Raw genomic sequence first — 55,153 nt, forward strand, 5'->3', positions numbered from 1 at the left:
TGGTCGCGTCGGCCCAGGGTCTGATCACCGTGGGCGAGGCCGGACACCGTTTTCTGACCAGGGTGCGTGCTGGCGGCATCGGAACCAATGATTTTGGTCAGGTTCCGCCGTTCCTGCGTTTCTTTGCCGGCGGTGACCAGAGTGTGCGTGGTTACGGGTATCGAACGCTGGGCCCGACTGATGAAGATGGCGACAACGTTGGCGGGCGTTTTCTGCTCACCGGGAGCCTGGAGTATCAGTATCCGCTGTCGAAAAGCTGGCGTCTGGCGGCCTTTGTGGATGAGGGCAACGCCTTTGATACTCTCGGTGATCCACTGAAAACGGGTGTGGGCGTGGGGATCCGCTGGGTGTCGCCAGTGGGACCGATTCGCCTGGATGTAGCCCGAGGGCTGGATGAGCCCGAGAACTTCCGTTTGCACTTTTCCATGGGGCCAGAGCTGTGACAATGCGGCGTCGTGTTTTCTGGAGCGTCATCCTTTTCCCGGTGGTGGTGCTGATGATCGTGATCTCGGCGGCGGGCTGGGTGCTGCTCACGGAATCCGGAGGTCGCTGGGGGATTCAGCAGGTTCCCGGCCTGGAAGTCGTGGGTTACAGGGGCGAACTCGGCAGTGCCTGGCATGCACAACGCCTTGTTTACGATGACGGTCAGGGGACAAGGGCCAGAGTGGAAGAGGTTGAAGTCGCGTGGTCGCCGGGATGTTTGCTCACGTTGGAAGTGTGCGTGGACCGGCTCCACACCAGTGGCGTTTCGGTCTCTCTGCCCGGCACTGAATCCGCCACAACCTCGGACAGAGACATTGAGCTTCCCGCGGTTCGCATGCCACTTTCGCTGTCGATTGAAAAGCTGAATGCGGGTCGCATCACCTATAACGGGACGCTGATCCTCGATGCGGTTGAGTCCAGCGCCACTCTGAGCGGCGGCATCCTTCAGCTGGCGTCGCTGCATGTGATCAGGAAGGGCCTGGATGCCAGGGCAGAAGGGTCCCTTGAGATGAGAGGGGACTGGCCGGTGGATCTGGCTCTGGATCTGAGTTACGACATCGGTACGGATTTCCCTGATGAGCTGGCTATGACAGCCAAGCTGGCGGGAACCGTCAGCGCCCTGGATGTGACAGCCCGTATGAGCCGCCCCTGGCAGACAGAGCTGGCAGGTCGAGTCAGTCCTCTTGAGCCGGGAGTCCCGGCCGAGGTCCGCGTGACCGCCGAGCGCTTCGCAGCCACACCGGATCTGCCATCGCATTATGCATTGAAGAATCTCGTGCTTGAGGCCCGGGGCAATCTGGATGAAGGCTGGTCCGTGGCAGGTGATGCCGTACTCGCGACTGACCCCGGATTGGATGTGTCACTGGAAGGGCAAGCCAGTCTCGACAGCGCCCGGGTCGAGAGGCTGGCCCTCTCGGACGGTGACGCCCGCTCGTTGGTGCTCAACCGGGCCAGGGTGAGCTGGAATGACGGTCTGACAGCCAGTGGCTCGCTGGACTGGCGCTATTTCCCCTGGCAGCAGCTGGTGCCGGATCTTGCCAGGGTGCCGGTGGCAGTCAGCGATGCCGCGCTGGACTTCAAGCTGGTGGACGGCGAATACACCGGCACTCTGGACGCGCAACTGTTCACCCAGGAGGGGCCCTTATGGCTGCGTACACCCCTCGCAGGGGACCTGTCGCGGGTGAGTCTGGAACGTCTGAGTGTGGCCAGTGCGTTGGGACGCGTCGCGGGGTCTGCCGGCGTCGAGTGGGCGCAAGGCCTTGCGTGGCAAACGGACCTGGCGCTGGAAAACATGCTACCGGGACGGCGCCTGCCCGAGCTCGACGGGCAGCTCAGCGGACGCCTGGCCAGCAGTGGGCAGTTGGCGGATGAGGGACCTGTGGGGAACGCCTCCGTCAAACTGGCTGGCAGCCTACGCGGCCAGGCACTGTGGCTGAATACAGAGGCCCGTTTTGAGGGTGCCCATTGGGAGGTGCCGGCGCTTGAGCTGCATTTCGGAGACAACAACCTCCAGGCGTCCGCAAGCCAGACCGACCAGCTCGAAGCGGCGCTGGAATGGAAGCTTCCGGTTCTGGCCCAGCTCTGGTCCGGGCTTGAAGGTCAGCTCCAGGGGCGCGCAAGCGGGCGTCATCTGCTTGGCAGGCCCAGGGGGACCCTGGCTCTCCGCGGCCAGGACCTGGAGCTTGCAGGTTATGGAATTGAGCTTGCTCAGCTGGAAAGCGAAGCAGACCTGGCTGATGATGGTTCGGCGCGAGCGCGGGTGGATTTTTCGCAACTAGCAGCCCGGGAGCGACAGCTGGAATCCGGCCAGTTACGGCTTGAGGGGTCGCTGGCTGATCACGAGCTTGGCCTGTCTCTGCGGCACCGCCAGGGGAGCCTGCGTCTGAGTGCAGCGGGTGCCTGGGGCAGTGAAGGGTGGCAGGCGACGCTTAATGGAGGCGGTGTGGCGTTGCCGGGTCAGCACTGGCTGATGACGACTCCCGCCCGGCTGACGGTTGCCGGCAGCGGCGAGGCCCATCTTGGCGCTCACTGCTGGCGTTGGAGCAGTGCCCGGGTCTGCACTGGCGATCAGCGACTCAACCCCGCTTCCTCTATGCAGCTGGGTGTTGCCAATCTGCCTACCCGCGCTTTCCAGCCCTTGCTGCCGCCGACATTCCGTTGGCAGGAGAGTCTGGATGCCCATGTCGCGCTGGAGCTGGATGAACAGGGGCCACGCGGTCGTGCCTGGGTCGACGCCGGCAGCGGTCAGGTGGCGCTGCGCCGCGGTGTGGATCCAGACAATCTGGCGGCGGAAGTTGACGAGGAAGAGGGGGAGAAGGCCTGGCAGTGGCTGCCTTTTGAGTATGACCGAATGCGGGTTGCCGCAGATCTGGATCCCGAGCGGACCCGGATCGAGGCGGATCTCGCTGGACCTGAGATCGGGCACCTTGACCTGGATGCCGGACTCAGGCCACTTGTGGAAGGCATGCCGGTGGACGGTCGACTCAACCTTGAAGAACTGGATCTGGCTCTGATCCGACCTTTCCTGGATCTGGATGTGGTGGAAGGGCGCCTTGCTGGCCGTCTGGCTGTCAGCGGGCCGGTGGCGTCGCCCGTTATGCAGGGGGAGGTGACCCTGACGGAGGGTGAAGTCAGGGATCCCCGGTTGCCGCTGCCTCTCTCCGAATTGAATGCAACGGCACAAGTGAGCGGAACGCAAGCGAGGATTGATGGTGACTGGCGCAGTGGCGAAGAAGGTCGGGGCCGGGTGGAGGGCACTGCCAGCTGGACCGATGGGCCCAAAGCGCAATTGTCCCTGGTGGCTGAATCACTGCCGGTGAGCGTGCCGCCCTATGCCGAGTTGACGGTTTTTCCGGATCTGATGTTGCGTTACGGACGGGACGGCATTGGTGTCACCGGCCAGGTACGGGTGCCCAGCGGTCAGGTGGTGATCGAGTCCTTGCCGGAATCGGCGGTTGGCGTTTCTGATGATGCCATTGTGGAAGGGGAAGCGCCTGGCGCTGACCCAATCCCCCTGGCGTTGGACCTGGAGGTTCTGATCGGCGAGGAGCGCGTGGACTTCAATGGTTTCGGCGTCACCGGCACTCTGGAGGGTCGTCTGAATCTGGCCGATGAGCTGGTGGCCAACGGCGACCTTAATCTGCGCAATGGGCGCTATGAGCTCTATGGTCAGGATCTTCACATCCGCCGCGCCACGTTGCTGTTTGCCGGTCCCATTGACCGGCCTTTCCTGGATATTGAGGCGGTTCGGATCGTGGACGACGTGACGGCGGGTATCCGGATTACCGGCCCTGCGGATGAGCCGCGCTCGGAGATCTTCGCCGAACCCCCGATGAGTCAGCAGCAGGCTCTGGCATACCTGACGCTGGGGCGTCCACTGGAAAGTGAGGGTGACAGCTACGCTATGGAGCGCGCAGCGATCAATCTGGGGCTGGCCCAGACGGCACCACTGACCCGAGAGTTTGGTGAGCGTGTCGGTATTGAAAATCTCCAGGTTGAAACCGAAGGAGATGGAGACGGTGCCAGTGTGGTTGCTTCTGGCTACCTGACGGACAAGCTCAGCCTGCGTTATGGCGTGGGGCTCTTCCAGCCGGTGAGCCGGATGGCGCTGCGTTACGATCTGTCGCGCAGCCTCTATCTGGAAGCGGCCAGTGGCCTCGCCAGCTCACTCGATCTATTTTACCAGACAGAATTTGGCAAACCGGGAGACTGACCGTGCTTATCCATGGTGATCAGGTCCGGCTTACGCCTCGGGAGCGCCGTGTGATCCGGCGTCTGACCGGAATCGATCCGCATTTCATCCATAATCGCGAGACGCTGATCCGTTTTCGGGACCAACATCTGCAGAGTTACCCTACGGATACACCACAGATCCGGCTGGTCAAACTGTTGTTACGCCGCAATCTGGTTTAGCGTCTGATCCGGTTCGGATGAAGGAGCTCTCATGGAAGCCAGAGTTCGAAAACGCTGCCACCCAGTGCGCCGCCATTGCGCAGGCGGGTGAAACCCTGCCGGTTGCCGACAGTGTGCATGCCGGCCATGCGCTGCGCAAAGTAGAGCCCCAGGTTGGTACTCCCCGTGCTGAAGTCGACGCGTTCGGTACCGGAGAAATCGACGGCCAGCATGGACTCAGGGTAACCGGGACCATCGTCCTCAACACTCAGCACCAACCAGCCGTCGTCAGTCCTGGCGTTGAGGTGCAGCTGACTGCGGGCATAGCGGATGGCGTTGTTGATCACGTTGGTGAGCACACCGCTGACCAGCTGGGTGTCAAAGTACCCTTCTTCGGAATCCGGCTCAGTATGGACTTCAAGGTTGATCTCCAGCCCTTCCAGCAAGCGCTCGTGATGGGCGTGCTGCTCATCAAGAAAATCGGAGACCAGCTGCTCCTCCACTGTGGCGCAGAGTTTCTCTTCGGAAAGCCGGTACAGGCTGAGAAGCTGGATGAGATCGCCATGTACCCGCTGGGCCTCGTATTCGAGGGTTGTGAACGGGCGAGAACCGCGTACGTCTCCGGAGACAGAGTCGCGGACCTCGTCCAGTGAATTAAGGAGCATGCCCAGGGAGTTCTTCATATCGTGAACGGTTGAGGCGAGCACGGTGGAAAAGTCGAGTTCATCGGTCATGTGGTGCTCCCGGATCTGAGGTCCGCAATTTTTCGGGTCAGGAATTGGTAGCGTTTGTACTGCTTGTGTTGAGGGGGCAGATGATTGAGTTGCTCAAGACAGCGTTCACAGCGGCTGAGCGTGCCGGGGTCTGATCCCTTGCCGTCCTGTTCCGCATGCTTGAGCATGACCTGAACCAGGTTAAGGTTGAGGGCCGGATGTTGGGGCACCAGCTCAAGTGCCTGTTTGAAGGCATCGGCGGCCGCGGCCAGTTCCCCGTTTTCAAAGGCCTTGATGCCCTCTTTGTTATGCGTGCGGGCCTGATTTTTCTTGTGGAAGCTGACGGGTTCATCCATCAGTTCCTCAATGGCCTGCATGATCTTAGGGTCATCCTGGCAGCGTGCCGCCAGCTGGTTGAGTACCTGCTGGGCGGCGCCATCATCCTGCTGGGTATAGAGAGCGCGGGCGTAATCCAGCGTTTGCTCTGGGCTCATGGTGTCAGGGTCCAGCCGGTCGCTTATGCTCTCCAGCGCCTTGCGGCTGTCATCCATCCGCCCCTGGCCGGCATGGATACGGGCGGTAACCAGCTGCTGCTGGGTTTGCACGTTGTCGTCGTCCTTGAATCGCCGCCTCATGTTTTTGAGTGTTTTCAGGGCTTCATCCGCCAGATCCCTGCCGTCACTGGCGGTGTTGCCGTCACTCAGCTCGGACAGAGTCCGGCTCAGGCCCAGGTAGTTCTCCGGGTCATCGTGAATCGAGTTATCGCTGAGCTTGACGGTGGAACGCCATGCGTCAGCGGCGGTTTCCATATCCTGATTGCTGGCAGCGATGCCGGCGAGCTGCTTCTGGCGCAGAATGGCCAGCGGCGAGATTCCGACAGCCTCTTCCACTACTTCCTGGGCTTTGCGGCTGTTGCCTTTGCGTTGTAACGCATCCGCAAGGGCATCGTAGGCCTCGATGTAGTCCGGGTTGGTCTCGATCAGGGTCTCGAAGTGCCTGATGGCTTCATCCAGAGCCCCCTGTGCAACCGCTGTTCGACCCAGCCCCATGCGGGCCCACGCCAACTCCCGGCCTGCCAGCACCTCCTCGTAGATTTGCCGGGCCTGATCGGGGGCATCGCGCTGCAGGTAGAGGTCGCCCAGTATCTGGGTCACCCGGTTATGGTAACGGGTCTTCTTCTGGAGCAGCTGTTCCGCCTGGTGTATGGCCTCAGGCAGGTCATCCTGGTCCAGTGCGTGGTTGATCGGATAGAGGGCATGGCGCTGCGCCAGAAGGGCGTCCATGCGTTTCTGCAGGACGGCTTGGGTGAGGGGTTTAATGATGTAGGTGTCGGGGTGATACTCGCGCGCTCCCATCACGATTTCGCGTGAGGTTTCCGCCGTCACCAGAACAAACAGCGACGTATGGCGCAGCAGTTTCTGGTGACGCAGTGCCTCCAGTACCTGCTGGCCAGTCTTGCCCTGACCCAGATTGAAATCACAGATCAGTACGTCGTAGTGTTCTTTGGTACATTTAGCAATGGTTTCATTGCCATTGGCGGCCATATCGATTCGTTCGGCCCCCATGCTGCTGAGCATCTGCCGCATGGATCGCCGGAAGTTCTCGAAATCATCAGTAATCAGAAAACGCAGCTTTCGATAGAGTTTGTAGCGTTCGTTTTCATCCATCAGTTTGGGTCCGCTCAGTATTGGCGACGCAAGGTGTGTTAGTGAAGCTAGCTGACCCCTGCTCATCCCTCAAACAATCAGGCTCCGGCTGACACCGAATAACGTTTCGGGCGGCGTTTCCCTGCTTTCAGGGCTGGTGGTAAAGTAACGGTGAAGTCTGTTTCCAGTTGAGATCTGCTATGACCACGAAGGAAGAGCGCCGTCAGTTCCTTGAGGCCATGGGGGATGTAGAACCGATCCGTAAGCCCGACCAAGCCGACCTGGACGGCGGGCGTCAGGTGACCCCGGGTCAGCTGGAACGCCGCCGGGCGGCTGTGGTGGAAAACGCTGTCGATCGCAACCCGCTGACCGTTACGGATGTCGCCTGGCTGGGGCCAACTGATGAGCTCAGTTTCAAGCGTGACGGTATCCAGAACGGCGTTTTCAAAAAGATCCGCCTGGGCCAGTATTCCATTGAGGCACAGCTGGATCTGCACCGTATGACCGTGGATGAGGCGCGTCAGGAAGTGTTCAACTTTATCCGTGAATGCCTGCGTCGCGGCGTACGTTCGGCGCTGGTCAAACACGGCAAGGGCGAGCGTAATCCGGATCGGATCGCCACCATCAAGAGCTATGTGAACCAGTGGCTGCCGCAACTTCCGGACGTCATGGCTTTCCACTCGGCGCAGCCTAAACACGGTGGTACCGGCGCGGTCTACGTGATGCTGCGTAAAAGTCCGGAGGCCCGGGAACACAATCGCGAGAGGTTTGGTGGTCAGTAAGCCGCAGTGACCAGGAGTAGGACAATGACAATAACAATCCGTGTGAATGACACCGAGCAGTCGGTGGCAGCCCCTGGTGACACCCCATTGTTGTGGGTGTTGCGTGACTGGCTGGGCCTGAAGGGCACCAAGTTCGGGTGTGGCATCGGCCAGTGCGGGGCCTGTACCGTTCATATTGATGGCGAGGCCAAGCGTAGCTGCATTACGCCGGTTTCCAAAGTGGCTGGCGGGGATGCAGCCGTTACTACCATCGAGGGCCTTGCTGACGGCGACGACCTCCATCCGGTGCAGGAGGCCTGGGTTGAGCATAACGTGCCCCAGTGTGGCTACTGTCAGTCCGGCCAGATCATGAGTGCGGTGGCGCTGCTCAATCAGGAGACGAACCCGGATGATGAACGGATCAATGAGTTCATGTCTGGGAATCTCTGCCGTTGCGGTACCTATCCGCGCATCCATGCCGCCATTCGCTCTGTTGCGGATGGAGGTGGCTCATGAGTGATGTCTCCCGACGCGAACTGTTCCGTCTAGGGGCGACCGGCTCCGGGGCCCTGGTGTTGGGTATGGTGTTGCCTGGCTGTGCCGCTCCGCGTGGACGGGAGCCGTCTACTGCCGGAGCCTGGGCGCCTAACGCCTGGCTTGAGATTGCTCCCGACAGGGGGGTGGTGTTCACCCTGGATCGCGTTGAAATGGGGCAGGGCACGGTGACTGGCATCACCACACTGGTGGCGGAAGATCTGGATGTGGCACCGGAGAACATTGAAGTGGTATTTGCGCCGGTGGGCGACGCTTACATCAATCCGCAATATGGCCTGCAGGTAACCGGCGGCAGCTCCAGCGTGCGTATCAGCTGGGATCGGGTGCGGGAAGCCGGAGCCCGGGTGCGGGCTGTATTGTTGGCATCGGCCGCCGAGGTATTTCAGAAGCCGGTTGATTCCTTGACCACCAACGATGGCTATGTACTGCATCCCGATGGCATTCAGCGCCTGGCCTACGGTGAGCTTCTGGGCCTGGCGGCGCGCCAGACTATGCCGGAGGAGGTCACGCTACGCCGACCGGAAGACTACCGCTACATAGGCAGACAGAACCAGCGTCTGGATGCCAGGGCCAAGGTGACCGGTCAGGCGCGCTTCGGTATCGACGTTGAACTGGATGGGATGCGTTACGCCGTGGTGGCTCGGCCACCTGTTATAGGGGCACGGCTTGTTTCTTTTGACGACGCGAAAGTACGGCAACTGCCGGGTGTGATTGACGTCCTGGCGATTGAGCGCGGTGTTGCCGTCGTGGCTGAAAGCTACTGGCAGGCGCTGACGGCCCGTGATGAGCTGGCGATCGAGTGGGACGAGTCTGATGCTGTGAAAGTGACTCGGGACTCGGTATTCCGCCAGTATCGCCAGGCGGCGGACGACAGCGCCGGAGATACTGAACGCAGCGAGGGCAATGCCGCCCGCGCGCTTGCGGAGACCGACAATGTGCTGGAAGCTGAATACGAAGCGCCGTTTTTGGCCCATGCCACCATGGAACCGCAGAACGCTACCGCCATGGTGACAGCTAACGGTCTAGAGGTTTGGGCGCCGACACAGGGACCGGACATGGCCCGGATCGCAGCAGCGCGCACCAGCGGTTACTCGCCAGAGTCAATTACCATTCATACCACCTTTCTCGGGGGCGGCTTTGGTCGGCGCCTGACGCAGGAGTACGTGGAAGAAGTCGCGGCGATCGCCAGTCAGCGTGGCGAGCCCGTCAAACTGGTCTGGTCCCGTGAGGACGATATCCAGCATGATGTTTTCCGTCCGGCGATGCTGCACCGTTTCCGGGGCGCGCTCTCGAATGGCCGTATCAGTGCCTGGGATCATCAGGTCACGGGCCCTCTGATCTTTGACTGGTTCGCGCGTAATGCAGCGCCAGCCCAGTATCCCTGGGCCCCCCAAATGGTCTACAGCACGCTGGCTTCCATGGGGCGCATGACTGAGGACACGTTCCTGACGCCCAAGGACCGGTCGGCGATCGAGGGGGCCGTGGATGTGCCTTATACGGTGCCGGATCTATGGGTACGCCATACCCACTCGGATGCCGGGGTGCCGGTGAGCTACTGGCGCTCCGTTGGTCACTCCCATAACGGATTCGCGGTAGAGACCTTCATGGATGAGCTGGCGCACAGGGCCGGTGAAGACCCGGTTCAGTTCCGTCTGCGGCATCTGGCGGACAGTCCCCGCCATCAGGCCGTTCTGGAGCGGGCGGCGGAAGCCGCCGGCTGGGGTGACCCTTTACCTGAAGGCCGGGCCCGGGGTGTGGCCCTGCATCGTAGTTTTGGTACCTATGTGGCGCAGGTTGTGGAAGCCAGTATCACCGATGGTGCCATCCGTGTTCAGCGTGTGACCTGCGCTGCCGACTGTGGCCAGATGGTGAACCCGGATATTGTGCGTATGCAGCTGGAAGGCGGCATCCTGTTTGGACTTACCGCTGCGCTTTATGGCGATGTGGATTGGGACGACGACGGCCGCCTGAAGCAGAGTAACTTCCACAATTACACGTTGATGCGTCATGACGAGACGCCGGAGCTCAACATCGTACTGATGGACAACGCTGAAGCCCCTCAGGGTGTGGGCGAACCGGGCACACCACCCGCCATTCCGGCGCTGGGCAACGCTTTGTTCGGGGTAACGGGGAAACGCCAGCGCCGAACGCCTTTCCGGGCTGATAGTGGCGATGCCTGAAGCCCATCAGGATCCGGCTGCTTCGGTCATCGGGCATGTCAGCCGCTGGCTGGCCCGCGGGGAGCGTGCCTGGCTGTGCACGGTTTTGCGCACCTGGGGCTCGTCGCCTCGACCGCCGGGGTCCATGCTGGCGGTTAATGGCGCTGGAGAATGGGCCGGGTCGGTCTCGGGAGGCTGTCTTGAGGAATCCCTGATCCGGGAGGTGATCTCGGGTGAGGCGGCTGCATCCAGCGCTCCTCGCCTTGTGGATCATGGTGTCACCGAAGACGAACAAGAGCGTTGGCGTCTGCCCTGTGGTGGGCGGATGCGGCTGGTTGTCGAGGTGCTGGAACCGGAAAGGCATGCGGGCCCGGTGGCGCGCGTATTGGAGGACCTGGCCGAGCGTCGCGCTGTAACCCGGCGTGTGGATTGGGGGCGTGGCGATTGGCTGTTCGCCGGTGCCTCCGTGCCTGGTCGTATTGAAGAGCATGAGGGGGAGTTTCTGCACACTATCGGCCCCCGGTCGCGCATGCTGATGATTGGCGCTGGTGAAGTGGCGCGCTACGTTGGGCGCATGGCGTTGATGAACGGTTTCAGTGTGGCGCTCTGTGAACCTCGCCCGCTGTTCCTTGAAGGCTGGCATGAGCCCGGTATTGAGTGCCATGCCTGCCTGCCCGATGACCTCATACAGCGCGATTTCAACGATGCGCATTGCGCGATCCTGGCGCTGGGTCATGACCCGCGGATTGACGACATGGGCCTTCTGGCCGCTCTTGAAAGCAATGCCTTCTACATCGGCGCTATGGGCTCCCAGCGCACCGCCGCCCAGCGGCGCGAGCGTCTTCATCAGCTGGGCGTGACCGATTCCCGCATGGGGCGTATCCACGCCCCGATCGGTTTCAGTATTGGCAGTAAGGCACCCCCCGAGATCGCCGTGGCGACCATGGCCCAGGTGCTGGCGGAACACCATCGGTTGCTACACCGGGTCAGCCGCTATGATATCTAAAGCGCCAGGACGAGCTCTGATGCTGGCGCTGCTGGCGCTGATGCTGCCCGGCTGTTGGCTGACCGGGGAACGGGAGACTGAGGCAGAGGCCTATGTCAACACCCTGGCCGATGCCCTTAAGCGTCCACCTGAGCGGTCCGACATCCCTACCGTTGAGCGTTTGCCTCGCTCCCGTAACCGCCAGCTTGAATTGCCGGAGCTGGATGTGGGATTGGGGGATTTTCTTTCCCTTTACGGTTGTGAACTCCAGGTTGTGATCGGCGAACGCACGAGTACCCTCGGGCGTGTGGCGCATCCGGGAACGCGCATGGAATACCATCTGCGCTTCCTGGAGGCAGCGGATGCCTGTCTGCCCAAAGTCGATAGCGAATCCCGCACCGAGACCCTCAGGGACGCGCGTGAAGCCCGCGCGGAATCGCTGCCTCTGGCGCTCTGGAACGGGATCTGGGCAAGTGATGAAATCGCAAGCCTGGTGAGCCGTTCCGGCGGATTGCTGCCTGCGCCCGCGCCGGAACAAACGCTTGAACAGCTCACTCAAGGGTTGTCAGAAACCGCCTCAATGCTGGATTCAGCCGAGCCAGGCCAGGTTCCGGCGGAGATAGAGGCCATGACGGCGCGTTATCGCCAGTGGCGCGAGGCGCCGCGCTTCGGTCAACTGTTGCGTAGCGCCGAGGCTCTGCAGACCCGACTGGGCGACAGTGCTGATACCCTGGACCGCGCCCTGGCGGCAAACAGTGACTGCCCGTTCGAAGCTGATCCGCTGGCGTTCTTCCAGCAACATTACCTGCGCGGGCTGGCTGGTCGCGTCGCCCTGGTGCGCGCGCACGGCCGTCGTATGGCGCGGGCTCTGGAAACGCTGGTGCGGGTGCCCGGCGCGCCGGTTCCCGATGCCATGACCCCCTTCATTGATCGCAACCTGCGGACCGCGTACTCCGGCAGCGTCTGGTACGACCTTGACCGCGCAGTTGAGCGCCACGCTGAGGCCTGGAATCGACTGCTGGCACGCTGTGACTGACGCCAACTCCGGAGTGTGAGCCGGTCGCTTTTGCCGCTTCACTGATCCTGTTACAACCGGTGTTCAACCTTCATGGAACAGGATGAACACCATGGAATCGCCTGCCAGGGCCGCACTGATGTTGGCCGTGACACTGAGTCTGAGTGGCTGTTTTGAAAGCCAGACGGATGAAACCTTTGAGGATACCGTTGTCCGCGATGATGTGGGAGTGCGTGTACTGCATGCGGTGTCTGATGCGCCCGCGTTGCGAGTGAAAGCGGATGCCGAGGTCCGGGTCGCAAAGCTGGATTACGGGCAAGTGGCAACCTTCAAGCTCGCCGCTAATCACTACCGTTTTGAGGCGGCCGGTCATACCGGTGGCGAGACGCCTGAGCCGTTGCTGAGCAACCTTGAGGGCAACCTTACCGAAGGCCGTCGTCATGATCTGCTATTGACTGGTTCGCTCGGGAATGACAATGCCCGCGCTATTGTTCTTGAACAGGATGATGAGCCCTTTGAGCCCGAGGATGAGGGCAATGAGTCGGATGAGGCGGATGAACCGGTTAAGGATGTCCGTTTCCGTACCGCTCACCTTGCTCCGGGAGGCGGGGCGGTTGATCTGTATCTGGGCGATACCTCCGGCAGCCCGGATGCGAGCCTTGCCTATGGTGAGTCCAGCGAGCCGATCCGGGTGGAGGCGGGCGTCCATCGGGTTCAGATCACCCCGGCTGGCAGCAGTGATGTGATTTATGACAGTGATGCCGTGTTTGGCTGGGAAACCGGGGACGATCTGCTCCTGGCAGTGGCACCCGCCACGGGTGTGCAGCGCCAGGGTGACAGTGAACTGTCGCTGATTGAGGTGGACGGCGAGCAAAGTCAGCGGGTGTCTGATACTGGGCAGGGCGGTGAGCTTGCTTTTGTGAATGCCTCTACCGGCACGGTTACTGCTGAAGATCGCGATGATCGAGTGACCTGGACCGATGTTGAACCGGTGCAAAAGGTGCCTGAAAGGGGGTATGACACCTCAGAAGGCGGACAGTATGCACTTGATTTTACCTCTTCCGGGCAGCGATCGGACCAACCTTATGGGTTCAGGCTTTCCAGAGGGCATGCTGGCACTGTTGTTTTGCGCGCTCTTGGGGCCGCGGAAAACGGTTCAGTCAACGCCAGTTTTCTGAGCAATGATGCCCGCCCTGTCGCCACCAATGCCCGGGTCAGGGTCTTCAATACCTGGTTTCAGGATCCTGATAGCGATGGCAAAGCAGACCCCGTGGATATCTACCTGATTGAAGGCAGCGGATGTGAAAGCCCGTTATCCGGTGATGGCGTGGTTCCCCAGCCGAATCTCAGCAGCCTTGCCTATTCAAACAGAAGCTCGATGCTGGCGGTGCAGGCAGGCGATTACCAGCTGGTCGTGACTGAGTCCGATGATCCGGGTAAGCGGTTGCTCTGTGATGATTCGGTCTCACTAAAGACGCATGGCCTCTATGAGCTGGTGATTGCCCGCTCACAAAGTGGCAATGACTCTGGACTGATCAAGGTCAACAGCGTTAGGTAGCTTGCCAGGGTTTTTTCGGGGTGTCATACACTAGACGACGCCCCGCGCTTTCCTGGATGTCTTTCCAGGAACTGCTGTTGAAAGCCATCCGGAAAACCGCACAGGTGGGAAGATTGTCGGTATGCGGGCCGGCCAGCAGGTTGGCCAGCTCCGTCAGGTCGGGATTATGGCCGACCAACCAGACGTCGCGCGCCGGATCTGGCAGAGTCCGGATGGTGTTGAGCAGTCGTTGGGTGTCTGCCAGGTAGAGGTTACGTTCGAAGCGGATGTCGCTTTCCGGGAACCCCGTACCCTGGGCCAGTACCAGTGCCGTTTCACGGGCGCGCCGTGCGCTGCTGGCAAGGAAGTGATCCGGGTATTCGCCGCGCTCGGCCAGCCGTCGCGCCATTACCGGTGCATCCCCTTGACCGCGTTCGTTGAGGGGCCGGTCAAAGTCACTCATGTTGGCGTCGTCCCAGCTGGACTTCGCGTGGCGTATCAGCGTCAATATCCGTTCTGTGGTCATGGCTCAGGACTCCCTGGTCAGACGGTTTAGCAGTGCGCGAATCAGTCGCTGGCCCAGAAGGCCTGAAAGAACTGTAGCACTGAGATAGGTGGGCCATTCGATCACCTTCTGCACCATGGCCTGGTGAAAAACCCCACCAATGGCGGCGGCATAGACCAGCCGATGCAGTCGCAACCAGGGTAACAGGCCCATCCATTCCCGTGCCCTGCGGAAGGAGGTTGCCACCAAGGGTACCAGCAGCGTAAGGCAGAGGAGTCCGAGCTGCAGATGATGCTGTTCGGCCAGCTCCGAGCGAATCAGTGCAGCATCGCCACCCATGTCCAGAAAGCTCCAGGCCAGTGCATGCAGCGTCAGGTAGGCAAAGGTCCAGAGTCCCGCCTGGCGACGCAGGGTCAGGGGCAGACGACTGCCGGTGAGCTGACTCAGTGGCGAGAGGGTCAGGGTCAAAAGCAGGGCGCCCAGGCCAAGCTTGCCGAGCCAGTGGATGAGTGTCTCTGAGGCCATGAAACCCAGTTGCCCGGTCTCCCAGGCCCAGGCCAGTGTCACCAGCGGGGTGGTGCCCAGAACCATCGCGGTCAGCTTGAGGGGGGCGGTGAGTGGTGGCATCAGAAGTGTTTTTCCAGGTCCATGCCTTTATAGAGTTCAGCTACTTCCGATTCATAGCCATTGAACATCAGCGTCTTGCGCCGCCCGCTCTCACCCACGCGGCGCTCGGTAGCCTGGTGCCAGCGCGGGTGCTTAACGTCTGGGTTCACGTTGGCGTAAAAGCCGTACTCCTCGGGGCGAATGGCCTGCCAGGAGCTGGTTGGCTGCTCTTTCTGAAGACGGATACGGACCACGGATTTGATGCTCTTGAACCCGTACTTCCAGGGTACTACCAGCCGTATAGGAGCGCCATTTTCCTTCGGCAGGGTCTGGTCATAGAGGCCCACGGCCATGATGGTTAGTGGGTGCATGGCCTCATCCAGCCGCAGGCCCTCCCGGTAGGGCCAGTCAAGCAGGTCGTTGTTCTGGCCTGGCATCTGCTCTGGATCATGCAGTGTTTCAAAAACCACGAAGCGTGCTTCCGCGGAGGGCTGAACAGCCTTCAGCAGTTCCCGAAGCTCAAATCCGATCCATGGGATGACCATGGACCAGGCTTCCACGCAGCGCAGGCGGTAGACCCGTTCCTGCAGCTGGAAGCGGCTGAGCAGATCCTCAACGGCAAAGGTTTTCGGGGTATCGACCAGCCCTTCCACGCTTACTGACCATGGATCGGTCTGTAGCTGGTGAGCGTGTTGCCGTGGATCTTCCTTGGCCGTGCCGAACTCATAGAAGTTGCTGTAACCGCGTATGGCCTCCAGCGGAGTCGGAGTGAGTGCATCGCCATAGTCTGTCTCTATGATGTTGATTATCTCCCGTGACGCCAGCGCCGGGCTGAGCCCCAGTCCGCCAAGGGCGGTTGCTGCTGTGAGGCCTTTCATGAGGGAGCGGCGTTGCTCAAAGATCGGTCTGGGCGTGATTTCGGAGCTGGGTGGTCTGGGATAGCGATACATGGAAGTTGACTTAAATCATGGTTAATCCGCGGGATTCCGCGTTTGAATGGAAATGCTTCAAAAATGACAGATCCGGGGGGATCATGCAAAAGAAAACAAGACGCATTAGCGCACTGATGGCCCTGATGGCCAGTTTAGCCTTGGCGGGTCCGGCGCAGGCAAGTGACGGCTACTCGGATTACCGGGACCGGTTTGAACCGCTGCCGGCAATGCCGCCGATTCCGGCGGACAATTCGCTTACTCCAGAGAAAGTGAAGCTGGGTAAGATGTTGTTTTTTGAGCCGCGGATCTCGTCCAGCGGTGTGATCAGCTGCGCTACCTGCCATAACCCCGCACTGGGCTGGACGGACCGCATCCCGAGGGCGACGGGGCACCAGGGGCAGGTAGGTAAGCGTAATACTCCAACGGTGCTCAACGCCGGCTTTTTTGATGCCCAGTTCTGGGATGGTCGGGCCGAAGATCTGGAAGAGCAAGCGCTGGGCCCCATTGAAGCCGATGTGGAAATGGCGATGGATCTGGATCAGGCCATTGAACGACTGGAGAGCTTCGATGTCTATCGTGCGCTTTTCAATGAGGCGTTCAGTGGCGACAAGCCAATCAACAAGGAAAATGTCGCCAAAGCCATCGCGACTTTTGAGCGGACCCTGAATACGCCCAATTCCCGTTTTGATCGTTACCTGAGGGGCGATCTCCAAGCCCTCAACGAAAAAGAGAAAAAGGGTATGAAGGCGTTTGTGGATACCGGCTGCATCGCGTGCCACCGCGGCCCGGCCCTTACGGACAGCAACTATCACCGTTTCGAGGTTCCCGGATCTACTGATCAGGGGCGCTTTGTGGTGACAGGCAATGAGTCGGATAAGTTCAAGTTCAAGACACCGACCCTGCGTAATGTCGCCGTGACCTATCCCTACTTCAATAACGGCAGTGTTGAAGAGCTGGACAAGGCGATCCAGCTGATGGCGGATCAGATGCTGAACCGTGAACTCTCAGACAAGAAGGTGAAGCAGATCGAAGCCTTCCTGCACACGCTGACCGGTGAAATGCCGCAAGTCAGCTTCCCCGCCCTGCCTTAAGGTTTAGTGCCGGAGCAGGCGTCTGCTCCGGCCTTTGGGTGCGTGCCGGGTTACTTGCGGTTCTTCGTCATCCGGAAAACCAGTTCCGGTGATACCCGCTTGAGCCACGGGGCCATCATTTCCTTGCCTTCGCCCACGGGGATTTCCCGCTTACCCCGACCCAGGCCATTGATAATGACTTCCGCCGCCTTGTCAGGGGCCATGCCGCCAGCGTTGTCCTCGTCCGCCTGCCCGAAAGAGCTGCCATCGGCGGTGAGTGAGTTCTCCGCAACCGGCGTGGCAATGAACCCCGGCACAATAGTGGCAACCTTGATGCCTTCATCCTCAACCTCGGCGCGCAGGGCGTCGAAAAAGCCCATGACCGCGTGCTTGGCGGCACAGTAGCCGCTGCGAAGGCGTACTCCTACCTTGCCGGCGACACTTGAGGTGACTGCAATGTGGCCCCGGCCGCGTTCCAGCATATGCGGCAGAACCGCCTTGGTGAGTGCGATCTGGCCCATGACGTCCACATCCATCAGCCGCTGGTAAACGGTAAGATCGGTATCCCGGCACAGCGAGCGCTGGGACACGCCGGCGTTGTTGATCAAAACGTCGATCTGGCCAAAGTGTTTCAGGACCTCGTCGGTCTTTACAGGCGCTGTCTCCAGCTCAGCCACATCAAGAGGCAGAATCATGATGGCAGTGCGGGAAAGGCCGGCTTCCTGTTCACATCGCTTGGCCACACGATCGAGCTCATCTCTGCGTCGGGCAGAGAGCACCAACCGGGCCTGTTGTCCGGCGAACGCCAGAGCCAGTGATTCGCCGATTCCGGATGAGGCGCCAGTGATCCAGACCACCTGATGCGTGAACATGAGTTGCTCCTGATTGATTGTTTGTTTCTCAGAACAGGAGTATGGATCAGTCATGGGCCCGTTGCTATGGGGAGCCCGGTTTTGGTTGCAGTGCACAAAAAAGCCCTGCCAGCGATGGATCGCGGGCAGGGCTCAGGGCGGCACCGGGCTTGAGCCGGTACTATCGAGAAAGCGAGTGCTTAACGACGGCGCGGCGGAGCGTTACGTCCGCCGCCGTGGCGTCCACCGCCGCCACGCTTGGGAGCCGGCCCGCTCTTCTGGACCGGCTCGAAACCGGCTTCCACGCCTGCGGGGATATCGCGGCTGACCACCTTGCGGATGCTGTTGAACTGACTCTTCTCCTGACCGCTGACGAAGGACACGGCAGAACCGCTTTCGCCACCACGGCCGGTCCGGCCAATGCGGTGCACGTAATCGTCCGGGTTGTCCGGAAGATCGTAGTTGACCACGTATTCCAGCCGGTCGATGTCGATCCCGCGTGCTGCTACGTCGGTAGCGATCAGTGCGCGCACGTTCTCATGCTTGAACGCTTTCAGTGCCTTGTTGCGGGCGCCCTGGCTCTTGTCACCATGGATCGCGGCGGAGCGGATGCCGTCGGTCTCAAGCTGCTTGGCCAGCTGGTCCGCGCCGCGTTTGGTGCGGGTAAAGACCAGAACTGAGCGCCAGTTCTGGGTGCCGATCAGGTGGGTCAGCAGTTCACGCTTACGTCCGCCATCGACCATATAGGCGCTCTGTTCAACCCTCTCGGCCGTACCGTTGCGTTCACCGGTCTGGATCAGTTCCGGTTCATTCATGAACTTCTGCGCCAGCTTCTGGATGGGGGCCGAGAAGGTCGCGGAGAAGAGCATCGTCTGGCGTGCATCAGGCAGAGTGCGGGCAATTTTCTCGATCGCCGGGAGGAAACCCATATCCAGCATACGGTCCGCTTCATCGAGAACCAGTACTTCAATGGCTGAAAGGTCCACAGTGCCGCGTTCCATGTGGTCCATCAGACGACCTGGGGTAGCTACGAGTATATCCATGCCGCTCTTGAGCTGACGGATCTGCGGGCCAATGCTGGCGCCACCGTAGATTGCCGCCGAGCGCAGCGGGAGATGACGGCCGTAAGAGCGCACGCTGTCTTCTACCTGGGCAGCAAGCTCTCGGGTGGGCGTCAGCACGAGGGCGCGGGGGCGGCCACCTTGCGCCTTGCCTTCGGAAAGCTTTTGCAGCAGCGGCAGAGTGAAAGCAGCCGTTTTGCCGGTTCCGGTCTGGGCGCTGGCCATCAGGTCGCGGTCAGCCAGGGCAGCCGGAATCGACTGCTGCTGGATATCAGTGGCCTGGTCATAACCCTGTTCCTTGATGGAACGGTTCAGTTCAGCCCGCAGGCCGAGGGAGTCAAAGGACATTCAGTGTTTCCTGTTCGATACGCCAGAGCGGGTGTTGCCCGATGCCCCTGTACACAGGGAAGGGCAGATTGTCGGCTTGTCGGGAATGGCCCTGGCAATATGCAGTCCGCGATAAGCGTGCGGAGACCAACCGGCGAAACAGGGGTCGTCTGGACGACCGGGGAAGGCGGAGGGAACAACGCAGAGCAATATCCTATCACGGGTTCTGTTCAGCCGCCACCTTTATTGTGCGTGGCGGTGAAATCACGCATTACATCCAGGGTTTTTTCGCTGACATGGTGCTCCATACCCTCTGCATCGATGCGGGCGGTGGCATCATCCACCCCCAGACTGCGCAGGAACTGGAGAACCACCGCGTGGCGTTTGCGTGACTCATTGGCCATGGCACGGCCGCGCTCGGTCAGAAAGATGGCGCGATAGGGTTCGTTAGTGACAAAGCCGAGTTCGTTCAGGCGCCGGATCATGCGGGCCACGGTTGCCTGGCGCACGCCCATACGGGCAGCAATGTCGGTGGCCCGGGCTTCACCGGCATGGTCGAGCAGATCGCCGATGAGTTCCACGTAATCCTCAATGAGTTCAGTCTCGTGGGCGTCACGTACGGCCGCGTACTGACGTGCATGCTGCTCGGGCGGCGGCAGGCTGTCATCGGCAGAGGAGGGGGTGTCTGGTTCACTGGTCATGCCGGAGACTATAGTCCAGAGCGTCGCGTCATACAACAGGGTGGCTACAAAAGTTAGCCGACGCTAAAAAGGTTTGCATTCCTGTCAAAATTCTTTCTAAACTGGCCACCAGATAACGGTAGAGGTTGGTGGAAAAGTTCATGAGACGGTTTCTTCAAGGTTTGATACTGTTGCTTCTGCCCGGGCTGCCAGCGCTAGCGGCCAATGTGGTTACGACCACCGGTATGATTGCTGATGTTGCCCGTAATATTGCCGGAGAATGCGTTGAGGTCGAAGCACTGATGGGCCCGGGCGTTGATCCGCATCTGTACGAGGCCCGTGCCAGTGATATCGGCCGGCTGCGCAATGCGGACGCGATTTTCTACAACGGCTATTCACTGGAGGGGCAGCTGGGCTCAGTGCTGTCAAAGCTGGGTGAGCGCAAGATGACCCTGGCTGTTGCACCGCAGTCCATGGTGGATGATCAGCTGCTGATGGCGAATGAGGACGATTCCTACGGTGTGGATCCGCACCTGTGGATGGATCCCGGGCGTTGGGTCCGGATCGTGCCCACGCTCAGGTCGGCACTGCAGGAGGTTGCCCCGGCATGCAGCGATGCCATTAAGCGGCGTTCCAAAGCCTATAAAGCGGATCTGGAGGCTTTGGACCAGTGGATCAGTGACAGTATCATAACGATTCCGGATGAACGCCGAGTCCTGGTGACAGCGCATGACGCCTTTGGTTATTACGGTGATGCCTATCGTCTTGAGGTGTTGGGCATTCAGGGCATCAGCACGGACAGCGAGCCGGCGATCGCTGATATCCGCAATGTAGTGGATACCGTGGCTGAGCGTGGAATCCCTTCCATTTTTGTGGAGAGCACGATCAGTCGCCGGACCGTCGAGTCCGTGGTTCAGGGAGCGGCGCGTCAGGGCCATGACCTGAAGATAGGCGCCGAGCTGTATTCCGATGCCATGGGTGAGAGTGGCACCGAGGCCGGGACCTATATCGGTATGCTGCGTTCCAATACGGAAGCGGTCACCAGAGGGCTTGGTGGTACGGTCGCGCCCTGGCCGGAACGGCTGAGCGATCACTGGCAGGGCCGTGATGCGGGCAATCATGAAAAGCAGGGAGAACAATGAGCTGCACACAGCGTCATGAACCGAATCTGGCCCTGCACATTGAGGACCTGACTGTGGCCTATGAAGGCCGCCCGGTGCTCTGGGATATCGACGTTAATATCCCACCGGGCGTAATGGCTGCCATCATTGGGCCCAATGGCGCGGGCAAAAGCACTCTGATCAAGACAGTGCTGGGACTGGTGCGGCCGACAGCAGGTCATATCTGTGTCTACGGTTACACGCCACGCCAGGCGGTGCGGCGCATCGCCTATGTCCCCCAGCGTTCGTCGGTCGACTGGGATTTTCCGACAACGGTTCTGGATGTGGTCATGATGGGGCTTTACGGTCAGCTGGGGTGGCTGCGCTGGCCGGGTCGGAAAGAGCGCCAGCGTGCTATGGAAGCGCTAGAGTCTGTGGGCATGGAAGCGCTTGCGCAACGCCAGATCAACCAGCTTTCCGGTGGTCAGCAGCAACGGGTGTTTCTGGCCCGCGCCATGGTTCAGGACGCTGATGTGCTCTTTCTGGACGAACCCATGGCGGGCGTGGACGCCACCACGGAGAAAGCGGTGGTTGCCCTGCTGCAGGAGCTGCGGGATGCCGGCAAGACCATCATCGTTGTTCACCATGACCTGCAGACAGTCCGTGACTATTTCGACTGGCTGGTGATCCTTAATGTGCGCGTAATCGCCCAGGGTCGTGTCCGTGACATCTACAGCGGCGCCAACCTGCGCCGGGCCTATGGGGGGCGTATTGCGCTTCTGGACCCGGAATCGGGAGAAGAGGAGCCAGACGCCGTGCCTCGCGAGGTGGGCGGCTGATGCTGGCGCTGCTGGGCGATTACACCGTCCAGAACGTGCTCCTGGGGGCGACGCTTCTGGGCGTGGTCAGCGGTCTGCTTGGCTCGTTCGCGGTGTTGCGTCAACAGAGCCTGATGGGCGATGCGTTGTCGCATGCGGCCCTTCCTGGGGTCTGTATTGGGTTTCTGATCACGGGGACTCGGCATCTTGGGTGGATCATGGCCGGCGCTCTGACCACATCTGTGATCGCGGCACTTTTTGTTCAGTTGGTGGTGCGCTACAGCCGGATCAAAACGGATGCTGGTCTGGGTATCGCGCTGAGCGTGTCATTCGCGCTTGGCGTTATGCTGCTGACCTGGATCCAGGGAATGCCGAATGCCTCCCAGGGTGGCCTCGATACCTTCCTTTTCGGGCAGGCAGCCGCCACGCGCCGGCAAGATCTTTGGTTCATGGGTGGCGTTACGCTGCTGGCCGTGCTGTTGGTCATGGGTCTGTGGAAGCAGCTTAAGCTGGTTACCTTTGATCCGCTTTTTGCCGGTTCCATCGGCCTCCCGGTTGTACGCCTGGAAAGTATTCTGACCGCCATGATCGCGCTGGCCGTGGTGGTGGGGCTCCAGATGGTGGGCGTGGTTCTGATGACGGCCATGGTGATCGCCCCTGCAGCGGCTGCTCGGCAATGGGTATCGCGCCTTGAGCACATGATCCTGTTGTCCATGTTCATGGGGGTGATCTCGGGGGTTGTAGGCGTGCTTTTCAGTGCCACGGTCCCGCATCTGGCCACGGGACCGGTTGTGGTGCTGGCAGCCTCGGCTCTGGTTGCGGTGTCGCTGCTTCTGGCGCCGGGCAGGGGCATGCTCTGGTCCTGGTTCGCGCTCTGGCGGGAACGCAGGGCTATCGGGCAGCGCCAGATGCTGACCACACTCTACAAACTGGCCCAGCACCATAACGACCCTCATTACCCGGTGGAGCGCAGTATGCTGGACAGCTTCTACGGAGTGGCAACCGATCCGATTCTGAGACGCCTGCATGAGCGTGGTTTCATAGCGCCGGCGAGCCACATGCGGGTTGAAGGACGGCACTGGGCACTGACCGATGCGGGCTACAGCGAAGCCGAGAAAGTGCTGGAGCAGTTGGGTATGGCCACGGAGGAATCAGCGTGATGGCGGCTTTCTTTGCGGATCCGGTCTACATGATTCTTCTGACCGGCGCGCTGGTGGCTGCCGCTGGGTCACTGGTGGGTACCTTTCTGGTCCTGCAGCGCAACAGCATGTTGTCGGATGCCATCAGTCACTCGATTGTTTTCGGCATCGTCGTCGTATGGCTGCTGACCAAAGCCCAATCGGGGCCGCTACAGATCGCGGGTGCGGCCATGACCGGTGTGCTGACCGTATTCCTGACGGAGATAGTGGCACGTACCCGGCGGGTCAAGCGGGACGCAGCTATCGGGCTTGTGTTCCCGGTGCTCTTTGCAACCGGCGTGTTGCTGTTGAACCTCTACGCACGGGATATTCATATCGATACCCATACCGTGCTGCTCGGAGAGATCGGGTTTGTGTGGCTGGATACCATGACGCTCTGGGGATGGGAAATACCCCAGGCAGTGATCTGGATGTCGCTGGTCACCCTTGTGAATCTGCTCTTTGTGCTGGCTTTCTACAAGGAACTCAAAATCGCCACCTTCGACCGCCAGCTTGCGGCAGCCCTGGGGCTGGCACCGACGCTGCTGTTCTACCTGCTTCTGGGGCTGACTAGTATCACCGCCGTGGCTGCGTTTGACGCTGTCGGGGCGGTGCTGTTCATCGCTTTCGTGATCGTACCGCCTGCCACGGCCTATCTGCTCACCGACCGGCTCTCCCTGATGCTGTTATTCGCGGTGGTGCTGGGTGTGGCGGCAACGCTTTGCGGCTACCCGCTGGCGGTCGCCATGGATGTGTCTGTGGGCGGTACAATGGCCGCCATGACGGGGGTGTTCTTTCTGCTCGCGTTTCTGCTCAGCCCGCGCTATGGGCTTCTGGGGCACTGGCGCAACCGCCGCCTGAAGGTTTCCGGTTGAGCGGCGACTTCCAGTTCCGTTCAGCCGCTCTGCCAGTGGTCCGCACCGATGAAGATCATCCGCAGGAAGCGGGTGGTCTGGCGTCTGATCCGCGTCAGCTCTTCCTCATCCTCGGCTGAAATGCTGAGAATGTCCGTGAGGCTGAACGCAACCGTACGCACCACAAGCTCGCTGGTCATGTCCAGATCCCCGTCACTGAGGTGGCTCAGAAGGCCCAGGTTACTCAGATCATTGGCCAGTTCGCGGGCAAAGAACTGCATCTCATTACGGATACCCTGCTGGATGGCCTGACTTTCTCCGGCCAGTCCCTGGGCCATGAAGGTGAAAAAGTTGCGGTTGGATTGAACATGATTCACGAAAATGGCCACGGACTCGTCCATGAGTTTATCCGCATGGATCACGTTCGCACGCGTCTCCCGCATCATCCCCCGCAGAACCACGCCCAGTTCATCCACCAGTGTCAGCCCCAGATCGTCCATGCTGCGGAAATGGCGATAGAAGGATGTTGGCACGACCTCAGCTTGCCGGGTGATTTCCCGGATGCCAAGGCTGGCGAAGTGGCGGCCACGCCCAACGAGGGTAAGTGCGGCCTCCATCAGCATTTCACGTGTCTCGCCAGGTCTGCGTCGTTTGTGTGAGGTCATGCTTGATTCGGATGTGTCCAGATTGATTTCACGAGTGTACCGACCTACCGGCTGAATCGAAACGTGTGAGCTGGCTTACGTTCTTTGTTGACACCCTGAACAGCTTGTGTGTACAGTCGTTCACAAGTTGTGAACAAATGTACACGAGAGGGTGTCATGCAGGAACCAGTCAGTGCAGAGAGAAAGTCGGATGGCAGCCACAGCCGGCTATTCGGACGTGATACCTGGCGCTGGCTGGGTCAGCAGATCTTCAACCGGCAGAACCCGGCCATGTACTTTGATCCGCTGCTGGAAACCATCAATCCGTTCTGGGCACAGCGTTACATCCCGGCGCGGGTGGAGGCCATTGAGTCCGAGACCCATGACAGCAAGACCCTGACCCTGCGTCCGGCACGGCGCTGGGGTGGTTTCCGGGCGGGTCAGCACCTGAATCTGGAGGTGGAAAAGGATGGTCGCTGGCACAGCCGACCGTTCAGCCTATCCTGTGCTCCCTCACACTGGGAGCAGGACGGCACCGTTACCGTCACAATCAAGAAAGTGGCGGATGGTGAGATTACGCCCTGGCTGCTCGAACATTTCCGGGCCGGTGACGTGATCGGGATCAGCCGCGCTTATGGTGAGGATCATACGCCTGAACCCGGGGATCCAATGCTGTTCATCGCTGGCGGCAGTGGCATAACCCCGGTTCTGAGCCAGCTCGAAGCTATGGCGGACCGTCATCTGCGCAACCCGGTCACACTGCTGTATTTCGTGCGAACCGAAGCGGATGTGATCGGTGGCCACAAGCTGCAAACACTGGCTGATTCGTTGCCGAACCTGGACCTGCGCATTGTGGCGGCGGAGAAGGATCCACAGAACCCGGACCATCTGGGGCCACAACATCTCCAGGGCGTTAACGGGCTTACTGAGCGCCAATGCTTTCTGTGTGGGCCCCCTGGGCTTATGGAACACGCGCAAAATCTTCTGGCGGACGCCGGTGTGCCGGACGAACGGATCAGCAGCACCCTGTTCTCGGTAGGGCCGGGCGTCGTCGTGACCGAAGACGCTGGCGGGCGTGTTCACTTCAGCCGCAGCAATATCACCGTGGAAAGCGCCGGCGACCGCCGCCTGCTCGAGGAGGCCGAGGCAGCCGGTCTGAACCCCCGTTACGGCTGTCGCATGGGCATCTGTCACCAGTGCGCCTGCCGCAAAGCTAGCGGCATTGTCATCAACCAGCACACCGGCCAGGCCTCGGGCCATGGCGGGGAAACCGTACAGCTCTGTATATCGGTGCCCGTGGGGCCGGTAGAGCTGGAATTGTAGAAGGGAATCGGGGCACAAACCGACCATCGAATCGATACTGCAAGGAGAATCACCATGCAGAAGCTCAGCGACGAACAGCTTGAAAATCTTGCACAGGATCTGGACGCGATCCGCAACGAACACATGGCCGATCTGGGTCAGCGTGATGCCGACCACATCCGGGGCATCATCCGCTTGCACCGGACGCTGGAATTCGGGGGCCGGGCGTTAATGCCTCTGGGTTTCATTCCGCCGTTCCTGCTGGCTGGCATGACCTCACTGGGCATCGCCAAGATCCTGGAGAATATGGAAATCGGCCACAACGTGATGCATGGCCAGTATGACTGGATGAACGACCCCGAGCTCAACTCCCAGACCTATGAGTGGGATACCATCTGCACGGCGGACTCCTGGAAGCGCACCCACAATTACGAGCACCACACCTTCACCAATGTTATCGGCAAGGACCGGGACTATGGTTATGCGGTGCTGCGGCTCGAGGATGAAACGCCATGGCAACCGAAGCATCTGCTGCAGATGATCAACTTCATCAACCTCAGCGTTTTCTTCCAGTGGGGTGTGGGCATGCATGAGCTGGAGTTCGAGAAGCTGCGCAGCGGCGAGGTGACCCTCAGCGAGAAGGCCGCATTCCTGCGTGATTTTGCGCGCAAGGGGGGCCGACAGGTATTCAAGGACTATGTCTTCTTCCCGGCTCTGACCCTGCCTGTGGCACCGGTTGTGATCGCGGGTAACGTTGGCGCCAACCTGATCCGCAACCTCTGGGCATCCAGCGTGATCTTCTGCGGGCACTTCACCGAGGAGGCGGAGAGTTTCACCGAGCAAGAGTGTGAGAACGAAAGCCGTGGCCACTGGTATCTGCGCCAGATGACTGGCTCCAGCAACTTCACTGGTCCCGGCTGGGTCTACACCCTGAGTGGGCATCTGAGCCACCAGGTCGAGCACCACGTGTTCCCGGACATTCCGGCGTACCGCTATCGCGAGATTTCGCCGCAGATCCAGGCTGTGTGCGAGAAGTATGGCCTGCATTACAACTCGGCCAGCCTGCCGCGCCAGTATGCGACGGTGGTCAAGCGTGTGGCGGCGTTCTCGCTGCCGGACCGCATGCGTGAGCGGCTGCTCCCGGAGTTCAACGAGGACGGTGGTCAGCGGCGAAGCCAGGACAACAGCGCCTCACTGGTCAGCCGACTGCGTAACCGGGTGACCAGCACACTCTCCGCAGCAGCCTGATCAGCCCAGCTCAGCCATCCAGAAATTCATCGACTTGGCCGTCTCCTCGGCCTCGTCGATGTCCTTCCAGGGGTAATGGGTCCGAAGTGCCGGCACTGGCTCGTACCCCCGGTTTTTCCAGAAATCATCCAGCGGCTTGTGGTCTTTTGGCCGCAGCGGGTGATCCGCTGGTCGTTCCACCGCACAGAAACAGCAGTAACGGAAGCCGCCCAGTTGGCGGGCATGGGCTTCGCGTTCCGCGAAGAAACGGACACCAATGCCCTGACCCCGAAAGGCGGGTAACAGCACGGATTCGCCGAAATAGAAGATGCTTGCCGGGTCGTAGCCCTGGTCCACAAAGGGCTGAATGAAGGCGTCTTCCTCGTCCTCCAGTGGCAAACCCGTGGCGGCTCCCACCACCTGATCGCCATCGCGTGCCAGCACCAGGACGCTGTGAGGGGAGCGGATGTAGGTCTCCAGGTACTGCGCCTCGTAATTCATATTACCGTCATACAGATAGGGCCATTCACGGAACACCTGAATCCTGAGACCGGCGACGGCATTGACCCATGGCCGGATCTGTTCACCGTTGACGCGTTCGAGCTTGACTGTCATTGGCTGTTGCCTCCCGTCAAAATGGCATAAGCCAGTGGTTTCACATTCGGCTATATCACCATACGCAGTGGCTGCGGTCGCAATGCGGGATCGTCCTTATCAGACCTGTGTGCGAGTGAGCGTATCGGCCACCATATAATGAGAAAAATCTAAAGTAGTATTGTCTAAAATTTTATGGGGCCTTAGTGTTGGTGATAGTCCGGCCGGGTTCCGGACAATGGCTGACACCTTAATCAGGAGACTAACCTATGCGATTCAGGTCCATCATCTCGGGAATGGGGGCAGCGCTACTCATGGCAGTGGCTGGCTCAGCGGTGGCGGAAGACACTGACATCACGGTCAGGGTATTGAGCAAGGATGCCAAGTTCATCGGCACCAGCATGGGGGGCATGCGGGTCATGCTGCGTGATGCCCAGAACGGTGAGCTGCTCAGTGAGGGGGTAACCTCTGGAGGAACGGGTGATACTGGCAAAATTATGCACGATGACGGTGGCCGCAGGATCAGCATGGCGGATGATTCGGCGGCATCCTATAACACCACACTTGATCTGGAGCAGCCGCGGCTGATCGAGGCGCAAGTCTACGGACCTCTGGGGCAGCCCCAGGCGGCTCACAGGGCCAGTGCGACGCAATGGGTCATTCCGGGTGGAGACCTGTCGGTCGGTGATGGCTGGGTGATCGAATTGCCGGGGTTTGTGGTGAACATTCTGGAACCGGCTGCTGCTCAGGGCTGGTCAAGTGCTGACTCAGATGGCGTTAAAGTAACCGCGAACGTGATGATGATGTGTGGTTGCCCGATCACACCTGATGGGCTCTGGGATGCCAACCGCTATGAGGTGGGTATGACCGTGACGCGGGATGGTGAAACGGTCGCCGAACAGTCCATGAGTTATGCTGGCAAGGCCAGTCACTTTGAGGGTGACGTTCCTGTTGATGAGGCGGGCGTCTATAACGTGACCGTTCACGCCTATGACCCCCAGAATGGCAATACGGGCGTCGACAGGACGACACTCAAAGTCCGTTAAACCGGGGATGAAGCTTGTTGCGTATCCTGTGGGAGTGGGGGGTAATCAAACCTGGAGCTGGGGATGCGATGAGACTCGTGACACGCCGATATCTGCTTGAACTCATGGGGGCGGGCGCGGTCCTTGCCGCCTCCCCCTCATTGGGTCCAGCCGCGCCTACTTCTGCGCCCGTCGCTGCTGTCCGCAAGTCGATCCCCGGCACGGATAAGACGATGCCGGTCATCGGCATGGGGACATGGCGTACCTTCAATGTGGGCCGGGATCCGCAACTGCGTGAGGCGCGCACCCGGGTTCTCGAAGCCTTCTTTGAGGAAGGGGGTGGGCTGATTGATTCCTCGCCCATGTACGGCTCTTCCCAGGCGGTGCTCGGTTACGGGCTGGAGCAGCTGGCGTATCCGGAGTCACTTTTCGCGGCGGATAAGGTCTGGACCCGGCAAGGGGATGCGACCCGGGATCAGGTGCAAGAATCCGCGGCTAACTGGGGCGTGGCGCGCTTTGATCTCATGCAGGTCCATAACCTTCTGGCCTGGGAACCACATCTTGAGACACTGCAATCGATGAAGGCGGCGGGTGAGGTTGGGACTATTGGGATCACCTCCTCCCATGGACGTCGGTTGGAGCAAGTGGAGTCGGTTATGGCGCGCTATGACCTGGATTTCGTGCAGCTGACCTATAATATCCGGGATCGGTGGGCTGAAGACCGGATCCTGCCCCTGGCTCGTGAGAAGGGCATTGGCGTCATTGCCAACCGGCCCTATCAGGGTGGGTCACTGATCAAGGGGCTCCAGCGCCGAGGCGTTAAAATGCCGGGCTGGGCCAGCGAAATGGGTTGTCGGACCTGGGCCGATTTCCTGCTCAGGTTCATTGTCTCCCATCCAGCCGTTACCTGCGCCATTCCCGCCACGACAAGGGTTAAGCACATGCGTGAGAACATGGCGGCGGGGCGCGGCGTGATGCCGGATGCCGGCCAGCGCCAGCGTATGATCGAGGCCCTTGAGGCGTTCTAGCCCGTGCTTGGTCCCCTGGGCACCTACACGCTTCGGGATTTTGTGCCGGTCACACCAGTGGTATGGGAACGCTTGTTTGAGCGGCTCAATGAGCAGGTCTGGCCCTGGCAGGGCCTATTTCTGGTATTGGTGCTGGCGGCAATTTGGCAGCTCTACCAGGGGCGCAGCCGCAGCTGTGGGCTGGCGCTGGCCGGGTGCTGGTGCTGGTCTGCCATCCAGTTCCAGTTCCTGCTGCACGCACCGCTCAACTGGGCGGCCCCTGTTATGGGGTGGGGGTTCATGCTCCAGGCGTTACTGGTGTTGCTGGTTGGCTTTGGTGGTGGCTGGCGGTTCAGCGGCGGCCTCCGTGCGCGTTTTGGCCTGTCTCTGATCGTTGCGGGTGGAGTGGTTCTGCCTTTGGCCGGCCCCCTGACAGGCCGCAGCTGGGCCGCTTTCGAAACCGCGGGTACGGCCCCGGCGCCCACCGCCCTGGTGACGCTGGGCATGGCGCTCATGGCGCAGCTCCGGAGCTGGGTAACAGGCCTGATTCCCTTGCTCTGGCTGATCTACAGCAGCGTTATCTGGTGGGTCAGTGGCTGGGTGCCTGGTGCGCTTTCGGCCCTTCTGGCACTTGTTATCCTTGTGCTGGCAGGTGTTCACTCTCTCCTAGCCAAGTGAACAGGGGCACGGGCGACAGGGTCAACCAGAGGCATCGCGGCCATCACGGAGGGAGAGAATCCGTGGCGTGCCTTATACTCGCTTTTTAACCTTTCGGAGCTCCCATGCTGGCGCTGGCGGACATGAGCGCAATGGAGATGGCCGCTCAGGCGGTGGCGCTGATCGCGCTAGGGCTTTGCATTGTTGGCTTTGCCAGCACCCGTGATGACCGGCTCATGCTGGCGCTCATCGGTGCCAATGTGGCTTTCGCAGCCCAGTACGCGCTGTTTCAGAGTTGGACGGCTGCCGTGCTCACGGTCCTGGTGATCCTGCGTATCGATTTGGCACGCCGGTTCCGCGGCAATGTGGCGGTGATGCTGGGTATGCTGGCACTCAGCGGGGCGGCCGCCGCGCTGACATGGCAGAGCTGGATCGACCTTTTTCCCGTTATGGCAATGCTGCTGGGCACTCTGGGGATGTTCCTGTTACGCGGTATCTCCATGCGCGTGCTTCTCGCTGGCGCCGGGCTGGCCTGGATGGCTAATAATATTGCTATCGGGTCACTGGGTGCCACCCTCGCGGAGGCCATGGTCGTGGTTACCAACTTTGTGACTATTCTGAGGTTGATGCGAATGCGCCGGCGTTACCCGGGCGTGGATCTCACCTGATCAGGCATTGCCGAAAAAGCGTTCCAGAACACCGGCCTGGCGTATCCCCGGGATGGGCAGGCTGGCGTGCTCAGCAATGGCACGGCGCCAGTAGTGCTCTGGGTCGTCCAGGATTGCTGCCTGCTCGCGTTCTGAGGTGCTGAATGAGTTATGCTCGCCGCTGAAGCCGGCCTCAATGAGGTCCAGGGTCCAGAGGTAAATCGTCGAGCGGACCAGGCGCAGCAAGTCGGAGTAGGTCTCCCGATTGATGGTGATTGCCAGGTCGGTTGTCAGGTTGATTCGGTTCTGGAGCTCACGCATCTCGTCCGCGCCCAGGGGGTGCTGGATGTAGCTGTCCTTGCGATAGCGCAGACAAGTCTTTTCCAGGCTCCGAACGCCTTCCCTCAGGTCTGTTTTCGCCTCTCTTCGATCCTGTTCTTCGCTGACCGGAGCGGGTATCCAGCCGTACTGAGGCGATCGTGTCATCAGGTGGCCGGGCAGGTCCTGTCGGTAATCGGGCAGCTCCGAATCGTCACTGTAGCCGGCAAACTCGTTCTGAAGCCAACTCCCCATCTTCCGGTTGCGGAGCATCAGCGACAGAGTGATCGATGCAGGCAGGATTTCCTCCAGCGGATCCTGAACGTCCCTGACACGCTGTTCCAGTGCATCAACAGGGGCTCCCATGACAAGTCTCCTCATTGTCTGGCAAAGCGGCTCAACAGTAAGTGTTGAGCCGCTTTGCTGTTGTTGTTGTTGGTCGGCGTCCTGTGCTTACTCAACGTGATGAATGTCATATACCCAAGCTAGGCTAGGCCAGAGAGAGAATCAACTGGGTAGATGCTGATCATCGGTAACACATTGTCAGTGAGTGCCGTCAGCCTGTCAGGCGCTTCAGAGCGTCGGCAGCGATTTGGAAAGAGTGCTTACGGGCTTCATGATTGTGAATCTGGCCTGTCAGGATGAGTTCGTCGGCCCTCGTGCGTTCAATGAAGGCCCCCAGCCATTGCTCGATCCTTTGGGGAGAGCCGATGGCTGATTCCTTGAGCGCGCGGCGTGCAGTAGCCAGTTCCGCGGCACCGCCAAGACTGTCCGGGGCATCCACAGGTGGTTGTAGTGGCCCCGGCGTGCCCCGCCGCAGCGCGATGAACTGCTGTTCCATGGAGGTCATGAGTCGGCGGCCTTCGGCATCCGTGTCCGCCGCGAAGACGTTTGCAGCCGCCGCAACCCAGGGCTCGGACAGGTGTTGCGATGGCTGGAACTGCTCGCGATAGACTTTCAGGGCCTCGTCAAGCATATCCGGCGCGAAGTGGGAGGCGAAGGCATAGGGCAGGCCCAGTGCTGCTGCCAGCTGGGCGCCGAACAGGCTGGAACCGAGAATCCAGACGGGAACGCTGGTGCCGGCGCCAGGCACAGCCTGAACACGTTGGCCCGGCTGCGCCGGCTCCAGGAAATGCAGCAGTTCCTGCACATCCTGAGGAAAACGGTTGGCCGCCGGCTGGTGGTCACGACGCAGGGCCTGCAGGGTCTCCGGGTCAGTGCCCGGGGCGCGCCCCAGACCGAGGTCCACGCGCCCGGGGTAGAGGCTTTCCAGGGTTCCGAACTGTTCGGCCACCACCAGTGGCGCATGGTTGGGCAGCATCATGCCCGCGGCCCCGATACGGATGCTGCTGGTGTTGGCGGCAATCCATCCCAACGCCACCGGGGTCGCGGCGCTGGCAATGCCGGTCATATTGTGATGCTCCGCCATCCAGTACCGGTCGTAGCCCGTAGCCTCGGCGTGCTGGGCCAGATCAGCGGCGTTCATAAGGGCCTGCCTCGGTGTGCTGCCCTCATTGACGGGAGCGAGATCAAGCAGTGAGTAACGCGTCATGGTGGCTCCTGATGGGAATACTTGTGGGACACTAGCGATCGCGTGCTCTGGCTGGCAATACGGGGTTGCCGGCGGTCTTCGCAATGGGCTTCAGCGTCTGTAGTATGCCCCTGTTTCCAGCGTGGCCCGAGTGAGTCCCGATCGAACCGACTTAAGGAGTGCGTGCATTGGATTTCCTGCTGGAAGTGACCCTTTTCCTGCTTGCGGCGGTGATCGCCGTGCCCATATTCCAGTGGCTGGGCTTTGGTGCCGTACTCGGCTACCTGGTTGCCGGTGTCATTATGGGGCCCTCGCTATTCAGCGTCATTGATGACGTTGAGAGTATGCTGCGTTTTTCCAAGATCGGGGTGATCCTGCTTCTGTTTCTGGTGGGGCTTGAGCTGGCGCCGCAACGGCTCTGGGTGATGCGCCACAATATCTTCGGCCAGGGCATGGCTGGTGTGATTCTCTGTGCCGTTCCTATGGGCGTGATCGCGTGGTCGGGGTTTGGTCTGGATTGGCAGACATCGCTGATCATCGCATTGGGCCTGGCGTTTTCCTCAACCGCCTTCGCCATGCAGGTGCTGGCTGAGCATAACGAGCTGTCCTCGCTCCATGGCCGCAGTGCCTTTGCCATGCTGCTGTTCAAGTACATTGCGCTGCTGCCGCTGTTGGCAGCTCTGCCGCTGATGGGAGAGGGTGGCACCGCGTCCATGGACCCGCTGGGAATCGGCCAGGCTATTGCCCGGACCCTGGTCGTGCTGGTTGCGGTGGTTGTGGGGGGGCACTACCTGCTGCGTCCGGTTTTCCGCACCGTTGCACGCATCGGGGCGCGCGAGACATTCACTGCCACGGCGCTACTGGTGGTTCTGGGCGTTTCCCAGATCCTGAAGATGGCTGGCATGCCCATGGAGCTTGGCGCCTTCCTTGCCGGGGTTCTCCTGGCGGATTCCGAATACCGGCATGAAATCCATCTTTCCATTGAGCCATTCAAAGGGCTGCTGATGGGGCTGTTTTTCATGTCCGTTGGCATGTCCGCTGACCTGCACATGCTGGCGGATATGCCGGGGCTGGTTTTCGGTGTCACCGGCGGTGTGCTGCTGTTCAAGATCACCATTCTCTATGCGGTAGGGCGTATCGGTGGACTGGATGACAAAGGCAGCCGGGCACTGGCTGCCCTCATGCCCCAGGGTGGCGAGCTGGCATTCGTATTGTTCTCCATGGCGATGACCTACGGCGTGATGAGCGAAGCGGTAACGGATGTGCTGTTTGCGGTCGTCATCCTGACCATGGCCGCCACCCCCTTCACCTTTCTGTTCAACCGTCGGATTCTGGATCCAATGCTGGCCACCTCGGAGATCGATGATCGGCCCTACGATGCGGTGGGAGAGGATGACGAAAAGCCCAATGTACTGATTTGTGGTTTCGGGGGCTTTGGTCAGATGGTGGGGCGGCTGCTGCACAGCGCCGAGATCCCGTTCTCCGCCCTGGACGCCAACCCACTCCAGGTGGATTTCATCCGCCGTTACGGTCACCGTATCTACTATGGCGACCCGGCCCGCGTGGACCTTCTGACCAATGCCGGGGCCCGGGATGCGGCGGCCATTATCGTAGCGGTGGAAAACGCGGAGTACTCCATGCGTATTGTGGATCACGTACGACGCAACTTCCCGACCGTGCCGGTCTATGCGCGGGCCCGTAACCGCCAGCACGCCTGGCGGCTGATGGATCTGGGGTGCCGGGTGATCACCCGTGAAACTCTGTCTGGCAGTATGGACATGGGGGAGCAGCTGCTGCAGATCTTCGGCTGGGATGAAGCTGAAGCGAAGGAAGCGGTTCAGGTATTCCGGGATCACGATGAGCAGGAGCTGCGCAAGTACTACGCCATCCATCAGGAGGCGGGCAGCCGCAATCCGAGTGACCAGGAGATCATCGACGAGCTGGAAGGCCTGTTCCAGTCAGACGAAGCGGAATCCATCGATCCCGACAGTCTTCCGCAATCAGGCAGCTGATTACGTTGCAGCGCCTCTTGATTCCGGGGGCGGACTTGTTAGGTTTACCTGAAAACAATCACAACAAAACGAGGTAACTATGGCTCAGGACGCGGATGTCATTGTGGTCGGCGCCGGCCTTGCGGGGCTGGTGGCGGCAACGGAACTGGCCGACGCGGGTCGGCGGGTTCTGATCGTGGAACAGGAATCCGAGCAGAATCTTGGGGGGCAGGCGTATTGGTCGCTGGGCGGCCTGCTTTTCATCGACTCCCCGGAACAGCGGCGTATGGGCATCAAGGATTCGCCCGAGCTTGCCTGGCAGGACTGGCTGGGGAGCGCCGGGTTTGATCGGAATGAAGACTACTGGCCGCGCCGGGTGGCCGAGGCCTATGTCAACTTCGCGGCAGGTGAGAAGCGTGCCTGGCTGCGGGAGATGGGGCATCGGATTTTTCCGGTTCTGGGCTGGGCTGAGCGCGGTGGCTACGACGCCTGCGGCCATGGGAACTCTGTGCCACGCTTCCATATCACCTGGGGGACGGGTCCTGGTATTGTCGAACCGTTTGAGCGCCGCGCTAGCGAAGCCGAGGCCAGAGGACTGATCCGCTTCTGTTGGCGTCACAGGGTTGATGATTTGCTGACCACGGGCGCCCACGTGGATGGTGTGCGCGGCAAGGTGCTGGCCGGTGACAGGGCCGAGCGGGGCGTTGAGACCAGCCGCGAGGAGACGGGGGATTTCGAGTTCCGAGCACAGGCTGTAATCGTGGCCTCGGGTGGTATTGGTGGTAACCATGAACTGGTGCGCCGCAACTGGCCGGAACGCCTTGGCAGGCCGCCGCAGCGCATGGTCAGTGGCGTGCCCGCGCATGTGGACGGGCGCATGATCGGCATTACCGAGGGAGCCGGAGCGAGCGTGATCAATCCGGACCGGATGTGGCACTACGTGGAGGGCATCCAGAACTGGAATTCCATCTGGCCCAATCACGGTATCCGTATCCTGCCGGGCCCATCTTCTCTATGGTTCGACGCCACGGGGCGCCGTTTCCCGGCGCCGCTTTATCCGGGTTCCGACACGCTCGGACAGCTGGAATACATCCAGTCCACGGGTTATGACTACAGCTGGTTTGTCCTCGACCAAAGCATCATCAAGCGGGAGTTCGCTCTATCCGGTTCGGAGCAGAATCCGGACATTACCGGCAAGAGTTGGGCGCAGACACTGAAGCGCCCCTTTGGCAGGAAAGGCACCGGTCCTGTTGAGGCCTTCAAGGAAAACGGGTTGGATTTTGTGGTTCGGGACAACATTGAGGATCTGGTTCAGGGTATGAACGAGCTCAGTGGTGACTACCTTCTGGACCCAGCGGATATTCGACGCCAGATTGAAGCCCGTGATCAACAACTGGAAAACGCCTTTGCCAAGGACTTTCAGGTCATGGCCATGCATAACGCCCGGCAGTTCAAGGGCGATAAAATGGTGCGCACGGCCAAACCCCATCGGATACTGGATCCGGCCCATGGGCCATTGATCGCGGTGCGGCTCAATATTCTTACGCGCAAGACCCTGGGCGGGCTGGAGACGGACCTGGATGCCCAGGTACTGAACGAGCAGGGTGAATGCATCCCCGGGCTTTACGCCGTAGGAGAGGCGGCCGGTTTCGGTGGCGGGGGCATGCACGGTTACCGTGCGTTGGAGGGCACTTTCCTGGGCGGCTGTCTGTTTTCCGGCCGCAATGCCGGCCGGGCCGCAGCGAAAGCCCTTATCTGACCGGCAGGTTGCGGCATAGGCCGCACTCCCCTTCAGCTTGCTCCTCGACCGCGCCACCGCTCTCAATGTAGCGCAGACGGTGGCGGGCCCGCCCTCTGTTGGCACTCACCTGGTAACGTCTTGGTTCGTGGCGTTGCTCCGGATCATCCTGTTGAACGACCGGGGCGTCTGTCTGTTCAGGGTCAGTCATCATGAGTTTTCATTATAAGGGTGGGCCGGAGTAAGGGCACCGACAGGATCACGAGAAGCGTTAGAGCGCTCCATTCCAGCCATGCAGGCACCCAGTCCTGAACTTCCTGGACCGACCCCTGGATGTCCAGCCCAAATTCGGTAATAACGGCGTCGGTGACCAGTCCGGCGGCGACTGTGCTTAAGTGCCCATTTCGGGCTGGAAAATGCTGAGCGTGGCCAGACTGGTCCCCGGCCCGCGCCGCTGCGGTGGCGCGCCAGTGCCGTTGGGATAGCACCACAGGAGCACATCGGCAGGGGGACGCCCAGCACAGCGCCGCGCAGGATGGGCTGCAGGCCCTCACCACTGAGCCATTGCCGGATGCGAACCCTGGGCACCAGGCGGCGGACCAGACCTGCTACCATCAGGCTGAACAGGAGCCAGGGCGCTGCTAGCAGGGCCATCTCAATGATAGCGAGGATGAGTTCTTTCATAAGGACAGTATAGGTTTACAGATGCTGTTATGGTGTAGCGGCTTTTGTAAATTGAGGCGGGAACCCCTTTCTGGTAGCCTGTCATCCCATCTTGAGGCGACGCCTCCCTCCTCCTCAAAACTGGCAATCGGGCAGAACACGGGATTCGCATGACGCGCTATATATTTGTCACCGGCGGGGTTGTGTCCTCGCTCGGCAAGGGCATTGCATCAGCATCACTGGCCGCCATTCTGGAGGCCCGTGGCCTCCGGGTTACCATCCTCAAGCTCGATCCCTATATCAATGTGGATCCCGGCACCATGAGCCCGTTCCAACACGGTGAGGTCTTCGTCACCGGAGACGGCGCCGAGACGGATCTGGATCTGGGGCATTACGAGCGGTTCATCCGGACCACCATGAGCAAGCGCAATAACTTCACCAGTGGCCGGGTTTACGAGGAAGTCATCCGCAAGGAGCGCCGCGGGGACTATCTGGGTGGTACCGTTCAGGTTATTCCGCACATCACCGATGAAATCAAGCGCCGCATTGTGGAAGGTGCTGGTGACGTTGATGTGGCGTTGGTGGAAGTTGGTGGCACCGTGGGTGATATCGAGTCCCAGCCGTTCCTGGAGGCCACGCGCCAGCTGCGTGTTGAAGTGGGCTCCCAGCGTGCGCTTTTCATGCATCTGACGCTTGTGCCTTACATCTCGACCGCGGGTGAGGTGAAGACCAAACCGACCCAGCATTCCGTGAAAGAGATGCGTTCCATTGGGCTTCAGCCGGACATCCTGCTGTGCCGCTCTGAGCATGATGTAGATGCCAGCTCACGGCGCAAGATTGCGCTTTTTACCAATGTGGAAGAGCGCGCGGTTATCCCGCTGTGTGATGCGCCCAGCATCTATCGGGTACCGCGCATGCTCCATGAAATGGCGTTGGATCAGCTGATTGTTGAGCGCTTCAGCCTGGATGCGGGGCCGGCAGACCTATCCGAATGGGACCGGGTTTTCGAGTGGGAACAGAACCCTGATAAGACCGTGACCATTGCCATGGTCGGTAAGTACATGGAACTTCTGGATGCCTACAAGTCCCTGATCGAAGCGCTGGATCACGCCGGTTTGCACACACGCACCGACGTGAAGATGAAATACGTCGACTCTGAGGATCTGGAGCGTGATGGCGTGGGCGCACTGCAGGACGTTGATGGCATCGTCGTGCCTGGTGGCTTCGGCGAGCGTGGCGTGGAAGGCAAGATCAGCGCTGTGCGCTATGCTCGTGAGAGTAGCGTTCCCTATCTGGGGATCTGTCTGGGTATGCAGGCCGCAGTGATCGAGTACGCCCGCAACATTGCCGGTTTGTCCGGCGCCCACAGCACCGAGTTCCGCAAGGATTCTCCATACCCGGTGGTTGGCCTGATCACTGAGTGGGTGGATGAGAATGGCGAACTTGAGACCCGTGGTGAGGACTCGGATCTGGGTGGCACCATGCGATTGGGCGCTCAGGACTGTCGTCTTGAGTCTGGAACCACCTCGCATCAGTGTTACGGTAAGGATGTCATAAGCGAGCGGCACCGGCATCGGTATGAGGTGAATAACCTGTTGCTGCCCAAATTGGAGGCATCCGGCCTGCGAGTGGCGGGACGCTCCGGTGATAACAGTCTGGTGGAGATCGTTGAAGCCCCGGAACATCCCTGGTTTGTGGCCTGCCAGTTCCATCCGGAATTCACCTCCACGCCGCGCGACGGCCATCCGCTGTTCAAGGGCTTCGTAGAGGCGGCGCTGGCTCGCAGGGGCGAATACTGAATCCGACCGCCGAGGGCGTTCATTATGGCGCAGAGCACTATCAACATCGCTGACCTCCGCATTGCCAACGACCGCCCTTTTACCCTGTTCGGCGGCATGAATGTGCTGGAATCCCGGGAGCTGGCCCTGGAAGTGGCGGACGCCTACAGCCAGGTCACTGCCAGGCTTGGCATCCCGTACGTGTTCAAGGCCTCCTTCGATAAGGCCAACCGCTCGTCCATGCACTCATTCCGTGGCCCGGGACTGGACAAAGGACTGGCGGTCCTCGATGAGATCCGCAATCGTTATGGCGTCCCTATCCTGACCGACATCCACGAACCGCACCAAGCCCAACCGGCTGCCAACGTCTGTGACGTGATCCAGCTGCCCGCGTTCCTGTCACGCCAGACGGACCTGGTGGTAGCCATGGCCCGTACCGGCGCCGTTATCAACGTCAAGAAAGGCCAGTTCCTGGCGCCTCATGAAATGAGCCACATCATCAACAAGTGTGGCGAGGCTGGCAATGACCGGGTCATCCTCTGCGAACGCGGTACTAGCTTTGGTCATAACAATCTGGTGGTGGACATGCTCGGTTTCGGCACCATGAAAAAGCTCGGTGTGCCGGTGTTCTTCGATGTCACCCACGCCCTGCAGATGCCAGGCGGCCGCGCCGACTCGGCTGGCGGTCGCCGCGCGCAGGTCACTGAACTGGCCCGCGCCGGACTGTCACAGGGCCTGGCCGGCCTTTTCCTCGAAGCGCACCCGAACCCGGACCAGGCCAAATGCGACGGGCCCTGTGCTCTGCGGCTGGAACAGCTCGAGCCGTTCCTTGCTCAACTCAAACAACTGGATGACCTCGTAAAGGGGTTTGAGCCTCTGGATACGGTGTAACGATTCCATTTCCTGAATCACTGATCGATTCAAAGATAAGAGAGGTTGAACGGATGACAACAATCGCCAACATCAAAGCCCGCGAAGTCCTCGATTCCCGCGGCAACCCCACCATCGAAGCTGACGTGATCCTCGAATCCGGCCAGACTGGTAGCGCCTGCGCCCCCTCTGGCGCCTCCACCGGTTCGCGGGAGGCGCTGGAACTGCGCGACAAGGACAAGAACCGCTACCTCGGCAAGGGCGTCCAGACTGCTGTTGCCGCTGTCAACGACCGCATCGGCGGGGCCCTCCAGGGCATGGACGCCGCCGACCAGCGCGCCATCGACAACGCGATGCTCGAGCTCGACGGCACCGACAACAAGCAGAATCTTGGCGCCAACGCCATCCTGGCCGTGTCCCTGGCGAACGCCAAGGCCGCCGCCACCGCCATGGGTCGGCCGCTGTACGAGCACATGGCCGAGATCAACGGCGCTGCCGGGCGGTTCTCCATGCCCGTGCCCATGATGAACATCCTCAACGGCGGCGAGCACGCTGACAACAATGTCGACATCCAGGAATTCATGATCCAGCCAGTAGCTGCGTCGACCTTCCGTGAAGCTCTGCGCTGCGGTGCCGAGGTGTTCCATAGCCTCAAGAAGGTCCTCAACAGCAAGGGGCTGAACACCGGTGTGGGTGACGAAGGCGGATTCGCGCCAGACCTGCCCTCCAACGAGGCCGCTCTGGAAGTCATCCGGGAAGCTGTGGAAAGTGCTGGCTATACCCTTGGCAAGGATGTAACGCTGGCGCTGGATTGTGCTTCATCCGAATTCTACAGCGATGGTGTCTACGATCTGAAAGGCGAAGGTAAGCAGTACAACGCGGGCGAATTCAGTGACTATCTGGCTGGCCTTTGTGACCGCTTCCCCATCGTGTCCATCGAGGACGGCATGGACGAAGGCGACTGGGACGGTTGGAAAACCCTGACAGACCGGCTTGGTGACAAAGTCCAGCTGGTCGGCGATGATCTGTTCGTGACCAATACCCGGATCCTGAAGGAAGGCATTGATAAAGGCGTGGGCAATTCCATTCTTGTGAAGTTCAACCAGATTGGCAGCCTCAGCGAGACTCTGGATGCCGTTCGCATGGCGCAGGATGCAGGCTATACTGCCGTTATCTCGCATCGTTCAGGTGAGACCGAGGATACCACTATCGCGGATCTGGCCGTGGCCACCAGCGCCGGCCAGATCAAGACCGGGTCGCTGTGCCGCTCTGATCGTGTGGCGAAGTACAATCAGCTGCTCCGGATTGAAGAGCAGCTCGGAAACCGAGCGGTATACCGCGGTCTGACCGAAATCAAGGGCCAGGGGAGCTGAGCATCCCCTGGGCTTCCAGGGAGTGTCGTGCATGAAATGGTTGTGGGGCATCATGGCCGTTCTGACGTTGCTGCTGCAGGTCCGGCTCTGGGCGGGCGAAAACAGCCTGCCTCATGCCTGGACCCTGCAGGAGCAGATTGATGAGCAGAAGACCATCAATGCCGGGCTCCGTTACCGTAACGAAGAACTGTTTGCCGAGGTGAATAATCTCGGTGACGGAACCCGCGCGATTGAGGAACGTGCCCGCGGCAATCTCGGCATGGTCGGCGAAGATGAAACCTTCTTTCTGGTCGTGGAGCCCTGAAGCGGACCCATGCCGGCCTACACTGCCCCTGAGGGCCCACAGCCAGCCATTGTCATTCCCGCCGCGGGTGTTGGTGCCCGTATCGGGGGTGATCGCCCTAAGCAGTATCAGAATCTCCGTAACAGCTTTCTGATTGATATCACCATTGAACGGCTGATCCGGGTATTACCGGAAGCCACCATTATGGTGACCCTGGGTTCTGAGGATGGTTGGTGGGCGCACACTCGCAGCGCAGCGGCCCGGCACATCCATACCTGCACTGGCGGGGCCAGCCGTGCTGGATCCGTTCTTGCTGGGCTCCGCGCCCTGACGATGCCGGCGGAGCATCCAGTGCTGGTGCATGACGCCGCTCGCCCCTGCATTACGTCCTCGGATATCAACGCGCTTGTGCAGGCGGTGGGTGACAGCGACTCAGGTGGGCTTCTGGCTCAGGCTGTCACGGATACGGTCAAGGAAGTGGATGATACTGGTCATGTGATTGCCACGCGCGATCGCCGTCACCTCTGGCGAGCCCAGACGCCGCAGCTGTTCCGCAGTGGCGTTCTGGAGCAGGCCCTTTTGATGGCCGCTACCGGGGATATCACGGTGACGGATGAGGCCTCGGCCGTAGAGCATCTGGGCTTACATCCGCTTGTCGTTCCGGGCAGAGCGGACAACATCAAAGTCACTCATCCAGGGGATCTGGCCATGGCGGCATGGTTTATTGAGCAACAGCAACAGGCCGGAGGGGCTGGAGCATGATACGAGTGGGGCAGGGCTTTGACGTCCACGCCTTCGAAGAGGGTGACCATATCCGCATCGGTGGCGTGGTGATTCCCCATGACCAGGGATTGCGGGCGCACTCGGATGGGGATGTGTTGCTGCACACTATGAGTGATGCTCTGTTGGGCGCCATTGCACTGGGTGATATCGGCCACTTGTTCCCTGATACCGAACAGCGCTGGCGAGACGCCGACAGCCGCGCGCTGCTGCGTGAGGTCTACCGTCAGGTCCGGATGCAGGGCTATCAGCTGGTGAACATCGATGCCACGGTGATGGCGCAGGCGCCAAAAATGGCACCGCATGTGGATGCCATGCGGCATAATATCGCAGAGGACCTAGCGGTTAACCCGCAGCGCATCAGCGTCAAAGCCACAACAACCGAACACCTGGGGTTTGTGGGGCGTGCCGAAGGCGTTGCGGCCCAGGCGGTCTGCCTGGTTGAAAGTCGCCGCAGCAGCGGGGATTCATGACGGATTGGCGCCTTTCCTGGCCGCGCGCCGGAGGAGAACCTGTGGGCTCGGGTCGGATTCGTGTAGCCCCCGAGGATTTCGAGGTAACCGAAGAGCTCGGATGGCATCCTGATGGCGAGGGTGAGCACCTGTTCATCCAGCTCGAAAAATGCGGTGATAACACAGACTGGGTTGCTAAAGGGCTGGCGCGCATGGCCGGGTGTCCGGCGGCGGCCGTGGGGTACGCTGGGCGCAAGGACCGCCATGCAGTGACCCGTCAGTGGTTCAGTATGCCCTGTACCCCGGCGAACGCCGATGGCGTTCTGAAGGCTGTCTCCGCGCAGTGGCGTGTCCTGTCGGCAGGCCGGCACAGGCGGAAACTGCGCACGGGCGAATTGGCCGGTAATCGTTTCCGGATCCGGGTGCGTGACCTAGAAGCAGACCAGCAGCTTCTGAGCCAGCGCTGGCAGACGGTGGCCACCAACGGATGTCCGAACTATTTTGGTCCCCAGCGATTCGGCCGTGAGGGCGCCAATCTGGTCGCGGCCTCGCAGCTGGATCCGGAACGGCTCAAGCGCCCGCGTGAGCGGGCACGTTCGGGGATGCAGCTGTCGGCTGCACGAAGCTGGCTGTTCAACGAATGGCTGGCGGGCCGGCTGGTAGCCGGAGACTGGCTGGAACAGCGCGAGGGCGAGCCGGAATCATCGCCGTCAGGCCCACTGTTCGGTGATGATTGCTGTGGCGCCCAGGGAACCCTGGCGCAGGCGGAGCTGGCGTTTGCGGCGCAGTACCCGGGGTTCATGGCGCTGCTGCGCGCCACAAGAATGCGTGCAGCTCGTCGCAGCCTGGCGCTGAAACCGCTAGACTGCGCTCTGGAGCATGAGGGTGATAGTGTCATGTTCGATTTTTTCCTGCCCGCGGGGGGCTTTGCCACCGTGGTGGTCAACGAGATTCTGGATCTGGAGGACGGTTCCCGAACGCCATGAAACTGCTGCTTTCCAATGATGACGGTGTTTATTCGCCAGGACTCAAGGCACTCTATGATGCCCTAGAGGATCTGGGAGACGTGCGTGTGTCAGCGCCGGACCGCGATCACTCTGGTGCCAGCAATGCGCTGACCCTGACGCGACCGCTTGAGGCCACAGTGGTGCCGGGTGGTTTCACTGCCATCGACGGTACGCCCACCGACTGTGTCCATCTGGGCATCGGCGACATGTTCGGAATTGAATTTGATCGGGTTATATCCGGGATCAATACCCACTCCAATCTGGGGGATGACATCATTTATTCGGGAACGGTGGCGGCGGCCGTGGAAGGGCGCCTGTTGAGTCATCCGCCGATTGCCATCTCGCTTGCGAACCAGGGCAACTGGCGCTTTGATACGGCGGCGCGGGTGGTCCGGAACCTGCTGTTGCGCCCGGATCCGCTTGCGGTTCCTCCGAGAACAGTGCTTAACGTGAACGTGCCGGATGTCGATTTCAGTGAGCTCCAGGGTTTCCAGATCACGCGCCTGGGGCATCGCGGCCGGGGTGAATTGCCCCAGCGGGTGCACTGTCCACGCGGGCGCGAGCGCATGTGGATCGGGGCTGCCGGAGATGAGGACGATGCCGGCCCCGGAACCGACTTCCACGCCATTCGCGAGCGTTATGTGTCCATCACGCCCGTCAATGTGGACATGACGCACTATGATACCTTCCAGAACCTGAATGACTGGCTGAAAGACGGATTCTGAATGAACACTGAACTCCAGGGGATCGGCATGACCTCCCAGCGCACGCGGATGCGGCTTGTGGAGCGTCTCAGTGAAGAGGGCATACAGCGCGCGGAGGTGCTGGATGCGATCGCGAATGTGCCCCGGCATATTTTTCTGGATGAGGCGCTGTCGCACCGTGCCTACGAGGATACCGCACTGCCCATTGGCTACCAGCAGACGCTCTCCCAGCCTTATGTGGTTGCGCGCATGACGGAGCTTCTGCTGGAGGTTGGCGCCACAAGGATCCTGGAACTGGGCACCGGTTCCGGTTATCAGGCAGCGATACTCGCGTACCTTGGTAAAGAAGTGTACAGCATCGAGCGTATCGGCGGTCTTCACCGCCAGGCCCGGGAGCGGCTGCAGCGCCTGGGTTATCGCAATGCCTTCCTGCGCCTGGGCGATGGCAGTCAGGGTTGGCCTGAAGCCGCGCCCTTTGATGGCATGATCCTGACAGCGGCACCGGGTGATATACCGGCAGCGCTGTATGATCAGTTGGCGGACGGCGGCAGCATCGTCGCACCATTGGGTCGTGATACCCAGATGCTGACCCTGATTACCCGTCATGGGGAGGAGTTTCAGCGCCGTGAGATCGAGCCTGTGCGCTTTGTGCCCGTGCTCGGCGGCGTGGTGCGATGAGCAACGAGGGCGCCCAATCCGCCCCTGGCATCATCCTCCGGGGCTGCCTCATGGGCGCTGCGGATATTGTGCCCGGTGTCTCGGGCGGCACCATGGCGCTCATTACCGGCATCTACCAGCGCCTGCTAGCGGCGCTAGGCCACATTCCGGAAGCCGGCGTAACTCTGGTGCGTCAGCGCAGTCCTGTCATGGCCTGGAAGACGATGGATGCCGGATTCCTTGTGATGCTTCTGGGCGGGATCCTGTTCAGTGTTGTGACCCTTGCTCATGGTATCGGAACACTGCTGGATGACCACCCAATGCTGGTGCGGGCGTTTTTCTCCGGCCTAATCGTTGGCGCGGTAATCCATGTGGGTCGACAGGTCCCTCTATGGTCATCAGCTGCCGGCTTCGGGCTGGTAGTTGGAGCCCTGGTAGCCTGGAGTATTGCCCAGCTAACGCCCGCCACCCTCGCGCTGACGCCCATGGTCGCATTCGGGGCCGGTTTTGTGGCCATATCCGCAATGGTGCTGCCAGGCATATCGGGCAGTTTTATCCTCCTTCTGCTGGGGCTCTATGAGCCCATTCTGGACGCTATCCGTGAGCCATCACTGGCAATCCTGGCGATTTTTGCGGGTGGTTGTGCACTGGGGTTGGTGGCCATGGCGCGCCTGGTGGCGACCACCCTGGCACGCTTCCCGTCAGTAACACTGGCGGTGCTGACCGGTTTCATGGTTGGCTCGCTCACTAACCTGTGGCCCTGGAAAAAGGTGGTTGCGTGGCGCAACCGCTCCGCCGGCGATGCCGAGCCGTTGCTGTATGAGAATCTGGCTCCCTGGCATTACGCTGAGGTGACAGGCGGCGAACCTCAGACGGTTATGGTTGTGTCGCTTGCTGGTCTGGGTTTCGGGTTGATTGTTCTGGTCGAGTGGCTGGGAAAAGCAGATGGAAGCAAGCGGTAACTGGCCGTATTGTGCTTCGGCTCATACACTTGAACCGGATCACTATGGATGTGGAACTGATCCACGGAATCTGTGTGATCTGTTACGAGGAGTGTTCCCACAGGTAACGAAGAAGGGCAGGCGCGTAACCCAGTTCTGAGCAAAAAACATCCAGACAAAAGAGCGGTTTACCCACATCTCCTCAGGTTCTTGTGAATGTTTTGGAATTTTTTGGAATAAAAAAAGACAACTCAATAACGGAAAGTTCTATTGCTGATGGGGTTCACAGCGGTCAGGCAGGCTGTCGGGAGCCACAAAGGGACCGGTATTCGGATCATCCGGAAGTCGCTGCTGGTTGCTCTGGTCGTGCTCCTGATTGGTGGCTGTAACTCCACCGATCTGCTTCTGGATAGCGATTACAACCCGAGAGTGAATTGGGGGCATCATCAGGTATCCGAAGGTGAAACCCTCTACAGCATCGCCATGCGGTATGGCTGGGACTACCGCAGACTCGCCGCTGCCAACGATATCGAGCCGCCCTATGAGATCCATCCAGGGGATGTGATCCGATTCGATGTCGAAGCCCCCGAGAGCCATTCAGCCACCAGATCGGGGTCCGATTCCGCGAGCCAGAGGACCTCATCCCCGGCCCGAAGCGCTTCCACGGCCAATGAGCCCACCGAATCCACTGGTGCAGATGAGAACGCATACCGCGGATCCCGCAGTAACAATGCGTTACAGTCAACTGGTGAAGCGGCATCCGAAATCGATTGGGCATGGCCGCATTCTGGCCCGATTATTGCGAAATATTCATCAGACGGCTCCGATGTGAACAAAGGTGTTGATATCGGAGGTGACGCGGGAGACTCTGTCAGGGCTGCTGCGGATGGCAGCGTGGTTTACGCCGGGAGCGGGTTGCTGGGGTACGGCAACCTGATCATCGTGAACCACAGCGAAACCTTCCTCAGCGCCTATGCCCACAACCGGAAAATTCTGGTGGACGAAGGCCAGAACGTTGGGCAGGGCGAGACAATAGCCGAGATGGGGGATTCGGGTGCCGACAGAATCATGCTCCACTTCGAGATACGGAGACGGGGCGATCCGGTGAACCCGATGCAGTATCTTCCGCGTCGCTGATCCGGGGCTTGCCGGCCCACAAAAAGTTAAACAAGGCCGCAAGCGTTCAAGGGGTAGATCAGTTAACGCAGGTGAAAACGATGTCGGAAGAGATGGTTCAGGAAGCAGCGCTTGACACATCGGCTGAGGAGTCGGGGATGGATCCGGAAGAGGCCGTGGCCGCTAACGAGGAAGCCGCCAAACTGGAAGAAGACGCGGAAGCGCTTGAACGCGCACGCTCCAGGACGTCGCGTTACAGCTATACGAGCCGCCAGCAGCAGGCGGATGCCACACAGCTTTATCTCAATGAGATCGGTTTTTCACCGCTGCTCACGCCGGAAGAAGAGAAGCATTTCGCGCGGCTGGCCCGTGACGGTGATGAAAGCGGGCGTCGCCGCATGATCGAGAGCAACCTGCGCCTTGTGGTGAAGATTTCCCGTCGCTATGTTAATCGGGGCCTGACACTGCTCGATCTGATTGAGGAGGGCAATCTGGGCCTGATCAGGGCGGTAGAGAAGTTCGATCCGGAGCGCGGTTTCCGGTTCTCCACCTATGCCACCTGGTGGATCCGCCAGACCATTGAGCGGGCCATCATGAACCAGACCCGCACGATCCGCCTTCCCATCCATGTGGTGAAAGAACTCAATCTGTACCTGCGAGCTTCCCGGGAACTGAGTCAGAAACTGGATCATGAGCCCACTGCTGAGGAAATCGCTGATAAGTGCGATAAGCCGGTTAAGGATGTGAAGCGGATGCTGGGGCTCAATGAGCGCGTTGCATCGGTTGATACGCCCATCGGTCATAATGGCGATAAGTCCCTGCTCGACACGGTGCCTGATGAAGGCTCTGCTGACCCGGCTGCTTTGCTTCAGGAAAGCAATATCAAGGGTTGCCTTGGGGAGTGGGTGGACCAGCTCAGTGAAAAACAGCAAGAAGTACTCTGCCGTCGATTCGGGCTGCGCGGGTACGCAACCATGACCCTGGAACAGGTTGGTGCCGAAATCGGGCTTACCCGCGAACGGGTACGCCAGATTCAGGTAGAGGCGTTGCGCCGCCTGCGCGAGATTCTTGAGAAAGAAGGGCTCTCAGGCGATATGCTCTTTGAGGCGTGATCTCATCGGCCCCGGAGCGCAGCATAAAAGCGCCAGGGGCCATGAATCGGTGGCGCTCGTAGGGGCCCGTGCGGTAGCGTGTCGATCAGGCCATTGAGTACTGCCTGAATCAGGGACAACCGTAAAGGGTTGCACCTTCGTGGCGCTGGTCTTCGGGCTCTAATTCCAGTGTTGTATGCTGAATGCCGAAACGGCTGGCAAGGGCCTCACGGATACGCTCTTTCAACGTCTGCTGTTCCGGCCATGCATCGGTGGTCACCACTACATGGGTGTCCAGAGAGGCCGCATTTTCCTCCATCAACCAGAAATGGGCATGATGGATATCGCGCACACCGTTAAACTCCCGGATGCAATCCAACACTGCCTCCGTATCAATCTCCGGTGGACTGCCCAGCATAAGCACACGGATTACCCCGCCAATCTCCGTCGCTGAAAGCCAAAAGATGTAGCCGGCAATCAGCAGCGTGATCAGTGGATCAACGAGGCGCCAGTCATAAAGCAGAATGAGAACGCCGCTGACCACTACGGCTACTGAGGTTAGGGCGTCACTGAGATTGTGCAGGAAGAGAGCGCGGATGTTGGATCCCCCTTCTCGGATGGAACCGGTAAGAACAGCCGTGAGAGTGTCTACGACCAATGCGAGCAGACCCAACAGGATGACCGGCATGCCGGCAACCTCCGTCGGATCCAGAATGCGCATGATGCCCTCGAAGGCCAGATAAAGCCCGATAAGAATCAGGGTCGTGTAGTTGACCAGGGCGGCAACGGTTTCCACGCGGCCGTAGCCAAATGTCATTGCCGGGTCCGCGGGACGCCGCGCGATGCGTCGCGCCATCAGAGCAATGACCATCGACGCCATGTCCGAGAAGTTGTGCAGGGCATCGCCAATGAGTGCAAGACTGCCTGAAAGAATACCGCCGCCGATCTGGGCCAGGGTGAGTAGGAAATTGCTTACAATCGCGATGCCGACCCGTTGGTCTCCTGCCGAGTGGTCATGATTGTGGTCCATGCTTTACTCCAATTGTGATGCCCTAACTTCCGGATTTTTTCGGCCAAGGATCATTTTTGCAACAGCAACTTTAGTAACCGACCATTGCAGGTCGCTTAATCTGTGGTAGCCTCACCTTACTAAAGCAGCGAGCGGCTGTGCTTATGCCGTATCGACGTTTTTTGGATAATTGAAGCTTATGCATTTGCGGGCAAACGCAATGTTTGTGAACAATCAGCGATCAGGCCGCCGGCTCAATGCAGCCCTGACGGTTGTTTTCGTGATTCAGCTGTTGCTTGGTGCGGGGCTTCATTTCCATCAATTGGGGGACCATGGTCAGTCCGGTTCGGACACTGTCCATGCGGATTTTTCCCATGAGTTGCACGGGGACCAGAATGGCCTGGATGCAGACCCGATAAGTCGGGAGCAGTCCGGCGACTGGTCCCTGGACCTGGTGATCACCGACTGGCCACAGCCCATAGTGGTCACTGCAGCCCCAATCGATGTGGGCTCGCAGCTCGTACAGGCACCTCAGCCACCACCACGTTACACGCTTGCCCAACCCCGCGACCCGCCTCACGCCTGAACACTCCCAATCCGCGGTATGTGGTTTTCCGCATACCGAACGAAACATTGCGTATCGGAGAACACCATGCAGCACTTGGTTAAGTGTATCTGCAAGGGCAGGCGTTTACCCTGGGCATTGATCACCGCGCTGATGCTGGTAACAGCAGCGCGGGTGTACGCCGGAAGCTGGACCCTGCAGAAGAGCATCGAGCGGGCACAGTCCGTCTCACCTGTCATTGAGCGGGAAAAGGCAGCCCTTGCGAGTGAGCAGGGCAATTACGAGGAATCCGGTGTCTGGCCGAACCCCTCGTTGAATGTTTCGGCGGGGGACGCGCTCGGGCAGGAACTGAAGACCAACGATATCCGCGTTCAGAACGTGCAGTTGATACAGCCCATTCCCATTGGTGGGCGTACCACCGCGGATGCCGAGGCTGCGGAGCAGGCGGTCTCGGCAGCGCGTTCCGGCGTAAATGGGGCATCGCTTTCCGTAGCCCATGAGGCGGCGCGGCTGTACCAGCGGCTGCAACACGCACAGGCACAGATGACCATCGCCCAGCGCCAGACCGAGCAGGCCGATCGCTTTGAGAATATTGCCCAGAAACGCTCGGAGAGTGGCGACATCGCCATGCGTGAAGCCAGCCGCCTGTCAGTATTGGCCGCCCAGGCGGACGCCAGGTTTTCCGATGCCCGTCGCCACCGGGCGACGGTACTGAACCGTTTCCGCAACCTCCTGGACCTCAGTGGCGGCGAGGACCTCGAGCTTGAGACCACTTTCGCCGTATCAAGGCCGCCTCGTCTGTCTGACCTGAAATCCCGCCTCGTCAGCCACCCGGAACTCAGGCAGGCACGGCAGGAAACGGAGTCCGCGAGGGCCAGGGTGCGTGAAGCGGATGCCTCACGCATTCCGGACCTTAACCTGACGTTCAGCCATAAGCGGTTCGCGCTGCGGGGCGAGGAAGAAAACGCCTATGCCGTTGGGCTGGGCCTGGAGATTCCCCTCTGGACGACTTACGGAGGCCGCGAGGCGGCTGCCCGAGGCAGGGCGGAACAGGCGAACCAAACCCACAGGGAAGGACGGCGTGAACTTGAGCGCCAGCTTGCAACAGCGCACGAGTCCCTCGGGCGTTTGATGACACGCCTGGCGCGTCACGAAAAGCAGATACTTGAGCCATCCCGAGAGGTTGTTGAGCAGAGCGAGCAGGGCTATCGCGCCGGCAATGTCACGCTCACGGAACTGATTGATGCCACCAATGCCGTCTGGCAGGCCGAGCGTACACGGGCGGACCTGCTCCTTGAAGCACGCCTGGCGAAACTGGAATTGAAAGAGGCGGTCGGTCTGGCCCCCGGGGAGTCGATGTAATGAAGCGCTGGAACGTTCTGATCGTATTTGTATTTATGGCGACGCTCGCCGGTTGTGGTAATGGCCACGAGCCGCATGCCGGGGAAGACGGGCACGGCGATCATGGGCATGAAGAGCCTGCTGAGGGAGAAAAGGAGCACGATGGCCAGGATCATTCAGGCCAAAAGGAAGAAAAAGACCATGGTGATCATGAAAGTGCCTCAGAGGAAAGCCACGAGGGCGAAAAGGGTGGCCAGGAACTTGCACTCTCGGACGCGGTGATCCGTGAATTCGGTCTCGAGGTGCGTGAAGCGGGGCCGGGCTCACTGTCCATCAGGCGGGAATTCCCCGGCGAGGTCGTGTTCGATGAAGGCCTGATCACACACGTGACGGCCCGTGTTTCCGGACGGGCGGAAAAACTGCTGAAACAGAGCGGTGAACAGGTCAGTGAAGGTGAGGTGCTCGCCGTGCTTTCGAGCCGTGAGCTGGCCCGGGTGCGTTCGCAATTCCTGTCGGCAAAGGCCAGTCTCGAGCTGGCGCGCGCCACCTTCCAGCGCAAGCAACGACTGGCCAACGACCAGATCGCCTCCGAGGCCGAACTTCAGGAGAGCCGCCAGGCACTGAGCGAAGCACAGGTCAAGGTTGAGCTGGTGCGCCGCGAGCTGCGCACCCTGGGCATGACCCCGGAAGGCATCGAGGCGCTGGATCTGGAGAGCAATGCAAGCCTTGCCCGTTACGAGCTGACTGCCCCGGCGGACGGCACCATCATTGAACGCCACCTCACCCGTGGTGAGCGGGTGAGCGCCAATGCCGCCGGGGATTCCTCTTTTGTGATCGCCAGCCGGGAGCAGGTCTGGGGCCAGCTCAGCATCTTTCCCCAGAGCATTGACGATGTGAGTCCGGGCCAGAGTGTCACCGTGCAAGCGACGGATTCCAATGCGTCGGCCATCAGCGCCATCACCTATGTCACGCCGTTGATGCAGGAAACCACCCGCTCTGCCAGGGGCCGCGTGGTGCTGGAAAACGCTTCCGGCCAGTGGTATCCGGGTCAGTTCATCACGGGGAATGTGACCGTGGAAACGGTGGATGCGGATGTGGTTGTACCGCAGACCGCGGTCCAGACCATGGATGGCGGGCCGCGGGTGTTTGTGCGGACCGACCATGGCTTCAGGGCCCACCCGGTCAAGCTCGGGCGCAAGGCCGACGGCAAGGTCGAAATCCTGCAGGGGCTTTCCGCTGGTGAACGTTACGCCGCTGTGAATACCTTCACGCTCAAGGCGGAATTCGACCGTGAACAGCTCAAGCATGCCGGCCATTCCCACTGAGGCCACCGCGACCCGGGAGCATTGAAACATGATTGAACGACTGATGGATGTCTGCCTCCGCAACCGTCTACTGATGGTATTGCTGGGGGTGCTGGTACTGGCCAGCGGGATCTGGAGCTGGCAGAAACTGGCGGTGGACGCGGTTCCGGACGTCTCGCCGACGCTGGTGCAGGTCTTCACGGTGACCGACGGTCTTGCGCCCGAGGAAGTGGAGACCTATGTGAGCTACCCCGTTGAGCAGGCCATGACAGGGCTGCCCAAGGTGCGGGAAATCCGGAGCAACTCGAACTTCGGGCTTTCGGTGGTCAGCGTCTACTTCGAGGATGGCACGGACATCTACCACGCACGCCAACTGGTCAGCGAGCGCCTGCAGAAGGCGCGTGAAAGCATTCCAGAGGGTTTCGGCGAGCCTCAGATGGGCCCGATCGCCAGCGGTCAGGGCCTGGTTCTCTACTACTACCTGGATGCCCCCAGGGAAGAATACAATCTGACCCAGCTGCGCACCATCCAGGACTGGCTGATCAAGCCGAAGATGGAGACGGTGCGTGGCGTTACGGAAGTACTCGGGATCGGCGGCCACAAGAAGCAGTACCAGGTGAACGTCAATCCGGACGCGCTCCAGCGTTACGATCTGGATCTCCAGAAAGTGATTGATCGTGTACGCTCCAGCAACCTCAACGTGGGCGCTCAGTTCCTTGAAGAGGGCGGCGAGCAGTTCGTGATCCGATCCGAGGGGCTGGCCAAGGGCATCAGGGACCTGGAGCGGATTACCGTCAAGACGGTGGACGGAACCCCGGTGCGGCTGGCGGACATTGCCAGCGTCGAGATCGGCGGCGAGGTCCGTCAGGGCCTGCAGACGCTCAATGGCGAGAAGGAAGTGGTCTCGGGGATGGTCGTCAAGCTTTATGGCGCCAATACCTCGGCCGTGATCCAACGGGTGGAAGAGCGTCTGGAATCGATCCAGAAGAGCCTGCCCGAAGGCGTGAAGATCGTGCCGTATTACGAACAGAAAACGCTGGTCCAGAACGCGGTGAACACGGTCTCGAATGCCCTCTTCCAGGGCATCGTGCTGGTGGTGCTGGTGTTGTTCGTGTTTATGGGCGGTTTTCGGCCCAGTGTGGTGGTGGCCGCCGCTATTCCATTCTCCGTGCTGTTCGCAGTGGTCGGGATGTACTGGTTCGATATCTCCGCGAACCTGATGAGTCTGGGAGGGCTGGCCATTGCGATCGGCCTGATGGTGGACGGCACCATCGTGATGGTCGAGAACATTGACCGACACCTGCATGAAGCGCAACGTTACGAACCACGGATTCAGGTTGTAGCCCGGGCGTGCCGGGAGGTGGCTTCGCCCATCCTGTTCGCCATTGCGATTATCATCATCGTCTTTCTGCCACTGTTCACGCTGACCGGCGTTGCCGGCAAGACCTTCCGCCCCCTGGCCTATACGGTGGCATTGGGCATGGTTGGTTCGTTGGTCTATGCGCTGTTCATCACGCCGGTACTGGCAAGCCTAATGATGCGTCGACCCAAAGCGGATGCCGGTGACGGAACGCAGCGCTGGTGGCACCGTCTTATCCCCTCGCAGCCGATTGCGGGTGAATCCGAGGATCATGGTTACAGGCGTGAGTCGCTGATCGTCCAATGGATCCTGGTGCTCTATCGCCCGCTACTGCGTTTCTTCATCGCGCGTCGATCCCTGGCGGTGTTGCTGGCAGTGGGGCTTCTCGGCATGGGCGCGGCCCTTTTCCCGCAGCTTGGTTCGGAGTTTGCGCCACGCATGGATGAGGGCGACCTGATCGTGAACATGACGTTTGCTCCTTCCATCTCGCTGAGTGAGGCCAAGCGCAACACCATGCTCGCCGAAAAACGGATGCTGGACGTTCCGGGCGTAAAGAAGACTGTGAGCCGGGTAGGCCGTGGCGAAGTTGGCGCCCATGCCGACCCCATCAACACCGTGCATTCGCTGGTGGTTCTGGAGCCGCGCTCCAAATGGAGCGAACTCGGCTACGAGTCCCAGGACGGGATCGAGCAGGCCATCCGTGAAGAGCTGGAGGGCATGCCGGGGATAATGACCAACATGACCCAGCCTATCCAGCTCTCCGTGGATGAACTGGTCGGTGGTGTGAAGTCCGAGCTGGCCGTCAAGCTTTACGGGGACGATCTGACCACGCTGAAACAGAAGGCGGACGCCATCGCCGCGGTTCTGCGGGAGATACCGGGAGCGACCGACGTCAAGGCAGACCAGGTGATCGGAGCGCCCCAGATGCGCATCCAGCCCGACCGGGATGCGCTGGCGCGTTATGGCATTACTATGGAACGTGTGCAGAACCGCATCCGGAACGCCGTTGGCGGCACAACGGCCGGGCAGATCTTCGAGGGGATACGGCGTTTTGATGTGTATGTCCGGTATCAGGAAAAGGACCGGAACGATCTGGAGGCCATGAGCAATATCCTGATTGAGGCCCCTGATGGTGCTGAGGTCCCCCTGAGCCAGCTGGCTAAGCTGGAGAAGATCAGCGGTCCACGCCAGATCAGTCGTGAAAACGCCCAGCGATACATAACAGTGCAGGCCAACGTGGAGGGCCGGGATATTGGCAGCTTTGTTGAGGCTGGCCAAAAGGCGATCAGCGAGCAGGTGGATCTGCCTACGGGCTACCTGCTTGAGTGGGGCGGCCAGTATGAGTTGCAGCAAAAGGCCAATGCGCGCTTCGCCATCGTGATTCCGGTAACGCTCGCGCTGATCTGTCTGATGCTTTACATCAGCTTCCACTCCGTGCGCAGTACGCTGCT

General features: G+C 60.4%; 53 protein-coding genes (2 of these 53 running past the window's edge). 38 read left to right on the top strand and 15 right to left on the bottom strand.

Annotated features, from left to right (window positions below):
- The 3 genes in view from AAF659_RS01545 to AAF659_RS01555 are tightly spaced (at most 2 nt apart) and all read left to right on the top strand, a layout consistent with a single transcriptional unit that may run on beyond the window.
- Positions 1-443, top strand: the end of a protein-coding gene (locus tag AAF659_RS01545; RefSeq protein ID WP_349749939.1) for an autotransporter assembly complex protein TamA. Its footprint begins 1,282 nt before the window's first position; only the last 443 of its 1,725 coding nucleotides appear in the window; its start codon lies off the left edge, out of view; the stop codon is at positions 441-443.
- A 2-nt stretch (positions 444-445) separates the two neighbouring features.
- Positions 446-4,195: a translocation/assembly module TamB domain-containing protein gene (locus AAF659_RS01550; RefSeq protein ID WP_349749940.1), complete on the top strand. Its 3,750-nt coding sequence runs from the start codon at positions 446-448 to the stop codon at positions 4,193-4,195.
- A gap of 2 nt (positions 4,196-4,197) precedes the next feature.
- On the top strand, positions 4,198-4,395 hold the full coding sequence (locus AAF659_RS01555) for a hypothetical protein (protein WP_349749941.1): 198 nt from the start codon (positions 4,198-4,200) through the stop codon (positions 4,393-4,395).
- 29 nt (positions 4,396-4,424) lie between these two features.
- Here AAF659_RS01555 and AAF659_RS01560 read toward each other — a convergent pair whose 3' ends face one another.
- Together AAF659_RS01560 and AAF659_RS01565 are read right to left on the bottom strand one after the other, a co-directional pair.
- Positions 4,425-5,108 carry a sensor histidine kinase gene (locus AAF659_RS01560; RefSeq protein WP_349749942.1) on the bottom strand — a complete coding sequence of 228 codons (684 nt, stop codon included), beginning with the start codon at positions 5,106-5,108 and terminating at the stop codon, positions 4,425-4,427.
- Positions 5,105-6,754 carry a tetratricopeptide repeat protein gene (locus AAF659_RS01565; RefSeq protein ID WP_349749943.1) on the bottom strand — a complete coding sequence of 550 codons (1,650 nt, stop codon included), beginning with the start codon at positions 6,752-6,754 and terminating at the stop codon, positions 5,105-5,107. Before AAF659_RS01565 ends, AAF659_RS01560 begins: the two co-directional genes overlap by 4 nt.
- A gap of 179 nt (positions 6,755-6,933) precedes the next feature.
- Here AAF659_RS01565 and smrA point away from each other — a divergent pair, with 179 nt between their 5' ends.
- The 6 genes from smrA (at position 6,934) to AAF659_RS01595 (ending at position 13,766) form a co-directional block, all read left to right on the top strand.
- Positions 6,934-7,515 carry a DNA endonuclease SmrA gene (smrA, locus tag AAF659_RS01570; protein WP_349749944.1) on the top strand — a complete coding sequence of 194 codons (582 nt, stop codon included), beginning with the start codon at positions 6,934-6,936 and terminating at the stop codon, positions 7,513-7,515.
- 24 nt (positions 7,516-7,539) lie between these two features.
- Positions 7,540-8,010: a (2Fe-2S)-binding protein gene (locus tag AAF659_RS01575; RefSeq protein ID WP_349749945.1), complete on the top strand. Its 471-nt coding sequence runs from the start codon at positions 7,540-7,542 to the stop codon at positions 8,008-8,010.
- Positions 8,007-10,229 (top strand): xanthine dehydrogenase family protein molybdopterin-binding subunit, encoded by a 2,223-nt coding sequence (locus AAF659_RS01580; protein ID WP_349749946.1) that lies wholly within the window; start codon positions 8,007-8,009, stop codon positions 10,227-10,229. The genes AAF659_RS01575 and AAF659_RS01580 overlap by 4 nt, the downstream gene beginning before the upstream one ends.
- Positions 10,222-11,214: an XdhC family protein gene (locus AAF659_RS01585; RefSeq protein ID WP_349749947.1), complete on the top strand. Its 993-nt coding sequence runs from the start codon at positions 10,222-10,224 to the stop codon at positions 11,212-11,214. The genes AAF659_RS01580 and AAF659_RS01585 overlap by 8 nt, the downstream gene beginning before the upstream one ends.
- 19 nt (positions 11,215-11,233) lie before the next feature.
- Positions 11,234-12,229 carry a DUF3080 family protein gene (locus AAF659_RS01590; protein WP_349749948.1) on the top strand — a complete coding sequence of 332 codons (996 nt, stop codon included), beginning with the start codon at positions 11,234-11,236 and terminating at the stop codon, positions 12,227-12,229.
- A gap of 91 nt (positions 12,230-12,320) precedes the next feature.
- Positions 12,321-13,766, top strand: coding sequence for a DUF4397 domain-containing protein (locus AAF659_RS01595; protein WP_349749949.1), 1,446 nt, complete (start codon positions 12,321-12,323; stop codon positions 13,764-13,766).
- Here AAF659_RS01595 and AAF659_RS01600 read toward each other — a convergent pair.
- From AAF659_RS01600 to msrP, 3 genes are read right to left on the bottom strand one after another with little or no spacing between them, the layout of a single operon-like run.
- Complete coding sequence (locus AAF659_RS01600) at positions 13,759-14,271, bottom strand: SixA phosphatase family protein (RefSeq protein WP_349749950.1); 513 nt, start codon at positions 14,269-14,271, stop codon at positions 13,759-13,761. The genes AAF659_RS01595 and AAF659_RS01600 overlap by 8 nt on opposite strands.
- Positions 14,272-14,274: 3 nt before the next feature.
- Positions 14,275-14,877: a ferric reductase-like transmembrane domain-containing protein gene (locus AAF659_RS01605; protein ID WP_349749951.1), complete on the bottom strand. Its 603-nt coding sequence runs from the start codon at positions 14,875-14,877 to the stop codon at positions 14,275-14,277.
- Positions 14,877-15,806: a protein-methionine-sulfoxide reductase catalytic subunit MsrP gene (gene msrP / locus AAF659_RS01610; RefSeq protein ID WP_349749952.1), complete on the bottom strand. Its 930-nt coding sequence runs from the start codon at positions 15,804-15,806 to the stop codon at positions 14,877-14,879. Before msrP ends, AAF659_RS01605 begins: the two co-directional genes overlap by 1 nt.
- Before the next feature lie 83 nt (positions 15,807-15,889).
- Here msrP and AAF659_RS01615 point away from each other — a divergent pair, with 83 nt between their 5' ends.
- Positions 15,890-16,879 (top strand): cytochrome-c peroxidase, encoded by a 990-nt coding sequence (locus AAF659_RS01615; RefSeq protein ID WP_349749953.1) that lies wholly within the window; start codon positions 15,890-15,892, stop codon positions 16,877-16,879.
- A 50-nt stretch (positions 16,880-16,929) separates the two neighbouring features.
- Here the strand turns inward: AAF659_RS01615 and AAF659_RS01620 are convergent, their stop codons facing one another.
- From AAF659_RS01620 to mntR, 3 genes are all read right to left on the bottom strand, one after another.
- A complete protein-coding gene (locus AAF659_RS01620; RefSeq protein WP_349749954.1) occupies positions 16,930-17,730 on the bottom strand; it encodes an SDR family oxidoreductase in 801 nt (266 codons plus the stop codon).
- A 179-nt stretch (positions 17,731-17,909) separates the two neighbouring features.
- Entirely contained in the window at positions 17,910-19,118 is a 1,209-nt protein-coding gene (locus AAF659_RS01625; RefSeq protein ID WP_349749955.1) for a DEAD/DEAH box helicase, read from the bottom strand.
- Between the two features lie 209 nt (positions 19,119-19,327).
- The gene (mntR, locus tag AAF659_RS01630; RefSeq protein ID WP_349749956.1) at positions 19,328-19,798 is read right to left on the bottom strand and encodes a manganese-binding transcriptional regulator MntR; all 471 of its coding nucleotides are present in this window, start codon (positions 19,796-19,798) and stop codon (positions 19,328-19,330) included.
- A 140-nt stretch (positions 19,799-19,938) separates the two neighbouring features.
- Between mntR and AAF659_RS01635 the strand changes: the two genes are divergently transcribed.
- Genes AAF659_RS01635 through AAF659_RS01650 form a run of 4 tightly spaced genes read left to right on the top strand, consistent with a single transcriptional unit; the run spans position 19,939 to position 23,748 of the window.
- Complete coding sequence (locus AAF659_RS01635) at positions 19,939-20,919, top strand: metal ABC transporter solute-binding protein, Zn/Mn family (protein ID WP_349749957.1); 981 nt, start codon at positions 19,939-19,941, stop codon at positions 20,917-20,919.
- Complete coding sequence (locus tag AAF659_RS01640; protein WP_349749958.1) at positions 20,916-21,716, top strand: metal ABC transporter ATP-binding protein; 801 nt, start codon at positions 20,916-20,918, stop codon at positions 21,714-21,716. The genes AAF659_RS01635 and AAF659_RS01640 overlap by 4 nt, the downstream gene beginning before the upstream one ends.
- The gene (locus tag AAF659_RS01645) at positions 21,716-22,855 is read left to right on the top strand and encodes an iron chelate uptake ABC transporter family permease subunit (protein WP_349749959.1); all 1,140 of its coding nucleotides are present in this window, start codon (positions 21,716-21,718) and stop codon (positions 22,853-22,855) included. Before AAF659_RS01640 ends, AAF659_RS01645 begins: the two co-directional genes overlap by 1 nt.
- Positions 22,855-23,748: a metal ABC transporter permease gene (locus AAF659_RS01650; RefSeq protein WP_349749960.1), complete on the top strand. Its 894-nt coding sequence runs from the start codon at positions 22,855-22,857 to the stop codon at positions 23,746-23,748. The genes AAF659_RS01645 and AAF659_RS01650 overlap by 1 nt, the downstream gene beginning before the upstream one ends.
- Before the next feature lie 20 nt (positions 23,749-23,768).
- Here AAF659_RS01650 and AAF659_RS01655 read toward each other — a convergent pair whose 3' ends face one another.
- Positions 23,769-24,392, bottom strand: a complete 624-nt coding sequence (locus tag AAF659_RS01655; protein WP_349749961.1) for a TetR family transcriptional regulator — start codon at positions 24,390-24,392, stop codon at positions 23,769-23,771.
- A 156-nt stretch (positions 24,393-24,548) separates the two neighbouring features.
- On the opposite strand from AAF659_RS01655, the gene AAF659_RS01660 reads away from it, so the two are divergent.
- Complete coding sequence (locus tag AAF659_RS01660; protein ID WP_349749962.1) at positions 24,549-25,694, top strand: ferredoxin reductase; 1,146 nt, start codon at positions 24,549-24,551, stop codon at positions 25,692-25,694.
- A gap of 54 nt (positions 25,695-25,748) precedes the next feature.
- Positions 25,749-26,921, top strand: a complete 1,173-nt coding sequence (locus tag AAF659_RS01665; protein WP_502949179.1) for a fatty acid desaturase family protein — start codon at positions 25,749-25,751, stop codon at positions 26,919-26,921.
- Here the strand turns inward: AAF659_RS01665 and AAF659_RS01670 are convergent, their stop codons facing one another.
- A complete protein-coding gene (locus AAF659_RS01670) occupies positions 26,922-27,515 on the bottom strand; it encodes a GNAT family N-acetyltransferase (RefSeq protein ID WP_349749963.1) in 594 nt (197 codons plus the stop codon).
- Between the two features lie 248 nt (positions 27,516-27,763).
- On the opposite strand from AAF659_RS01670, the gene AAF659_RS01675 reads away from it, so the two are divergent.
- The 4 genes from AAF659_RS01675 to AAF659_RS01690 all read left to right on the top strand — a co-directional run bounded on the left by AAF659_RS01675 (position 27,764) and on the right by AAF659_RS01690 (position 30,851).
- Entirely contained in the window at positions 27,764-28,540 is a 777-nt protein-coding gene (locus tag AAF659_RS01675; protein WP_349749964.1) for a hypothetical protein, read from the top strand.
- Positions 28,541-28,608: 68 nt separating this feature from the next.
- A complete protein-coding gene (locus tag AAF659_RS01680) occupies positions 28,609-29,547 on the top strand; it encodes an aldo/keto reductase (protein WP_349749965.1) in 939 nt (312 codons plus the stop codon).
- 3 nt (positions 29,548-29,550) lie between these two features.
- Positions 29,551-30,204: a hypothetical protein gene (locus AAF659_RS01685; protein WP_349749966.1), complete on the top strand. Its 654-nt coding sequence runs from the start codon at positions 29,551-29,553 to the stop codon at positions 30,202-30,204.
- Positions 30,205-30,308: 104 nt separating this feature from the next.
- Positions 30,309-30,851 (top strand): YgjV family protein, encoded by a 543-nt coding sequence (locus AAF659_RS01690; RefSeq protein ID WP_349749967.1) that lies wholly within the window; start codon positions 30,309-30,311, stop codon positions 30,849-30,851.
- On the opposite strand, the gene AAF659_RS01695 is transcribed toward AAF659_RS01690, so the two are convergent.
- On the bottom strand, positions 30,852-31,514 hold the full coding sequence (locus tag AAF659_RS01695) for an AbiTii domain-containing protein (protein ID WP_349749968.1): 663 nt from the start codon (positions 31,512-31,514) through the stop codon (positions 30,852-30,854).
- A 190-nt stretch (positions 31,515-31,704) separates the two neighbouring features.
- On the bottom strand, positions 31,705-32,700 hold the full coding sequence (locus tag AAF659_RS01700) for an LLM class flavin-dependent oxidoreductase (protein ID WP_349749969.1): 996 nt from the start codon (positions 32,698-32,700) through the stop codon (positions 31,705-31,707).
- 167 nt (positions 32,701-32,867) lie between these two features.
- Between AAF659_RS01700 and AAF659_RS01705 the strand changes: the two genes are divergently transcribed.
- Entirely contained in the window at positions 32,868-34,691 is a 1,824-nt protein-coding gene (locus tag AAF659_RS01705) for a monovalent cation:proton antiporter-2 (CPA2) family protein (protein WP_349749970.1), read from the top strand.
- 79 nt (positions 34,692-34,770) lie between these two features.
- Positions 34,771-36,429, top strand: a complete 1,659-nt coding sequence (locus AAF659_RS01710) for an FAD-binding dehydrogenase (protein ID WP_349749971.1) — start codon at positions 34,771-34,773, stop codon at positions 36,427-36,429.
- On the opposite strand, the gene AAF659_RS01715 is transcribed toward AAF659_RS01710, so the two are convergent.
- Positions 36,422-36,622 (bottom strand): hypothetical protein, encoded by a 201-nt coding sequence (locus AAF659_RS01715; protein WP_349749972.1) that lies wholly within the window; start codon positions 36,620-36,622, stop codon positions 36,422-36,424. The genes AAF659_RS01710 and AAF659_RS01715 overlap by 8 nt on opposite strands.
- Positions 36,619-37,092, bottom strand: a complete 474-nt coding sequence (locus AAF659_RS15030) for a permease (protein WP_502949180.1) — start codon at positions 37,090-37,092, stop codon at positions 36,619-36,621. Before AAF659_RS15030 ends, AAF659_RS01715 begins: the two co-directional genes overlap by 4 nt.
- A 149-nt stretch (positions 37,093-37,241) precedes the next feature.
- Between AAF659_RS15030 and pyrG the strand changes: the two genes are divergently transcribed.
- From pyrG to rpoS, 12 genes are all read left to right on the top strand, one after another.
- Positions 37,242-38,870, top strand: coding sequence for a CTP synthase (gene pyrG, locus AAF659_RS01720; RefSeq protein WP_349749973.1), 1,629 nt, complete (start codon positions 37,242-37,244; stop codon positions 38,868-38,870).
- A gap of 24 nt (positions 38,871-38,894) precedes the next feature.
- Positions 38,895-39,740, top strand: a complete 846-nt coding sequence (gene kdsA, locus AAF659_RS01725) for a 3-deoxy-8-phosphooctulonate synthase (protein ID WP_349749974.1) — start codon at positions 38,895-38,897, stop codon at positions 39,738-39,740.
- Between the two features lie 53 nt (positions 39,741-39,793).
- Positions 39,794-41,092 (top strand): phosphopyruvate hydratase, encoded by a 1,299-nt coding sequence (eno, locus tag AAF659_RS01730; protein ID WP_349749975.1) that lies wholly within the window; start codon positions 39,794-39,796, stop codon positions 41,090-41,092.
- Between the two features lie 31 nt (positions 41,093-41,123).
- Positions 41,124-41,396, top strand: a complete 273-nt coding sequence (locus AAF659_RS01735; protein ID WP_349749976.1) for a septum formation initiator family protein — start codon at positions 41,124-41,126, stop codon at positions 41,394-41,396.
- Positions 41,397-41,405: 9 nt separating this feature from the next.
- Positions 41,406-42,137, top strand: a complete 732-nt coding sequence (ispD, locus tag AAF659_RS01740) for a 2-C-methyl-D-erythritol 4-phosphate cytidylyltransferase (RefSeq protein WP_349749977.1) — start codon at positions 41,406-41,408, stop codon at positions 42,135-42,137.
- Complete coding sequence (gene ispF, locus AAF659_RS01745; RefSeq protein WP_349749978.1) at positions 42,134-42,628, top strand: 2-C-methyl-D-erythritol 2,4-cyclodiphosphate synthase; 495 nt, start codon at positions 42,134-42,136, stop codon at positions 42,626-42,628. Before ispD ends, ispF begins: the two co-directional genes overlap by 4 nt.
- Complete coding sequence (truD, locus tag AAF659_RS01750; RefSeq protein ID WP_349749979.1) at positions 42,625-43,593, top strand: tRNA pseudouridine(13) synthase TruD; 969 nt, start codon at positions 42,625-42,627, stop codon at positions 43,591-43,593. The genes ispF and truD overlap by 4 nt, the downstream gene beginning before the upstream one ends.
- Positions 43,590-44,339: a 5'/3'-nucleotidase SurE gene (gene surE / locus AAF659_RS01755; protein ID WP_349749980.1), complete on the top strand. Its 750-nt coding sequence runs from the start codon at positions 43,590-43,592 to the stop codon at positions 44,337-44,339. The genes truD and surE overlap by 4 nt, the downstream gene beginning before the upstream one ends.
- Positions 44,340-44,996: a protein-L-isoaspartate(D-aspartate) O-methyltransferase gene (locus AAF659_RS01760; protein WP_349749981.1), complete on the top strand. Its 657-nt coding sequence runs from the start codon at positions 44,340-44,342 to the stop codon at positions 44,994-44,996.
- On the top strand, positions 44,993-45,937 hold the full coding sequence (locus AAF659_RS01765; protein WP_349749982.1) for a DUF368 domain-containing protein: 945 nt from the start codon (positions 44,993-44,995) through the stop codon (positions 45,935-45,937). Before AAF659_RS01760 ends, AAF659_RS01765 begins: the two co-directional genes overlap by 4 nt.
- A 255-nt stretch (positions 45,938-46,192) precedes the next feature.
- A complete protein-coding gene (locus tag AAF659_RS01770; protein WP_349749983.1) occupies positions 46,193-47,053 on the top strand; it encodes a peptidoglycan DD-metalloendopeptidase family protein in 861 nt (286 codons plus the stop codon).
- A gap of 80 nt (positions 47,054-47,133) precedes the next feature.
- Complete coding sequence (gene rpoS, locus AAF659_RS01775) at positions 47,134-48,144, top strand: RNA polymerase sigma factor RpoS (RefSeq protein WP_349749984.1); 1,011 nt, start codon at positions 47,134-47,136, stop codon at positions 48,142-48,144.
- A gap of 109 nt (positions 48,145-48,253) precedes the next feature.
- Here rpoS and AAF659_RS01780 read toward each other — a convergent pair whose 3' ends face one another.
- Positions 48,254-49,153 (bottom strand): cation diffusion facilitator family transporter, encoded by a 900-nt coding sequence (locus tag AAF659_RS01780; RefSeq protein ID WP_349749985.1) that lies wholly within the window; start codon positions 49,151-49,153, stop codon positions 48,254-48,256.
- A gap of 199 nt (positions 49,154-49,352) precedes the next feature.
- Between AAF659_RS01780 and AAF659_RS01785 the strand changes: the two genes are divergently transcribed.
- From AAF659_RS01785 to AAF659_RS01800, 4 genes are all read left to right on the top strand, one after another.
- Positions 49,353-49,718: a hypothetical protein gene (locus tag AAF659_RS01785; protein WP_349749986.1), complete on the top strand. Its 366-nt coding sequence runs from the start codon at positions 49,353-49,355 to the stop codon at positions 49,716-49,718.
- 66 nt (positions 49,719-49,784) lie between these two features.
- Entirely contained in the window at positions 49,785-51,059 is a 1,275-nt protein-coding gene (locus tag AAF659_RS01790) for a TolC family protein (RefSeq protein WP_349749987.1), read from the top strand.
- A complete protein-coding gene (locus tag AAF659_RS01795; protein ID WP_349749988.1) occupies positions 51,059-52,363 on the top strand; it encodes an efflux RND transporter periplasmic adaptor subunit in 1,305 nt (434 codons plus the stop codon). Before AAF659_RS01790 ends, AAF659_RS01795 begins: the two co-directional genes overlap by 1 nt.
- 28 nt (positions 52,364-52,391) lie before the next feature.
- Positions 52,392-55,153 carry the 5' portion of an efflux RND transporter permease subunit gene (locus tag AAF659_RS01800; RefSeq protein WP_349749989.1) on the top strand. It continues 418 nt past the right edge of the window, so 2,762 of the gene's 3,180 nt are visible here — the first part of the coding sequence; it begins with the start codon at positions 52,392-52,394; the stop codon falls past the right edge of the window.

The organism is Salicola sp. Rm-C-2C1-2 (assembly GCF_040196175.1).
GTDB lineage: Bacteria > Pseudomonadota > Gammaproteobacteria > Pseudomonadales > Oleiphilaceae > Halospina.

What these genes read in the sequence shown, in the direction of transcription:
- eno (WP_349749975.1), top strand. Translation starts at nt 39,794, where the DNA reads ATGACAACAATCGCCAACATCAAAGCCCGCGAAGTCCTCGATTCCCGC.
- AAF659_RS01625 (WP_349749955.1), bottom strand. Translation starts at nt 19,118, where the DNA reads ATGTCCTTTGACTCCCTCGGCCTGCGGGCTGAACTGAACCGTTCCATC.
- AAF659_RS01715 (WP_349749972.1), bottom strand. Translation starts at nt 36,622, where the DNA reads ATGATGACTGACCCTGAACAGACAGACGCCCCGGTCGTTCAACAGGAT.
- AAF659_RS01780 (WP_349749985.1), bottom strand. Translation starts at nt 49,153, where the DNA reads ATGGACCACAATCATGACCACTCGGCAGGAGACCAACGGGTCGGCATC.
- AAF659_RS01560 (WP_349749942.1), bottom strand. Translation starts at nt 5,108, where the DNA reads ATGACCGATGAACTCGACTTTTCCACCGTGCTCGCCTCAACCGTTCAC.
- surE (WP_349749980.1), top strand. Translation starts at nt 43,590, where the DNA reads ATGAAACTGCTGCTTTCCAATGATGACGGTGTTTATTCGCCAGGACTC.
- AAF659_RS01580 (WP_349749946.1), top strand. Translation starts at nt 8,007, where the DNA reads ATGAGTGATGTCTCCCGACGCGAACTGTTCCGTCTAGGGGCGACCGGC.
- truD (WP_349749979.1), top strand. Translation starts at nt 42,625, where the DNA reads ATGACGGATTGGCGCCTTTCCTGGCCGCGCGCCGGAGGAGAACCTGTG.
- AAF659_RS01680 (WP_349749965.1), top strand. Translation starts at nt 28,609, where the DNA reads ATGAGACTCGTGACACGCCGATATCTGCTTGAACTCATGGGGGCGGGC.
- AAF659_RS01550 (WP_349749940.1), top strand. Translation starts at nt 446, where the DNA reads ATGCGGCGTCGTGTTTTCTGGAGCGTCATCCTTTTCCCGGTGGTGGTG.
- AAF659_RS01765 (WP_349749982.1), top strand. Translation starts at nt 44,993, where the DNA reads ATGAGCAACGAGGGCGCCCAATCCGCCCCTGGCATCATCCTCCGGGGC.
- AAF659_RS01645 (WP_349749959.1), top strand. Translation starts at nt 21,716, where the DNA reads ATGCTGGCGCTGCTGGGCGATTACACCGTCCAGAACGTGCTCCTGGGG.
- AAF659_RS01700 (WP_349749969.1), bottom strand. Translation starts at nt 32,700, where the DNA reads ATGACGCGTTACTCACTGCTTGATCTCGCTCCCGTCAATGAGGGCAGC.
- AAF659_RS01675 (WP_349749964.1), top strand. Translation starts at nt 27,764, where the DNA reads ATGCGATTCAGGTCCATCATCTCGGGAATGGGGGCAGCGCTACTCATG.
- AAF659_RS01665 (WP_502949179.1), top strand. Translation starts at nt 25,749, where the DNA reads ATGCAGAAGCTCAGCGACGAACAGCTTGAAAATCTTGCACAGGATCTG.
- AAF659_RS01670 (WP_349749963.1), bottom strand. Translation starts at nt 27,515, where the DNA reads ATGACAGTCAAGCTCGAACGCGTCAACGGTGAACAGATCCGGCCATGG.
- kdsA (WP_349749974.1), top strand. Translation starts at nt 38,895, where the DNA reads ATGGCGCAGAGCACTATCAACATCGCTGACCTCCGCATTGCCAACGAC.
- AAF659_RS01575 (WP_349749945.1), top strand. Translation starts at nt 7,540, where the DNA reads ATGACAATAACAATCCGTGTGAATGACACCGAGCAGTCGGTGGCAGCC.
- AAF659_RS01770 (WP_349749983.1), top strand. Translation starts at nt 46,193, where the DNA reads ATGGGGTTCACAGCGGTCAGGCAGGCTGTCGGGAGCCACAAAGGGACC.
- AAF659_RS01690 (WP_349749967.1), top strand. Translation starts at nt 30,309, where the DNA reads ATGCTGGCGCTGGCGGACATGAGCGCAATGGAGATGGCCGCTCAGGCG.
- AAF659_RS01790 (WP_349749987.1), top strand. Translation starts at nt 49,785, where the DNA reads ATGCAGCACTTGGTTAAGTGTATCTGCAAGGGCAGGCGTTTACCCTGG.
- AAF659_RS01615 (WP_349749953.1), top strand. Translation starts at nt 15,890, where the DNA reads ATGCAAAAGAAAACAAGACGCATTAGCGCACTGATGGCCCTGATGGCC.
- AAF659_RS01650 (WP_349749960.1), top strand. Translation starts at nt 22,855, where the DNA reads ATGGCGGCTTTCTTTGCGGATCCGGTCTACATGATTCTTCTGACCGGC.
- AAF659_RS01590 (WP_349749948.1), top strand. Translation starts at nt 11,234, where the DNA reads ATGCTGGCGCTGCTGGCGCTGATGCTGCCCGGCTGTTGGCTGACCGGG.
- ispF (WP_349749978.1), top strand. Translation starts at nt 42,134, where the DNA reads ATGATACGAGTGGGGCAGGGCTTTGACGTCCACGCCTTCGAAGAGGGT.
- AAF659_RS01760 (WP_349749981.1), top strand. Translation starts at nt 44,340, where the DNA reads ATGAACACTGAACTCCAGGGGATCGGCATGACCTCCCAGCGCACGCGG.
- rpoS (WP_349749984.1), top strand. Translation starts at nt 47,134, where the DNA reads ATGTCGGAAGAGATGGTTCAGGAAGCAGCGCTTGACACATCGGCTGAG.
- AAF659_RS01735 (WP_349749976.1), top strand. Translation starts at nt 41,124, where the DNA reads ATGAAATGGTTGTGGGGCATCATGGCCGTTCTGACGTTGCTGCTGCAG.
- AAF659_RS15030 (WP_502949180.1), bottom strand. Translation starts at nt 37,092, where the DNA reads ATGAAAGAACTCATCCTCGCTATCATTGAGATGGCCCTGCTAGCAGCG.
- AAF659_RS01785 (WP_349749986.1), top strand. Translation starts at nt 49,353, where the DNA reads ATGTTTGTGAACAATCAGCGATCAGGCCGCCGGCTCAATGCAGCCCTG.
- AAF659_RS01635 (WP_349749957.1), top strand. Translation starts at nt 19,939, where the DNA reads ATGAGACGGTTTCTTCAAGGTTTGATACTGTTGCTTCTGCCCGGGCTG.
- AAF659_RS01605 (WP_349749951.1), bottom strand. Translation starts at nt 14,877, where the DNA reads ATGCCACCACTCACCGCCCCCCTCAAGCTGACCGCGATGGTTCTGGGC.
- AAF659_RS01660 (WP_349749962.1), top strand. Translation starts at nt 24,549, where the DNA reads ATGCAGGAACCAGTCAGTGCAGAGAGAAAGTCGGATGGCAGCCACAGC.
- ispD (WP_349749977.1), top strand. Translation starts at nt 41,406, where the DNA reads ATGCCGGCCTACACTGCCCCTGAGGGCCCACAGCCAGCCATTGTCATT.
- mntR (WP_349749956.1), bottom strand. Translation starts at nt 19,798, where the DNA reads ATGACCAGTGAACCAGACACCCCCTCCTCTGCCGATGACAGCCTGCCG.
- AAF659_RS01565 (WP_349749943.1), bottom strand. Translation starts at nt 6,754, where the DNA reads ATGGATGAAAACGAACGCTACAAACTCTATCGAAAGCTGCGTTTTCTG.
- AAF659_RS01620 (WP_349749954.1), bottom strand. Translation starts at nt 17,730, where the DNA reads ATGTTCACGCATCAGGTGGTCTGGATCACTGGCGCCTCATCCGGAATC.
- AAF659_RS01585 (WP_349749947.1), top strand. Translation starts at nt 10,222, where the DNA reads ATGCCTGAAGCCCATCAGGATCCGGCTGCTTCGGTCATCGGGCATGTC.
- smrA (WP_349749944.1), top strand. Translation starts at nt 6,934, where the DNA reads ATGACCACGAAGGAAGAGCGCCGTCAGTTCCTTGAGGCCATGGGGGAT.
- AAF659_RS01710 (WP_349749971.1), top strand. Translation starts at nt 34,771, where the DNA reads ATGGCTCAGGACGCGGATGTCATTGTGGTCGGCGCCGGCCTTGCGGGG.
- AAF659_RS01795 (WP_349749988.1), top strand. Translation starts at nt 51,059, where the DNA reads ATGAAGCGCTGGAACGTTCTGATCGTATTTGTATTTATGGCGACGCTC.
- AAF659_RS01655 (WP_349749961.1), bottom strand. Translation starts at nt 24,392, where the DNA reads ATGACCTCACACAAACGACGCAGACCTGGCGAGACACGTGAAATGCTG.
- AAF659_RS01695 (WP_349749968.1), bottom strand. Translation starts at nt 31,514, where the DNA reads ATGGGAGCCCCTGTTGATGCACTGGAACAGCGTGTCAGGGACGTTCAG.
- AAF659_RS01640 (WP_349749958.1), top strand. Translation starts at nt 20,916, where the DNA reads ATGAGCTGCACACAGCGTCATGAACCGAATCTGGCCCTGCACATTGAG.
- AAF659_RS01600 (WP_349749950.1), bottom strand. Translation starts at nt 14,271, where the DNA reads ATGACCACAGAACGGATATTGACGCTGATACGCCACGCGAAGTCCAGC.
- msrP (WP_349749952.1), bottom strand. Translation starts at nt 15,806, where the DNA reads ATGTATCGCTATCCCAGACCACCCAGCTCCGAAATCACGCCCAGACCG.
- AAF659_RS01595 (WP_349749949.1), top strand. Translation starts at nt 12,321, where the DNA reads ATGGAATCGCCTGCCAGGGCCGCACTGATGTTGGCCGTGACACTGAGT.
- pyrG (WP_349749973.1), top strand. Translation starts at nt 37,242, where the DNA reads ATGACGCGCTATATATTTGTCACCGGCGGGGTTGTGTCCTCGCTCGGC.